Below are 52,978 nucleotides of genomic sequence, written 5' to 3'. Positions count from 1 at the left end.
CGATCGCCGCCGTCAGCGTGGTCTTGCCGTGGTCGACGTGACCGATCGTGCCGACGTTGACGTGCGGCTTAGTACGTGTGAATTTCTCTTTTCCCATTTCCAACTCCAGATAAAGAACAGCCCGTGGTTTTGTTTAGGGTCTGCACCGTGTTGCTGATTCCCCCGCCACGGGCAACGGGGGGCACACAGTCGCAGACCGTTCAATCCAGTCCCGACAGACCATGTCTTCCCGCGGGACACCGCGGATCCGGCTCTGCCGGTCCGCCAGTGTCGCCCCCTGAAAGGGGGTCGGCGAAGACACGAAGTGCGAAGCCTGGGGGTTCAGCTTTACTTCGCGCGAGCCGCCATGATGGCTTCCGACACGTTGCGAGGAGCTTCGGCGTAGTGCTTGAACTCCATCGTGTAGGTGGCGCGGCCCTGGGTGGCCGAACGCAGCGTGGTCGAGTAGCCGAACATTTCCGACAGCGGGACTTCGGCCTTGATCGCCTTGCCGCCACCGACCATGTCGTCCATGCCCTGCACCATGCCGCGACGCGAGGACAGATCGCCCATCACGTTGCCGGCGTAGTCTTCCGGCGTCTCGACTTCCACGGCCATCATCGGCTCCAGGATCACCGGGCCGGCCTTGCGGCAGCCTTCCTTGAAACCGAAGATCGCGGCCATCTTGAACGCGAGTTCGTTCGAGTCCACGTCGTGGTACGAGCCGAAGTGCAGCGTGACCTTGACGTCGACGACCGGATAGCCGGCCAGCACGCCCTGGGTCACGGCTTCGTTGATGCCCTTTTCCACCGCGGGGATGAACTCGCGCGGCACCACGCCGCCCTTGATCGCGTCGACGAACTCGATACCCTTGCCCGGCTCGTTCGGCTCGATCTTGAGCACGACGTGGCCGTACTGGCCCTTGCCGCCCGACTGGCGCACGAACTTGCCTTCGGCTTCTTCGACCGTCTTGCGGATGGTTTCGCGGTAGGCCACCTGGGGCTTGCCGACGTTGGCTTCCACGCCGAATTCGCGCTTCATCCGGTCCACGATGATTTCGAGGTGGAGCTCGCCCATGCCCGAGATGATGGTCTGGCCGGACTCTTCGTCGGTCTTCACCCGGAACGAAGGATCTTCCTGGGCCAGGCGCTGCAGCGCGATGCCCATCTTTTCCTGGTCGACCTTGGTCTTCGGCTCGACGGCCTGGGAGATCACCGACTCGGGGAACACCATGCGCTCGAGGGTCACGATGGAGGTCGGATCGCACAGGGTCTCGCCGGTGGTCACTTCCTTCAGGCCCACGCAGGCGGCGATGTCGCCGGCGCGGATTTCGCTGACTTCTTCGCGGTTGTTGGCGTGCATCTGCACGATCCGGCCGATGCGCTCCTTCTTGCCGCGCACCGGGTTGTAGACGCTGTCGCCCTTGCTCAGCACGCCGGAATAGACGCGCACGAAGGTCAGCTGGCCCACGAACGGATCGGTCATCAGCTTGAACGCCAGTGCCGAGAACTTCTCTTCGTCGTCTGCCTTGCGGACGACCGGCGCTTCGTCTTCGTCGGTGCCCGAGACCGGCGGAATGTCGGTCGGAGCCGGCATGTAGTCGATGACCGCGTCGAGCATGGCCTGCACGCCCTTGTTCTTGAACGCGGAGCCGCACAGCATCGGCTGGATCTCGCAAGCGATGGTGCGCTGGCGGATCGCGGCCTTGATTTCCGCCTCGCTCAGGGCTTCGCCTTCGAGATACTTGTTCATCAGCTCTTCGCTGGCTTCGGCCGCGGCCTCGACCAGCTTTTCGCGGTACTCGTTGCAGACATCGACCAGGTCGGCCGGAATGTCGCGGTATTCGAAGGTCACGCCCTTGTCTTCGTCCCAGAAGATGGCCTTCATCTTCACCAGGTCGACGATGCCCTGGAACTTGTCCTCGGCGCCGATCGGGATCTGGATGACGACGGGGTTGGCCTTCAGGCGGTCGACCATCATCTGGCGAACGCGCAGGAAGTTGGCGCCGGTACGGTCCATCTTGTTGACGAAGGCCAGACGCGGAACGCGGTACTTGTTGGCCTGGCGCCAGACGGTTTCCGACTGGGGCTGCACGCCGCCGACGGCGTCGTAGACCATGACCGCACCGTCGAGCACGCGCATCGAGCGCTCGACTTCGATGGTGAAGTCGACGTGGCCCGGGGTGTCGATGATGTTGATGCGGTGTTCGTCGAACGTACCGGCCATGCCCTTCCAGAAGCAGGTGGTGGCGGCGGAGGTGATCGTGATGCCACGCTCTTGCTCTTGCTCCATCCAGTCCATGGTGGCCGCGCCATCGTGCACTTCACCGATCTTGTGGTTCACACCGGTATAGAACAGGATGCGCTCGGTGGTGGTGGTCTTGCCGGCGTCGATGTGCGCGGAGATACCGATATTGCGGTAGCGCTCGATGGGGGTCTTGCGGGACATGAAATTTACTCCGTTAACGGACGGAAGCCCGCCCACCGTTTTCGGTGGATCGGGCTTCCGGCCTGTCTATTGTGAGAGACGGCTGTGACAGTTCTTAGAAGCGGAAGTGGCTGAAGGCCTTGTTGGCTTCTGCCATGCGGTGCACTTCGTCGCGCTTCTTCATGGCGCCGCCACGGCCTTCGGTCGCTTCGAGCAACTCGTTGGCCAGGCGCTGGGCCATGGACTTCTCGCCGCGCTTGCGGGCGGCTTCCTTGATCCAGCGCATGGACAGGGCCAGGCGACGGACAGGGCGCACTTCGACGGGCACTTGGTAATTGGCACCGCCGACGCGGCGGGACTTCACTTCCACCATCGGCTTGACGTTGTTGATCGCAACGACGAAGGCTTCCAGCGGGTCCTTGTCAGGATTCTTCTTCTCGATCAGGTCGAGCGCGCCGTAGATGATGCGCTCGGCGACGGCCTTCTTGCCGCCTTCCATGATCACGTTCATGAACTTCGAGAGTTCGACATTGCCGTACTTAGGGTCGGGCAGGATTTCACGTTTGGGAACTTCGCGACGACGTGGCATTTTTCACCTCTTGTTTGCTTCAGTTGGCATCCTGGCGGACACCGCGAGAGCCAGCAGGACTCTCACTTACTCGACCCGGACATCGGGTCACTACGCTGCCTCTCCGCGCCACGCGGAAAACAGCACCTTGAATTCTGACGAAAGCGCAGGGCTTACTTGGCCTTGGGCTTCTTGGCACCGTACTTGGAGCGCGACTGCTTGCGATCCTTGACGCCTTGCAGGTCGAGCGAACCACGGACGATGTGGTAGCGCACGCCCGGCAGATCCTTCACACGGCCGCCGCGGACCAGCACGACGCTGTGTTCCTGGAGGTTGTGGCCTTCGCCGCCGATGTAGGAAATGACTTCGAAGCCGTTGGTCAGGCGAACCTTGGCGACCTTCCGCAGTGCGGAATTGGGCTTCTTGGGGGTGGTGGTGTACACGCGGGTGCACACGCCGCGGCGCTGCGGCGAGTTTTGCATCGCGGGGCTTTTCGACTTGGTCTTTTCGACCTCGCGGCCCTGACGCACGAGCTGATTGATGGTTGGCATTAAAAACGTCCCTAAACGTTTGACTTGAACGAAAACGTGAAACCCTTCGGAAATTCCGAAAAGCCTTCTAATGTAGCAGGCCCGACCTAGCGCGGCAAGGCCCAGGCCCTGCGGCGCGTAGGCCCTTCGCCACGCGCCGGCGGCCGATCACTTGATCCAGAGGCGGATCGAGTCCCAGCTGCGGCCGAGGAATCCGGCCAGCGGCACCGCCTCGAGCGCCACCAGCGGCACGTCGAGCAGCGGCTGGTCGGCCAGCGACACCTTCAGCGTGCCGACGGCCTGGCCCTTGTCGAAGGGCGCGACCAGCGGGTCGGGCCGCGAGACGTCGGTCTTGACCTTGCCGGCGCTGCCGGCGGGCACCGCGACCACGATCGCCTCGGGGCGGCCGAGCTTGATCGCGTTGCTCGTGCCCTTCCAGACGCTCGGCGTGACGACGGCCTGGTTGGCGTCGAACAGCTTGACGCCCTCGTAGGCGGTGTAGCCCCAGTTCAGCAGCTTCTGCGATTCGTTTGCGCGGGCGCTCTCGCCCGAGGCACCCAGCACGATGGAGAGCAGCCGGCGCTGGCCAACGCCCGGGAAATCGCGCCTGGCCGTCGCCACCAGGCAGTAGCCGGCGGCGTTGGTGTGGCCGGTCTTCAGGCCGTCGACCGTGGGGTCGCGGAACAGCAGGGTGTTGCGGTTGTGGCTGTTGCTGGCGGGCGTGCCGGGGTAGCGGTACTCCTTGAGCGCGTAGTAGCCGATGTACTCGGGGAAATCCTTCATCAGCCGGGTGGCCAGGATACCCAGGTCGCGCGCGGTGGTGGTGTGGCCGGGCTCGGTCAGGCCCTCCGGATTCTTGTAAGTGGTGTTCTTCATGCCCAGGACCTTGGCCTGGTCGTTCATCAGCTGCACGAAGCGCTCGGCGGTGCCGCCCACGCCCTCGGCCAGCGCCATGGTGGCGTCGTTGCCCGACTGCACGATCAGGCCCTTGAGCAGGTCTTCGACCGGCACCTGCATCTTCGGGTCGATGAACATGCGCGATCCCGGCATCTTCCAGGCGCGCTGGCTGACCGGCAGCGTCTGCTGCAGTGTGATCTTCTTGGATTTCAGCGCGTCGAAGATGATGTAGGCCGACATCAGCTTGGTGAGCGAGGCCGGCTCGACCGGCATCTCGGCATCCTTCTGGGCGAGCGTCTGGCCGGCGGTGACGTCGAGCAGCAGGTAGGCGCGCGCGGCGATCTCCGGGGCCTGGGGCGCCTGGGCGAAGGCCGGCGACGCGGCGAGGAACGGTGCGGCGAGCGCGGCGAAGACGAGCGCGCGGAGCGACGGCAGGAAGCGGGTCATGGGAGGCAGGGGGTCTCGGGCAGGGCGTCGGAGGAAGAACGCAGGTGTGGCACTCAGGGCGCTAGCAGGTGGCGCACCACCAGCCCCTTGAGCAGCGGCAATTGTCCGTGAAAAAAATGGCCGCCACCGGGAACGACGGTCACAGGAAGTGTCTGCGGCCGCGCCCAGTCCATCACGTCGGCGAGCGGCACCGTGTCGTCGTGCTCGCCGTGGATGACCAGGGTGCGCTCGTGCGCGGCCGGCGGCACCGGCGCCACCGCGAAGCGCGAGGTGGCGGTGCCGACGAAGACAATCTTCTCGACCGGCCGGCTGTCCCAGAGCGCGGCGATCGCCTGGCTGGCGACGAAGGAGCCGAAGGAGAAGCCCGCCAGCGCCAGCGGACCGTCGGCCGCGGCCTGGTCGATCACCGCGCGCAGGTCGTCGGCCTCGGCGCGGCCCTCGTCGTAGACGCCGGCACTGGCGCCCACGCCGCGGAAGTTGAAGCGCACCGCCGTCCAGCCGCACTGCACGAAGGCGCGCGCCATCGTCTGCACCACCTTGTTGTCCATCGTGCCGCCGAAGAGCGGATGAGGATGGCAGATGACGACCGTGCCGCGCCCGGGCGTGCCGGCTTCGGGCGCATCGCGTGCCGCCTCGATCGCGCCGGCGGCGCCGGTGAGTTGCAGGGCCTGGGTCTGGGCGTTCATCGGCATACTATTAATTTGATAGCTGAAGGCCGGCGTGGGACGCCGGCTGCAGGCACTTTCGGCTTGAATCGGGAGAAGAGCGCGTCAGCGGCCGACGTCCGGCGGCAGCAGCAGCCGCTCGACGACCCGGCCGTTCTGGAGGTGCGAATCGACGATCTCGTCGATGTCGGACGCATCCACGAAGGTGTACCAGGTGCCCTCGGGGTAGACCACCGCCACCGGCCCGCCGGCGCAGCGGTCGAGGCAGCCGGCCTTGTTGACCCGCACCTTGCCGACGCCCGCCAGGCCGGCCGCCTTGACCCGCGACTTGCAGCGGTCGAAGCCGGCCTGCGCGTCGTGCACCGCGCAGCTGTCCTCGCCGCCCTTGCGCTCGTTGAGACAGAAGAAGATGTGGCGTTCGTAGTACGGGGGCTGCGCCGCGGGCGCGTTCGTCGTCGTCGTCGTGGAGCTCATCGCGCCATTCTAGGCAGCCGGGCGCCACCGCTGGCGCCGCGAGACCCGCAGCAGCAGCCAGCCGAGCGCCGCATACGGCCAGACCCAGCCGAGCCACTGCACCACGCCGTGGAAGCGGATGAAGCGGCCCTGCTCCCAGGTCTGCAGCGTCTGGGCGAAGTAGGCGCTGGTGGGCGCGTCGTTCAGCACGTTCAGGTGCACCACCAGCAGCAGCAGCGCCACCGCCGCGCAGCCGCGCCGCGGCACCGCCAGCGCGCCGATGCCCAGCACCACCGCCGTCGCCAGCCCCACCTGCACCGGAAAGCTCAGCCACACCCCGACGTGCGACGGCCCGTAGGTCAGCGCGGACGACAGCGCCGTCGCCGCCACGCCCGCCGCCAGCACCAGGGCCGAGGCCACCGCCCGCGCCCGCCAGCCCTGCACGATGCAGTTGGCCAGCAGCGCCGGCACCAGCGCGCCCAGGGTCACGCAGAGCAGTTCGGCGCCGGGGATCAGCGGCTGCAGTTCCACCTCGCGCATCGGCATCCATTCGAGGAAAGGCGTGTCCTCCAGCAGCAGGGCCAGCGCCTCCTCCAGCCGCTCCAGCACCTGGCCCAGGCCGAAGGGCACCGCCACCGGGAACAGCAGCGCGACCGGCCAGAGCGCCAGCAGCACCAGCGCGCCGCGGGATTCGGGCTCCAGCCAGCGGGCCCGCACCCGGTCCCAGCGGGCGATGGCGCCGAGCCATTCCAGTCCCCAGGCCACCGCCGCGCCGGCCGTGGCGCCGGCGGCGTTCAGCGCCAGGTCGACGTTGGACGGCACCCGCACCGGCATGTAGCTCTGCAGCGATTCGAGCAGCAGCGACAGCAGTGCGCAGGCCGCCACCGCCGTCAGCACGCCGCGCGGGCCGCGGCCGGTGCGCAGCGCGGCCAGCGCGGCCAGGAAGCCCAGCGGCGCGTAGCCCAGCACGTTGGAGGTGACGTCGAAGCCGGTCCACCAGCGCGGCAGCGGCGCGGTGAGAAAGGCCCAGGGCGCGATGCCCTGGTCGCGCCAGCCGTCGAACGGGTAGAGGCTGGCGTAGACCACCAGCACCGCATAGGCCAGCGCCAGCGGCCAGGCGGAGGTCTGGAGCCCGCGCCCCGGCCGGCCCGCCGGACCGGACCGCGCAGTCCCTTCGATGGTGTGCCCGGCAGCGCCCGCCGGGGCAGGCCCGTCCGGGGCCGCGGGAGGGGTCGGGGACGGCATGCGCGCCCCTAGAACGGCTTGACGACCACCAGCACCACGGCCGCCAGCAGCAGCGCCACCGGCACCTCGTTGAACCAGCGGTACCAGACGTGGCTGCGCCGGTTGCGTCCGACCGCGAACTTGCGCAGCAGCGATCCGCAGGCATGGTGGTAGCCGAGCGCCAGCAGCACGACGAAGAGCTTAGCGTGCATCCAGCCGTTGCCTTCCGAGGCTGGCCCGCGGCCGATGCCGTAGCCCAGGAACAGCCACAGGCCGAAGACCAGCGCCGGCACCGCCAGGAAGGTGGTGAAGCGCATCAGCTTGCGGGCCATCAGCAGCAGCCGGTCGCGCTCGGCATCGGAGCCGGCCGGCACCTGGGCCAGGTTCACTAAGATGCGGGGCAGGTAGAACAGGCCGGCGAACCAGCTGGCGACGAAGACGATGTGCAGCGATTTGACCCAGAGCATGGCCCGAGTGTAGGACCGCCCCGGCCGGACCCGCGCTGGCAAGGGGCAGAACGCGGGACAAAAAAAACCCGGCACATGGCCGGGTTGGGTAAACCTCGGGCCCGCAGGCGCGAAGTACCCGCTCAGGGAGGAAAAGCGGGGGACGACCTTGTCGCCCGGAAAGAAATGTAAGGATTAGTGCCACTTGTCGCAAGGCTCACTCCGACGAACGGTAAGCATGCGTCCCGTCCGCGCCGGAACGGCCCCTCGCCCCCGGCCCGCGTTTCGGGGCAAGATCGCACCCATGCACCACTCCAGCCCCACGCCCTACCCCCTCGCCCGCCCCCGCCGCCTGCGCCGCAACGCTTTCAGCCGCAACCTGGTGCGGGAGAACCGGCTCACCGCGCACGACCTGATCTACCCGGTCTTCGTGCTCGACGGGCAGGGACAGCGCCAGGCCGTCGGCTCGATGCCCGGCGTGGAGCGCCTCAGCCTCGACCTGCTGCTGCCGCTGGCCGAGGAGTGCGTGGCCCTCGGCATTCCGGCGATCGCGCTGTTCCCGGTGATCGACGCGGCCCTGAAGACGCCCGACGGCCGCGAGGCCGCCAACCCCGACGGCCTGGTGCCGCGGGTGGTGCGCGCCCTCAAATCGCGCTTCCCCGACCTGGGCGTGCTGACCGACGTGGCGCTCGACCCCTACACCAGCCACGGCCAGGACGGCCTGATCGACGAAGCGGGCTACGTGCTCAACGACGTCACCATCGAGATGCTGGTGAACCAGGCTCTGACCCAGGCCGAGGCGGGCGTCGACATCGTCGCGCCCAGCGACATGATGGACGGTCGCATCGGCGCGATCCGCACCGCGCTGGAGGAGACCGGCCACATCCACACCCAGATCATGGCGTACAGCGCCAAGTACGCCAGCGCCTTCTACGGGCCGTTCCGCGACGCGGTGGGCTCGTCGGGCAACCTCGGCAAGAGCGACAAGAAGACCTACCAGATGGACCCGGGCAACAGCGACGAGGCGCTGCGCGAAGTAGCGCTCGACCTGGCCGAGGGCGCCGACATGGTGATGGTCAAGCCCGGCATGCCCTACCTCGATATCGTGCGGCGGGTGAAGGACGAGTTCCGGGTGCCGACCTTTGCCTACCAGGTCAGCGGCGAGTACGCGATGCTCAAGGCCGCCGCCGCCAACGGCTGGCTCGACCACGACGCGGCGATGCTCGAAAGCCTGCTCGCCTTCAAGCGGGCCGGCGCCGACGGCATCCTGACCTACCACGCGGTGCACGCCGCCAAGCTGCTACAGAATAAATAGCAGGCAGCCGGCGTCCCGGGCCGGCCGTGGCTATGATTCGTTCATCACCATCCAGGCCGGGCCCGCCGGTCTTTCCATGCGCATCTTCGAGCTCCACGGCAGCCGCGTCGCCGAAACCGACCGCCTGCCCGCCGCGCCCCCGCCGCAGGGCTTCTACTGGATCGCCTGCAGCCGGTCCGAATTCAAGGAGGCGCAGGCACGGATCCAGGCGGCGCTGCTGGCCGCCGCCGGGGTGCAGCTGGTCGAGCTGCACGTGTCCGACCTGCTGAACGCCCAGCTGCCCTCGCACTACGACTACACCTCGCAGTACGACCTGCTGGTGTTCCGCCGGCTGGCCACCCAGCACGGGGCGGCGGCGCAGGCGGACGGCCCGGGCGCCACGCCGGCGTCCGCGGCCGCCGCTCCCGGCACCGATGCGGGCGCCGCCGCCGCGCCGCCGGCCGCCCTGCGCCGGGTCGATACCCGGCCGATCGGCTTCGCCGTCTTCGACCAGGTCCTGCTGACGGTGCATCCCGAGGACTGCGCGGTGCGCGACGCCTACGCCCTGCGCCTCCTGGCCGGCCACGGCAGCGAGACGCGGGCCACCGGCGCGCGCCAGCCGGCAAGCCCCGCCGACCTGATGCTGCGCATCGTGAACCTGGTGGTCGACGGCTACCTGGAACTGCGCCGCGACCTGACCCGGGGCCTCGACCTCTGGCAGAACCAGCTGTTGCAGCCGCACAGCCGCTTCATCGACTGGAGCGCCCTGCTCGACGCCCGGCTGGCACTGCACCAGCTCGACGAGATCTGCGAGGACCAGCGCGCCGCGGTGCAGGACTGGATCGACGCGCTGGAGGCCTGGCCCGAGCCCGCCACCGCCGCCGCCCACCGCGAGCGCGACCTGCTGCAGGTGCGCAGCCGCGACGTGCTGGAGCACATCGAGCGGGTGGTGCACCACGTGCGGCGGATGGAGCAGACCGCCGAGACCACGGTGCAGATGCATTTCAGCCTGCAGGGCAACCGCACCAACGACATCATGCGGGTGCTGACCACGCTCACCGCCATCTTCCTGCCGCTGAACCTGATCGCCGGCATCTTCGGAATGAATTTCGAGGTGATCCCGCTGACCCACAAGCAGGACGGTTTCTGGTGGGCGATGGGCACGATGGGCGTGATCGCCGTCGGGCTGATCGGCTGGTTCTGGCGCAAGAAGTACCTGGCGCGGCCGAGCCGGTGACCATCGGTCCGTGGCGCAGGTGCCGCGGAACGCAAAAAAGCCGACACCCGGAGGTGTCGGCTTTTTCGCGTGCAGTCCGTGCGCAGGCGGCGGGTCCACCGGCCTGCCGCGGTCTTACATGTAGCCGGCTTCGCCGTGGGCGACCTGGCCCAGGCGGACGGCTTCGCGGGCCTGTGCGTTGACCGTGGCGCGGTCGGCGGTCGACTCGATGCGCACGGCGTACGGCGAGCGCTGGTCGCCTTCGCCGGCGGTCGCGACAGGACGGGCGGCGCTGGTCGCGACGCGGTTGATGGTGTAGCCGGCCGGTGCGACCAGGGCCACGGGCGCTTGGGCTGCGTAGGGCGACTGGGTGTCGCCTTCGCCCATCGGGGCGGCATGGGCGCCGAGGGAAGCGGTAGCGGCGAAAGCGGCGATAGCGAGGAGTCGGGATGCGTTCATGATGATTTCCTTCTTGTGAGTTTCAAAACAACCCGGGGCACTGGGAGCGCCCTCTGTCCGCTGGGGACTTCGGGTTTGCATCTATTGCACTGGGTATGAACATGAGCTTAGGCCGAAGTTTCACCGTTAAATGCCCACGGATAGAATCACACTGTTTCGCAACTCGAATCAATGACAGTTTTATGTATTTGATTCCAGGTTAAATCCCACGCGTAACCCCTTCTCGTAAGCCGAATCCTACAGCGCCCCGGGCTTCTACGCCTGCTTGCAGGGTTTCACAGATTGAAACAATGGACTCTCTCGACCTGATCCGGGCGTTCCGCGAGGTGGCGTTGCGCGGCAGCTTCTCGAAAGCCGCGGTGCCGCTGGCGCTGTCCAAGGCCAGCGTCAGCAAGTACGTGGCCGAGCTGGAATCGCGGCTGAAGGTGCGGCTGCTCAACCGCTCGACCCGCACCGTCAGCCTGACCGACGCCGGCGCCCTGCTGCTGGAGCGCAGCGCGCCGCTGATCGAGATGATGACCATCACCCAGAACGAGCTGAGCGAGCGGGCCGAACAGCCCGGCGGTCGGCTGCGGCTGTCGGCGCCGCACGGGCTGGGCGCCACCTCGCTGCCGCACGTGCTGAGCAGCTTCATGCAGCGCTATCCGGCGGTGACGCTCAGCCTGCACCTGAGCAACCGGATGGTCGACCTGGTCGAGCTGGGGATCGACGTGGCCCTGCGGGTCGGCACGATCGACGACAGCAACCTGATCGTGCGCCGGCTGCGGCGGGTGGAGTTCTGTGTCTGCGCCACGCCGGCCTACTGGGACCGGCACGGCCGGCCGACGCATCCCGACGACCTGGCCCGCCACGACGCGCTCACCTACTCGCTGCAGAGCGCGCAGCCCTACTGGCGCTTCCAGGTGAACGGCCAGCCGCACACCGTCGCGCTGCGCAGCCGGCTGGAGGCGACCGACGCGGCGCCGCTGATCTCGGTCGCGCTGCAGGGCCTGGGCGTGGTCTGCCTGCCGCGGCTCATCCTGCAGCCGCAGCTGGAGGCGGGCACGCTGGAGCAGGTGCTGGAACAGCATTCGCAGCAGGACGTCTGGCTCTATGCCGCCTATTCGCAGCGACGGCACAACAGTGCGGCGATGCGGGCCCTGTTGGCCCACCTGGAAGAGACCTGGGGAACGGCGCCCGGGTAAAAAATAACGCGGAATTGCATCCGGGCTTTGCGCAGGTGCGTAGACAGGGCAGCGGGACCTGCCCCGCGCCCCCGAAAGCCCCGCCGTGATACCAGCCCGCCTTCTCTCGACCCTCTCGCGCCTGTCGGCACTGCGCCGGCTGCTGGGCGCCTACCGGCAGCTGGAGGCCCTCTACCGGCACCAGGCGATCCTGGCGTTCGACGCCGACGGCCGGGTGGTGGAAACCAACGCGACGCTGCAGCAGCGCCTGGGCCTGGGCCCGGCGCAGTTGAACGGCCGGCACTACCGGACCCTGCTCGACCCGCAGGACACCGCGGGTGCCGATCCCGACACGCTGTGGTGGGCGCTGCTGCGCGGTGAGGCCAGCGTCGGCTGCCTGCACTTCACCGCCGCCGACGGCAGCCGCGCCTGGTTCCAGGCCCAGTACAGCCCGGTGGCCGATGCCGGTGGCCGGGTGCGCCGGGTGGTGGCCTATGCGGCCGACATCACCGACCGGGTGCACGCGGCCCGCGCCCGGCAGCAGGAGTTCCGGGCGCTGCAGCGGCTGGTGCCGGCCCCTGCCGCGGTGCCGGCGCTGTCGGTGGCGGCCGGCACCCCGCCGGGCTTCGTGGCCGCGGGCACACCCGGAACCACCGTGGTGCAGGCGGCCCACGTGCTGTCGGCGCCTCTCTCAACCCGGCGGGTGCTGGACGCGGCAGGATTGATGGACGGCATCGTGCTGCAGACCGAGCAACTGGCCCGCCACGCGGCGATGCAGGTGGTGCGGCAGAACGACGTGGGCGGCGGCCTCTCACGCCTGGCCGGCGAGGCCCACAGCCTGGCGCTGCGCAGCGCCGAGGCGGGCCGCGAAATCAAGCAGCTGATCGGCGTACCCGCCGGCCATGCCGGTGGCGGCGAGTCCCACCAGCACGAGGCCGACCGGCTGGTGCTGCGGATCCAGGCCTCGGCGCGCCGGGCGTCGACGGTGATCGACGCCATCGCCCAGCCGGAGCCGCGCCACCGGCTGGAGCGCACGCCGCGGCCCTGAGGCCTCGCCGGCCGTCGAACCGGGGGCACGCGGCCGACCTGGCGCGGCAGGACCGCCTGCATCCGGCCCTGGCCGGCATGGGACGTGTCGGCCCGGCCGTCAGCCGACGTGCTGGGCGAAGAACGCCAGCGAGCGCTCCAGCGCCTGCCGGGCCGCCGGCGCGTCGTAGGAGCCGCGCTGGTCGCAGTTGAAGCCGTGGTCGGCGGGGTACACGTGCACCTCGACGTCCGGATGCGCCGCCTTGAAGGCCTCGACGCTCGGCAGCGAGATGTAGTGGTCCTTCTCGCCGAAATGCGCCAGCACCGGGGTGCGCGGCGTGCGGGCGATCTCCTCCGGGCCGGTCGCGCCGCCGCCGTAGTACATCACCGCGGCCGACAGGCCCTGCACCAGCTCGGCCGCGCGCCACACCAGCAGCCCGCCCCAGCAGTAGCCGACGATGCCGACCTTGCCCGCCTTGGCCGCGTAGAGCACCGCGGCCTGGATGTCCTGCAGCACGCCGGGCGTGGGCAGGGCTTCGACCGCGGCCTTCAGTTCCATGCCGGCCTTCATGTCGGCCTCGGTGTAGCCCAGCTCGACGCCCTGGCGCACCCGGTGGAAGGTGGCCGGCGCCACGGCCAGGTAGCCCTGGGCGGCGTAGCCGTCGGCCACCGCGCGGATGTGCGAATTGACGCCGAAGATCTCCTGCAGCACCACGATGGCGCCCTTGGGCGTGCCGGCGGGCTCGGCCACGTAGGCGGGTATCTGGACGCCGTCGGCGGCGGTGAGTTGAACGGTGGAAGAACCCATGGGTGTCATGCTCCTTGGAGGGATGTGGATTGCAGCTTGCGCTGCAGGAAATCGAGCCGGTCCTGGCCCCAGAAAATCTCGCCGCCGACCACGTAGCTCGGCGCGCCGAAGATGCCGGCGGCGATCGCCTCCTCGGTGTTGGCCTCGTAGCGCTCGTGCACCGCCTGGCTGTGCGACTGCTCGTGGCGCGCGGCCGGCAGGCCGCACTCGTCCAGCAGGGCGGCCAGCACCTTGGGATCGGCGATGTTGCGCTGCCGGGCCCACACCGCGGCGAAGACCGCGCCGGCCAGCCGCAGCGCGGCGGCGGTGCCGTCGTGGTGGTCGACCGCGATCAGCAGCTTGGCCGCGTCGTCGCCCGACACCGGGAAGAAGGTGGGCTGCGGCACCAGCGGCAAACCCAGGTGCCGGGCGAAGCGCTGCAGCTCGACCAGCCGGTAGGCCTGGCGCTGCGGCGCCCGCTTGCCGAGCGGCACGCCGCCCGAGACCGGGAACACGTGGCCCAGGTCGACCGGCAGCAGCCGCACCGTGGCGCCGGCCTGCGCGGCCAGGGCGACGAAGCGGTCGTGGCCCAGGTAGGTCCACGGGCTCTGGGGCGAGAAAAAGTAATCGACGGTGGTGGTGGCGGTCAAGCGGTCTGCTCCTCGGAGGACGTGGGGCGGGCATGCGCCGGCCCTGGGACGGCGCACGGGCGCTGCGGGCCGATTCTGCCGAGCCGCCGCGCCCGCCGCCCGGCCGCGGGCTGTTCCTGCGCACGCCGTGCGGTCTTGCGGCCGGCCAGCCGTGCCCGGCCGGTGCTCAGGGGGTGGCCTGCACCTGCGGCAGCCAGGCGGCGATCTCGTCGGCCGCGGCGTCGGTGGCGGCGGCCAGGGCCTGCACGCCGCCGGGCGCGTCGGCCGTGGGCGCCGGGCGGCTCACCAGCACCACCCGCTGGGCCAGCAGCCGCTCGCCCTCGGCCCGGTTGTCGACCAGTGTCACCCGCAGCCGGACCACGCCGGCGCTCTGGGTGGGCGCGCTGAAGATCTGGCTGAACTCCTCCAGCTGCACCCGCAGGATGTGGGGCAGCTTGCCGTCGGTGCGCTGCAGCGCGGCGCTGTCGTCGGCGTTGAGCACCGCTCGGTCGCGGCCCAGGCGCTCGCGCAGCCGCTGGCGCACCAGCTGCGACGGCGCCAGCGACCAGCGGGCCATCGCATAGGGCCGCAGCTGCTGCGCGTCGGCATAGGTGAAGCGGAACATCACCGCCGCGGTATCGACCACGCCGGCCGAATCGACGTCGGCCAGCGCCAGCGGCGGCTGCGGCGCGATGCGGGTCTGGGCGCGGGGCTGGACCTCGCCGGGGCCGAAGTCGTAGACCAGCGGCCGGGTGGGCCGGTCGGGCAGGGCCGAGCATCCGGCCAGCAGTGCCACGGCCACCAATGCAGCACAGAAAGTGCCTCCAGCCGGCGTACGGCGCCGACCACCAGCTATTGTTTTCGTAGCAAATTCCGTGTGGCGGCTCATCGTGCTTCTCCGGGTGCGACGAAGCCCTGCTCGCCCGGCCCCGGGCGGGCGGGCCCGTTGCCGAAGAGCAGCGACTGCGGGTTGTCGTTGATGTTGGTGACGGTGCGGCCCAGCTGGCGCACGGTGCGCGAGGCGTCGTCGGTGACCCGGTTGAGCCGCGGCAGCGTGGTCGAGCCGAACTGGTCGACCGCATGACTGAGGGCGCCGGTGCCCTGGGCCAGCCGGTCGAGCGGGCCGTCGGCCGCGTTCAGGCGCTGGGCGGTCGTGGTGATCGCGCCGGCGGCCGTGCCGATCTCGCCGGCCGCGCCCTTGAGCGAGACGAGGGCGGCGCTGGCGTCGCTCACCGCCTTCGGCACGCCGGCCAGGGCCGGGTCGACCCGCTGGGTCATGGTGGTGTCGATGCGGGCGGTCAGCTGCGAGACGCTGGCGGTGGCGGCGGCCATGCCGTCGAGGGCGGCCGAGAAGCGCTTCTGGTTGTCGTCGCCCAGCAGGGTGTTGAGGCGCCGGCCGGCCTCCTCCACCTGGGCCAGGATCGCGGGCGCGCTCTCGGTCAGCTTGCCGAGCTGCGACGGCTTGATCGGCATCCGCGGAATGCCGTTGTCGCCGGGCGGCGGCGGGGGCGGCGGGTCGTCGGCGTCCTCGTCCAACTGGATGAAGGCCAGGCCGGTGATGCCCTGGTAGGCCAGCGTGGCGAAGGTGCCGGGCGTGGTGGGCGCGTCTTCCTGCACCGCGATGCGCACCAGCACGTTGCCGGGGTTCTGCCGGTCGAAGCCGATCTGCGTCACCTTGCCGACCGGCACGCCCTTGAAGCGCACCGGTGCCTGCAGCTGCAGGCCGGTGACCGTGTCCTTGGTGGAGAGTTCGTAGCTGCGGTAGCTGCCGGTGTCGCGGGTCAGCCAGATGGCCAGCACCACCAGCAGGGCGGTGAGCCCCAGCACGAAGATGCCGGCCGCGAAGGCGTGCGATTTGTTTTCCATGTCAGTGTGTCCTGTTGTCGGCCGGCGCGGAAGGCGGTGCCGGCGGCAGCTCCACCACCGCGCGGCGGCCGCGCTCGCCCTGGAAATAGGTGCGGGTGAACGGATGGTCGAAGGTCGCCACCTCGGCCGGCGGCCCGCTGGTGATGACCCGCTTGTCGGCCAGCACCGCCACCCGCGTGCTGAGGGCGAAGAGCGTGTCGAGGTCGTGGGTCACCATCACCACCGTCAGGCCCAGCTCCTGGTGCAGCGAGCGCAGCAGCTCGCAGAAGTCGTCCGAGGCGCTCGGGTCGAGGCCGGCGGTGGGTTCGTCGAGCAGCAGCAGCGGCGGGTCCATCGCCAGTGCCCGCGCCAGTGCCACCCGCTTGACCATGCCGCCCGAGAGATCGGCCGGCATCTTCGCCCCGTCCTGCGCCTTGAGGCCGACCATCTGCAGCTTGACCATCGCCACGTCGCGCGCCAGCGCGGTGGGCAGCGTCTTCAGTTCGCGCAGCGCGAAGGCGATGTTGTCGAGCACGCTGAAGGCCGAGAACAGCGCGCCGTGCTGGAACAGCATGCCCACCCGGCTCGACGCGCCGCGCCGGCCCATCTGCGAGGCCGGCTCGCCCAGCACCTCGACCTCGCCGCGGGTGGGTACCTCGAGCCCCAGCATCTGGCGCAGCAGCACCGTCTTGCCGGTGCCCGATCCGCCGACCAGGCTCAGGATCTCGCCGCGCGCGATGCGCAGGGCCAGGTCCTGGTGCACCACCACCTGCCGGGGCGGCGTGCCGAAGGCGGTCCAGAGTCCGCGGATGTCGACGACCGGCGCCTCGGCGGCGGAGGCGTCCGGCGCGGCGGTGGAGGGGGTGAGCGTGTCTTGCGCCATCACAGACCCACGTTGCGGAACACGATGGCGAACAGCGCATCGACCAGGATCACCACGGTGATCGACGTCACCACAGACGCGGTGGTGCCCTGCCCCAGGCTCTCGGTGTTGGGCTTGACCCGCAGGCCGAAGTGGCAGCCCACCAGCGCGATCATGATGCCGAAGACGACCGACTTGAACACCGCCACCACCAGGTTGCCCGGCGCCACCGCCGCCGGCAGCGCGTTGAGGAAATAGGCGGGCGTGATGCCCAGCGAGATGTCGGCCGCCAGCATGCCGCCGGCGAGCGAGGCGAGCGTGGTCCACACCGCGATCAGCGGCATCGCGACGGCCAGCGCGATCGCCCGCGGCAGCACCAGCCGGAAGCCGTGCTGGATGCCCATGACCCGCATCGCGTCGAGCTCTTCGGTGACCCGCATCACCCCGATCTGCGCGGTAATGGCCGAACCCGAGCGGCCCGCCACCAGGATCGCCGCCAGCAGCGGCCCCAGCTCGCGCACCAGCGAAATGCCCAGGATGTTGACGATGAAGGATTCGGCACCGAACTGCCGCAGCTGCAGGCTCATCAGGTAGGCCAGCACCACCCCGATGAGGAAGCCCACCAGCGCGGTGATCGGCATGGCCGCGGCGCCCATCTGGAACAGGTGGCCCGACACGTCGCGCCACGGCCCCTGCCGCGGCGACCGCACCAGCTTGACCGCGTCGATCAGCAGTTGCCCCACCAGCCGCGTCAGGTAGCGCAGGTGGCCGACGCCGCCCAGCACCTTGCGGCCCATCGCGTCGATGCCGGCCATCGCCACCGAGCCCCGCGGCCGGGCCGGCACCTCGACGGTGAAGCGCTCCACCCGCTCGAGGATCGTGCGCTGCGCATCGGTCACCGAGACGGTGGCGGGCCAGCGGTGCTGCCAGTGCGTCCAGAGCAACTGGGCGCCCACATGGTCGAGCATCTCGACCTGGCGCAGGTCCCAGGCGCCGCCGTCCCCCGGCGACCGCTGCAGATCCGCCGAGACGCCGCGCCAGGTGGCCCGGTCGCCCAGCTGGGCGGCCGTCCAGCGGCCCTGCAGCACGAAGGCCGCATGGGGTGCCGCACCACCGCCGTCGCCTTCCGGGCGGCCGATGCGCGGCCGGTCGTCCTGGGAAGGCGATGGCGAAGGGTCGGCGGCTGTGGCGGAGGAAGAGGACAACGGCGGTGGAAATAGGGATGCGCGGCCCTGGAGCCGGGTCGGCGGGGCGGGACGCACGATGCTAGTGGGCCGACCGCTGGCCGGTTGTCAGCCAAGGGCGCTATTTCGCCCGGGTCGCCGATCGCGCACCGCCTGCGCGCGCATTGCTGGGTTTACACCCTGTGGCCCGCTGCCGCGAAGGTCTAGCATCGACCGTACCGCCACCCACCCTCCGGAGACACGCCGATGGCCCGTTTCTCGCTCCTGCAACCGGGCACGCGGCTGATGCGCCGCCTGGGCCTGCCTGCCAAGATCGCGCTGCTGGTGGGCGCCGGCCTGTGCGCCCTGCTGACGACCGCGCTGGTGCCCGCGGCGCGCGGATGGGCCGCCGGCATCGGCGCGGCGGCGATCGTCTACCTGGGCCTGGCGCTGCACCGCGGCATGGCCCACGACCTGGCGCTGCTGACCGCCGCGATGGCGCGTGCCGCCCAGGGCGACCTGCTGGCCGGGCCCCGCATCGCCGGCCGCGACGAGATCGGCCGCCTGGGCGGCCTGCTCGAAGGCATGGTGCGGCTGCTGTCGTCGATGGTGGCCGACATCCGCAGCAACGCGGCGCTGGTGGCGCATGCCGGCCACAGCCTGGCCGCCGACAACCGGGCGCTGGCCGAGCGCACCGAACAGCAGGCGGCCAACCTGGAGCAGACCGCGGCGAGCGTCGAGGAGCTGGCCTCCACCGTCATGCAGAACGCGCAGACCGCCCAGGCCGGCGACCGCCAGGCCACCCAGGTGCGCGGCGTGGCCGACGCCGGGGCGCAGTCGATGGCCCAGGCGGTGCAGTCGGTCGAGGCGATCCAGGAAAGCGCGCGGCGCATGGCCGAGATCACCGCGGTGATCGACGGCATCGCCTTCCAGACCAACATCCTGGCGCTGAATGCGGCGGTGGAGGCGGCGCGGGCCGGGGAGCAGGGCCGCGGCTTCGCGGTGGTGGCGTCGGAGGTGCGCTCCCTGGCCGGCCGCTCCGGCGCGGCGGCGCGCGAGATCCGCGACCTGATCGCCGATTCGGTGCGGCAGGTGGAGGCCAGCGCCCGGCTGATCCGCACCGCCGGCACCGGCATCGGCGACATGGCCGCCGGCGTGCACCGGCTGGCGGGCAACGTGAGCGAGATCTCGGCCTCCAGCGACGAGCAGAGCACCGGCCTGGCCGAGATCAGCGCCGCCGTCCAGCAGCTCGACCAGATCACCCAGCGCAATGCGCAGATGGTCGGCCAGGCAGTCCACCAGGCCGAGACCCTGGAGCACCGCGCCTCGACCCTCTCCCGCGCGGTCACTTCGTTCCGGCTGCAGCAGGGCACGGCCGACGAGGCGATGGCCCTGGTGGGCCGCGCGGTGGCCGTGGCCCGCACCACCCCGGCCGCCCGGCTGCCCGGGCTGCTGACCGACCCGGCGCAGCGTTTCCACGACCGGGACATGTACGTCTTCGCCCTCGATGCGGGCGGCACCTACCGGGCCTTCGGCGGCAACCCGGCCAAGGTCGGCTCCCGGGTGCAGGACATTCCCGGGATCGACGGTGCCGGCCTGATCGCCGCGATCGTCGCCCAGGCCGAACGGGGCCCGGGCTGGGTCGAGTACGACATCGCGAACCCGGCGACCGGCCGGGTGCAGACCAAGATGTCCTTCGTCCAGCAGTGCGGCGGGCTGTACCTGGGCTGCGGCGTCTACAAGTCGCTGGTGGCACCGGCATGAGGCGCGGGCGCCATCGGAGTGCACCAAGCTCGGGTAAGCCCTATGCGCCCGGCTGGTGCAAGGCACTACATTGAGGCCACTCGCAAACGGGCCCCCGGGACCTGTTGGGGCGGGGGCCGAGGAGACAAACGCCAGACCGAACAGAACCAGAACAATCGCCCGAAGCATCCTCCATGAGATGCGTGGCACTTCTCACAGCGCCGTGACCGTGTGGTCCGGCGCTTTTTTTTGTCCTGGCGATGGCGGGATCGCCTGCCGCGCCGGGAGAGCGAGCAGCGGGATGCGAGGTGTTTCGGGCCTGCGGCCGGCGTCCGGCGCCGACCACCAGCTATCTATTCGATAGCAAAGGCCTGTTTTCCGGCGTCGACCGCCAGGGCCCGTGCCTCAGGGCGCGGCCAGTTCCACGTCCTCCACCCGGCGCGGTTTGCCGATCGGGGCGCCGGCCTTGCCGATGCGGGTGGCGGCCATGTCTTCCTCGCTCGGGTACTGGCCGGCCAGCACGTAGTCGAAGACCCGGCGCGCGATCGGGGCGGCGGCGCCGGCGCCCCAGCCCGCGTTCTCGACGATCACCGCCAGCGCCACCTTCGGGTTGTCGGCCGGCGCGAAGGCCATGAACAGGGCGTGGTCGCGCTGGTGCTCTTCCAGCGCGCGGGCGTTGTACTTGGTGTTCTGCGCGATCGTCACCGCCTGGGCGGTGCCGGTCTTGCCGGCCGCCTGGTACGGCGCGCCGGCGAACACCGCGCGCGCCGTGCCGCTGGTGACCACGCTGACCAGCCCGTTGCGGATCACCGCGATGTTCGACGGCTTCATCTGCAGGTCGATGGCCGGCGGCTGCTCCACCGGCGTGAGCGTGCTGCTGACGGCGTCGCGGGTGGCGCGCACCAGGTGCGGCCGGTGCTTGATGCCGCCGTCGGCCACGATCGCGGTGGCCTGCGCCAGCTGCAGCATGGTGAACGCGTTGTAGCCCTGGCCGATGCCGAGCGAGATCGTCTCGCCGGCGTACCACTTGCGCTGCTCGGGCCGCTTGTAGGTGGTACGCTTCCATTCGGTGCTGGGCAGCACGCCGCGCACCTCGCCGTTGATGTCGATGCCGGTGGTCTGGCCGAAGCCGAGCGGCTTCATGAAGTCGTGGATCATGTCCACGCCCATCTCGTTGGCCAGCGAATAGAAGTACACGTTCGACGACAGCTGGATCGCCCGCTGCATGTCGACGCCGCCCAGGTTGCCCTCGGGGCTGCCGAAGCGGTGGCCGGCGAACATGTAGAAGCCCGGGTCGTTGACCACCACGCCCGGCCCGCGCTTGCCGGTCTGCAGCGCGCCCAGCGCCATGAACGGCTTGTAGGTGGAGCCCGGCGGGTAGGTGCCGCGCAGCGCGCGGTTGAGCAGCGGCTTGTCGAGCGACTCGTTGAGCGCGGCCCAGCTCTCCTGGTCGATGCCGTCGACGAACAGGTTCGGGTCGAAGGTCGGCTTGCTGACGAAGGCCAGCACCTCGCCGGTCTTCGGGTCCAGCGCCACCAGCGCGCCGCGGCGCTCGCCGAACAGGTCCTCCACCATCTTCTGCAGCTTGATGTCGATCGTCAGCACCACCGAATGGCCCGGGCTGGCCGGCCGGCTGGAGAGCCGCCGCACCGCGCGGCCGCCGGCCGAGGTCTCCATCTGCTCGACGCCGGTGGTGCCGTGCAGTTCGCGTTCGTAGCTCTGCTCGACGCCCAGCTTGCCGATCACCTCGGTGCCGCGGTAGTTGGGCGCGTCGTCCGAGTCGTCGAGCCGCTCCTTCTCGCGCGGGCTGATCCGGCCGATGTAGCCGACCACGTGGCCGCCCAGGTCGCCGAACGGGTAGTTGCGGAACAGCCGCGCCTTGATCTCCACGCCCGGGAACCGGTAGCGCTGCACCGCGAAGCGCGCCACCTCCTCGTCGCTGAGCCGGGTACGCACCGGCAGCGACTCGAAGTTGCGCGACTCCTCCACCAGCTTCTTGAAACGGCGCCGGTCGCGCGGCGTGATCTCGACGATCTCGGCCAGCGCGTCGATGGTGTCGTCGAGCGCGCCCACTTTCGAGGGCGTGATCTCCAGCGTGTAGGCCGAATAGTTGGTCGCCAGCACCAGCCCGTTGCGGTCGAGGATCAGCCCGCGGTTCGGCACGATCGGCACCACCGCCGTGCGGTTGCTCTCGGCCTGCGCCGCCAGGTCCTCGTGGCGGGTGACCTGCAGATACACCAGCCGCGACAGCACCAGCCCGAACGCCCCCAGCACCACCAGCGCGATCACGATCACCCGCCGGCGGAAGCGGTTGAGGTCGGCCTCTGTATTACGAAGTTCGGTCATCAGAGTGGCCGATTCTCGTCAGGGTCGGGGGCGCGGCGCTGGGGCGCGAGCAAGACCACACTGGCCAATGGCCAGAGCAGCGCCTCGAACACCGGCGCCAGCACGAAGCCGAAGCCCGGGAACACGCCGCCCGCGGCGGTGCGCACCAGCACCTCGATCGCCTGCGCCGCGAAGAATACCGGCAGCAGCTGCACCGTCTGCGCCGCCACGCTCAGCCACAGCAGCCGCCGCTGCAGGTAGCCGCCCAGGAACACCAGCACGGTGTAGCCCAGCGCATGCTGCCCGAGCAGCGCCGCCTGGTGCACGTCGATGCACAGGCCCAGCACGAAGGCCACGCCCATGCCGACCCGCGCCGGCTGGTGCACCGACCAGAACACCAGCAGCAGCAGCAGCGGATCGGGCGCCCAGACCGCGCGGCCGATCGGCAGCAGGTCCAGCAGCAGCGCGGCCGCCAGGCTGCCCCACAGGAAGGCCGGATTGACCGGCAGCAGCAGCTGCTGCTGGCCCTTGCCCATGATCATGCGAAAGCTCCGGCCGACGGGGCGGCATGCGGGTGCGGCCGCGGTGCGGCAGCAGCGAAGGAAGGGAGGGCGTGCACGGCGAGGCTCATGGCTGCCCGGCGGCGGCCGGTGCGGCCGGTGCGGTGCGCGGCGCGGTGGCCGGCACGCGGGCGGGCGTGGCCGGTGTCGCTGGTGTCGCCGGATTGGCCGCTGTACCGGCCGCGGCGGGCGCTGCCGCATTGCCCGCCGGCCGGCGCGCGGCAGGGGCCTGCGCCGGGGCAGCCGCCGCCGGCTTGGGGGCGGTGGTGGCGGGCGCAGTGCCCGCCGACCGGGCCGCGCCGGTACCGGAGGCCGCAGCAGCGGCAGCGGGCGCGGCGGTGCCGGCCGGCGCCGCACCGGCGGCCGGCTTGGCGCCCGCCGCGGGCTTGCCGCGCGGCACGCCCGCCACCGAGCCGCTGCCCGGCGGATTGGCCGGCGCCGCCGCCGGCCGGGGCGGCAGCTGCGCGCTCAACGGCTGCAGCACCATCACATGGCGGGCGCCCTGCATCCGCGCCATCGGGATGCAGTGGATCCGGGCGAAGGCCGAGTCGGCACGCCGCTCGACCTTGTCGACCTTGGCGACCGGCAAACCGGCCGGGTAGACACCGTCGACCCCGCTGGTGGTGAGGACGTCGCCCTCCTGCACGTCGGCGGCGCTCGGCATGAAGCGCAGCTCCAGGCCGCCGCCCAGGTCGGAGGCCGGATTGCCGTAGGCCACGCCGCGCACCCCGGTGCGGGTGTTGAGCACCGGGATCGCATAGTCGCGTTCGACCAGCAGCGTCACCTCGGCCAGGAAAGGATGCACCCGCGTCACCTGGCCCAGAACGCCGGCCTCGTCGATCACCGGCGAACCGACGGCCACGTCCTGCAGCATGCCGCGGTCGATGATCACCCGGCGGGTGTACGGGTCGGGCGCGTCGTACAGCACCTCGGCCGCCTGCTCGGGCGACGTGAGCCGCGGCCGCAGCGCCAGCAGGTCGCGCAGCCGGCCGTTCTCGAGCAGCAGCTCCTCGACCTGGTTGGCGCGCTGCGACTGCTGCAGCATCTGCTGGCGCGCCGCGTCTTCCATCTGCTGGGCCGACTGCACCGTCTGCAGGTAGCCGAGCCCGCCGCGCACCCAGGCCACCGGCTGCAGCGCGATGCGCTCCAGCGGATACAGGACGGTGGAGATCGCCGTCCGCAGCGGCGGCGTGATGCCCAGCCGCGCATCGGCCACCATCAGGAACAGCGACAGCGCGGCGAAGAACACCAGCGTCGACAAAGCCGAGGGACCCTGCTTGAAGAAAGGCGGCGCAGTGCGGTCCAGGGTTCCCAGGGGCATGGTCGGAAAAAACGCGGCAGGACGGCGGACGAAGGGGTATCGGGCGGATGCGGCCAGGGGACGGAGCCGGCGCGCAGCGCGCCATCATAGAGAGCAAGCGCGCCGCTACCGCCGCAAAACCCGAAGATCACCCCGAAATGCTATGAAAACCGTAGCTGGATGCCGGCCAATGACGCCGGCTGCGGCCACTTTTCGCCAAGAAGACGCGCCAAGCGGCGCGACCGCCCCACCCACGTCGTCCGCGAAGCATCCGCCCGGCAAAGCCACCACGGCACCTCGCGGTGTCCGCCCCAGCCGCGCCAGGGTCTCCCTGGCGCCGGCGGAGCCCTCCCCCCCGGGGGGATGGCGAATTACACGGAGCGCAGCGCAGTGAAAAGCCGAGGGGGCCTACTCAGACGTGAAGATGCTGCCCAGCCGGTCCATCCGCTCCAGCGCCATGCCGCAGCCGCGCACCACGCAGGTCAGCGGCTCCTCGGCCACCAGCACCGGCAGGCCGGTTTCCTCGGCCAGCAGGCGGTCCAGGTCGCGCAGCAGGGCGCCGCCGCCGGTCAGCATCATCCCGCGGTCGGCGATGTCGGCGCCCAGTTCGGGCGGCGTCTGCTCCAGCGCGTTCTTCACGGCCGAGACGATGTTGTTGAGCGGGTCGGTCAGGGCTTCGAGCACCTCGTTGCTGCTGATGGTGAAGCTGCGCGGCACGCCTTCGCTGAGGTTGCGGCCCTTGACCTCCATCTCGCGGACTTCGGAGCCGGGAAAGGCGGAGCCGATCTTCTTCTTGATCGCCTCGGCCGTCGGCTCGCCGATCAGCATGCCGTAGTTGCGGCGGATGTAGTTGATGATGGCCTCGTCGAACTTGTCGCCGCCGACGCGGACCGAGCCCTTGTAGACCATGCCGCCGAGCGAGATCACGCCCACCTCGGTCGTGCCGCCGCCGATGTCGACCACCATCGAGCCGGAGGCTTCCGACACCGGCAGGCCGGCGCCGATGCCGGCGGCCATGGGTTCCTCGATCAGGTAGACGGCGGTGGCGCCGGCGGCCTCGGCCGCGTCCTTGATCGCGCGGCGCTCGACCTGGGTCGAGCCGCAGGGCACGCAGATGATGATGCGCGGGCTGGGGGTGAACAGCGTGCGCGGGTGGACCATCTTGATGAACTGCTTGATCATCTGCTCGGTGATCACGAAGTCGGCGATCACGCCGTCCTTCATCGGGCGGATCGCCTCGATGTTGCCGGGCACCTTGCCGAGCATCGCCTTGGCCTCGCGGCCCACGGCCTGGATCACCTTCTTGCCGTGCGGTCCGCCCTCGTGGCGGATGGCGACGACCGAGGGCTCGTCGAGCACGATGCCCTTGTCGCGGGCGAATATCAGCGTATTCGCGGTGCCGAGATCAATGGCGAGGTCGGTGGAAAAATACCGACGGAAGGAACCAAACATCAAAGTCCTCTCTGGCACGGCGTGCGCGTCGGCCAGCCGTCGCCAATTTCTGGTGTCGAATCAGGGTGAAAAACGGGGGGATACGCGCAGTAGACGGCGATTTCGCCGGCGGAACAGGCCTGGCAGGCTGTTTCGGCGAAGGCGGGATAATACCCGATCCCCCATGCGCCACCGCGGCTGCGGCGGCGCCGGCCCCCACCCTTTACCTCCGGTTTTCAGGCGTCCGCGACGCCCCCATTTCCCTATGGCACTCACACCCCAGGACATCGGTCGCATTGCCAACCTGGCACGGCTCGAACTGCGCCCCGAAGAAGGCGACCGCCTGCTGGCGCAACTCAACGGCTTCTTCGACGTGGTCGAGCAGATGCGCGCGGTCGACACCGCCGGCATCGAGCCGATGGCCCACCCCGTCGCCGCGGTCCAGGACGTGACCCTGCGGCTGCGCGACGACGCGGTCGGCCGCTACCCGTCGCGCGACGACAGCCAGAAGAGCGCGCCGGCCGTCGAGAGCGGCCTGTACCTCGTCCCCCGCGTGATCGAATGAGCCCGGCATGAGCAGCACCCCCACCACCCCATCCACTGCCCTGCACGACCTGACCGTCGCGCAGCTGGCCGCCCGCCTCGCGGCCAAGGACGTCTCGGCCGTCGAGGCCGCGCAGCACTTCCTCGACCGGGCCGCCGCCCATGCCGACCTGGGCGCCTTCGTGGCACTCGACCCCGACGCCACGCTGGCCCAGGCCCGCGCGGCCGACGCCCGCATCGCCGCCGGCACCGCCGGGCGACTCGAAGGCGTGCCGCTGGCGCACAAGGATATCTTCGTCACCCGCGATTTCCCGACCACCGCCGGCTCGCGCATGCTGGCCGGCTACCGCTCTCCTTTCGATAGCACGGTGGTGGCCAACCTCGCCGGCCAGGGCGTCGTCACGCTCGGAAAACTCAGCTGCGACGAGTTCGCGATGGGCTCGGCCAACGGGAACGTCGCCGTGCCCGCGGCCGGCGGCGATGCCGTGGTGCCGGTGCGCAACCCGTGGGACACCGCGCGCGTGCCCGGCGGCTCCTCGGGCGGCAGCGCTGCCGCCGTGGCCGCGCGCCTGGCGCCGGCCGCCACCGGCACCGACACCGGCGGATCGATCCGCCAGCCCGCCGCCTTCTGCGGCATCACCGGCATCAAGCCGACCTACGGCCGGGCCTCGCGCTACGGCATGGTGGCCTTCGCCTCCAGCCTCGACCAGGCCGGCCCGATGGCCCGCACGGCCGAAGACTGCGCGCTGCTGCTGTCGGCGATCTGCGGCCCCGACCCCGACCGCGATTCCACCTCGCTCGACCTGCCGGCCGAGGACTTCACCCGCACGTTGAACGACGGCCTGCAGGGCCTGCGCATCGGCATCCCGAAGGAGTTCTTCGGCGAGGGCCTGTCGGCCGACGTACGGGCCGCGGTCGATGCCGCGCTGGCGCAATACGTACAGCTGGGCGCGACGCTGGTGCCGATCAGCCTGCCGCGCACCGAGCTGTCGATTCCCGTCTACTACATCATCGCGCCGGCCGAGGCGTCGTCGAACCTGAGCCGCTTCGACGGCGTGAAGTTCGGCCACCGGGCCGCCCAGTACACCGACCTGCTCGACATGTACAAGAAGACCCGCGCCGAAGGCTTCGGCGACGAGGTCAAGCGCCGGATCATGATCGGCACCTACGTGCTGTCCCACGGCTACTACGACGCCTACTACCTGCAGGCCCAGAAGATCCGCCGCATGATCGCCGACGATTTCCAGAACGCCTTCAAGAGTTGCGACCTGATCGCCGGCCCTGTCGCCCCCACCGTCGCCTGGAAAATCGGCGAGCACGGCAGCGACCCGCTCGCCGACTACCTGGCCGACATCTTCACCCTGCCCGCCTCGCTGGCCGGCCTGCCCGGCATGAGCGTGCCGGCGGGCTTCGGCGCCGCGGGCATGCCGGTGGGCCTGCAGCTGATCGGCAACTACTTCTCCGAATCGCGGCTGCTGAACGCGGCCCACCGGTTCCAGCAGGCCACCGATTTCCATCTCCGCAAGCCGGAGGGCATCTGAACATGAGCGAACCCGTGAACTCCTTTGCCGCGCAGCAGGAAGGCCGCCCCACCGGGCCGCTGGTCCAGGGCTACGAAGTCGTCATCGGCTTCGAGACGCATGCCCAGCTCTCGACCGTCTCCAAGATCTTCAGCCGCGCGCCGACGGCTTTCGGCGCCGAGGCCAACACCCAGGCCGCGCCGGTCGACCTGGCGCTGCCGGGCACGCTGCCGGTGATGAACAAGGGCGCGGTCGAGCGCGCGATCGAGCTCGGCCTGGCGCTCGGCTCCCACATCGCGCCGCGCAGCGTCTTCGCCCGCAAGAACTACTTCTATCCCGACCTGCCCAAGGGCTACCAGATCAGCCAGTTCGAGATCCCGGTGGTGCAGGGCGGCAGCGTCGAGTTCTTCCTGGAAACCGGCAAGGGCGCCGATGCGGCGCGCGAGAAGAAGACGGTGCGCCTGGTGCGCGCCCATCTGGAAGAAGACGCCGGCAAGTCGCTGCACGAGAACTTCATCGGCCAGAGCGGCATCGACCTGAACCGCGCCGGCACGCCGCTGCTCGAGATCGTGACCGAGCCCGACATCCGCTCGTCGGCCGAGGCGGTGGCCTATGCCCGCGAACTGCACAAGATCGTGACCTGGATCGGCATCTGCGACGGCAACATGCAGGAAGGCAGCTTCCGCTGCGATGCCAACGTGTCGGTGCGCAGGCCCGGCCAGCCGCTGGGCACCCGCCGCGAGATCAAGAACCTGAACAGCTTCAAGTTCATGCAGCAGGCGATCGACTACGAGATCCGCTGGCAGATCGAGGAGATCGAGGACGGCCGTGCGATCCAGCAGGCCACCGTGCTGTTCAATCCCGACACCGGTGAAACCCGCGCGATGCGGACCAAGGAAGACGCGGCCGACTACCGCTATTTCCCCGACCCCGACCTGCCGCCGCTGGTGATCGGCGCCGACTGGGTCGAGGGGGTGCGCGGCCAGATGGCCGAACTCCCCCGGGTGATGGCGGCCCGCTTCGTCGCCACCCACGGCCTGCCCGAGTACGACGCCACGCAGCTCACCCAGGACAAGGGCACCGCCGCGTACTTCGAGGCCGCGGTGGCCGCCGGCGCCGCGCCCAAGCTGGCCAGCAACTGGATCATGGGCGAACTCTCGCGCCGGCTCAACGCCGGCGGCATCGCGCTGGCCGATGCACCGGTGTCGGCCGTGCAGCTGGGCACGCTCATCGGCCGCATCGGCGACGGCACGCTGTCGAACAACACGGCGCGCCAGGTGTTCGACGCGCTGTGGACCGGCGACGGCAGCGACGTGGATGCGGTGATCGAAGCCAAGGGCCTGCGCCAGGACAACGACAGCGGCGCGCTGGAGGCGATCCTCGACGAGGTGCTCGCCGCCAACCCGAAGAACGTGGAGGAGTTCCGCGCTGGCAAGGAGAAGGCGTTCAACGCACTGGTGGGCCAGGCGATGAAGGCCAGCAAGGGCAAGGCCAATCCGGCGCAGGTCAACGAACTGCTGCGCAAGAAGCTCCAGGGCTGACGCAGGGCGGACCGCGCCGCCGCGCTCAGCGCGGCAGCAGGATCGGCGCGGGCTGCGCCGGCTCGGGCGGCGGCGAGGCCCAGAGCGGCCGCAGCTGGGCGCTCTCGGTGTCGAAGCGCAGGTGCACCCGTTGCTTCTCCTGCTCCAGTTCGGCCAGGGCCTTCTTCTGGATGCCGATCGCTTTCAGCACGTCGGCCTTTTCCTGGAATAGGCCGTTGGGCATCTTGGCGCTGTCGGCGGCGAAGCGCGCCATCGCGGCCTCGACGTCCTTCTGCTGGCGCTCGAGCTGGCCGATGCGCAGGCGGGTCAGGGCCATGCTCTCGTCGACCCGCTGCAGGGCACTGGCGCGTTCTGCGTTGTGCGCCGCCTCGTTGGGGTAGCGGACCAGCATCACCCGCTCGCGGCGCGCCTGCTCGGCGGCCTGGGCCCGGCGCTCGACCTCGGCACGGTCGCGGGCCTCCTGGGCCAGACGCTCCATTTCGGTCGGCGGCGGCACCACCACCCGGCGCAGCGATCCGCTGGGGTTGAGCTCGCGCTGCTCCCGGTCGAGGCATTCGGCGATCGGCCGGTCGGAGGTGAGCCGCCGGCCCTTGGAATCGACGCAGGCGTAGATGCTGGGGCCGCCGGCCGGCTGGGGCGCCTGGGCCTGCACGCCCGTCGCCGCGCACCAGAGCGCCGCCACGGCGCATGCCCATGGTCCGGTCCTTCTCAGCCTGCGCGCTGCTTCCACTGTGTTCCTGTCGTCGTATCAGTCCTGGACGCCGTAGCGCTGGCGGTAGGCCAGCACACGGGCATGGTGGGCGGTACTTTGACCGCCTGTTTCATTCAGATACAGCAATAAGTCGGCCAGCCTCGCGATGGTGCAGACCTGCATGCCCAGACGGCCCCGCACGTACTGCACCGCGCTGTGGTCGACGTCCTGCCCGTTCTCGGTCGCCTTCTCCTGGCGGTCGAGGGCGATCGCCATCGCATGCGGCACCGCGCCGGCGGCCCGGATCAGGGCGATCGACTCGCGCGCGGCGGTGCCGGCGGACATCACGTCGTCGATGATCAGCACCCGGCCGGCCAGCGGCGCGCCCACCAGGGTGCCGCCCTCGCCGTGGTCCTTGGCCTCCTTGCGGTTGTAGGCGAAAGGCAGGTTGCGGCCGCGCCGCGCCAGCTCGACCGATACCGCCGCCGCCAGCGGAATGCCCTTGTAGGCCGGGCCGAAGACCATGTCGAATTCGATGCCGCTGGCGAGCAGGGCCTGTGCATAGAATTCGGCCAGCCGGCCCAGCTTGGCGCCGTCGTCGAAGAGGCCCGCGTTGAAGAAGTACGGGCTCAGCCGGCCCGCCTTGGTCTTGAATTCGCCGAAGCGCAACACGCCGGAATCGACGCAGAACCGCACGAAATCCTGGGCCAGCCGCGGATCCGTCGCCGCGGTTTCCTGAGCTGCCCGGACGCCATCAACCAGCATGGAGAAATCCTTGTTCAAATTGACCAGCCTGAACCTCAACGGCATCCGCTCGGCGGCCACCAAAGGCGTGGAAGCCTGGATCGCGGCCACTGCGCCGGATTGTATTTGCGTGCAGGAGGTCAAGGCCCAGGCGGCCGACGTGGCCGGCCGCTTCGAGCAGATGGCCGGGCTCCAGGGCCATTTCCACTTCGCGCAGAAGAAGGGCTACTCGGGCGTCGGCATCTATACCCGGCACACGCCGTCGGACGTGCGCATCGGCTACGGCGGCGAGGAGTTCGACGCCGAGGGCCGCTACATCGAAGCCCGCTTCGACACGCCCGCCCGCAAGCTCTCGATCATCAGCTGCTACTTCCCCAGCGGATCGTCGGGCGAGGAGCGGCAGGCGGCCAAGTTCCGCTTCCTGGCCGACTTCCATCCGCACCTGATGCGGCTCAAGGCCGAGCGCGAGTTCATCCTCTGCGGCGACATCAACATCGCCCACCAGCAGGCCGACCTGAAAAACTGGAAAAGCAACCAGAAGAACAGCGGCTTCCTGCCCGAAGAGCGCGCCTGGATGACAAAAGTGTTGCACCTGACCGACGAAGGCGGCGGCCTGGTGGACGTTTATCGTCAGCTCCAGCCCGACGCCACCGAGGCCGCCTACACCTGGTGGAGCAACCGGGGACAGGCGTATGCGAAGAACGTGGGATGGCGGCTGGACTACCACCTCGCCACGCCCGCGATGGCCGCGCTGGCCCGCACCGAGCAGATCTACAAGGACGTCAAGTTCTCGGACCACGCGCCGGTGACGGTGGATTACGACTTCATGTTGTGATGGGCCCCGCGGATCGCACGGGGCTACCTGCGTCGCTCTCGGGACCGAAGAGTCAGCGTCATCGACCGATGCTTCACGCCCATCCGTACTCCGGATGAACGCTTTCGGTTGGTTATGGAAGCACCATTGCGTTTCAAGACAACGGTCAAATCCGATTCGCTATGACAAACCGATACCACACCAGCGGAGCCGAAGGTGAATTCGAGCCCGGCTCACACGACAAAGTGCTGCGCAATCTGGTCGGCATCACGTCCGCAGACGATATGGACGAGCTTGAATTGCGCTTGCTCGGCGAGTTGTACGACGAACTCCTCGTGCAGGACCTGCCCGATCGCCGGTTGACGGTGGCCGACCTCAAACGCTGGCACCGTTTGTGGCTGGGCAACGTGTATGCATGGGCAGGCCAAGAACGGTCGGTTAATCTGGGAAAAAACGGCTTCCAGTTCGCCGCTGCAGGGCTCCTGCCTCGATTGCTGGGAAATTTCGAACGGGAATGTCTGGCGCGGTGGACGCCCTGTGACAACCTAGCACCCGACGAACTGGTGGCTGCTATCGCGGTGACGCATGTGGAGTTGATCGTCATCCACCCGTTTCGCGAAGGCAATGGACGTTTGTCGCGCTTGCTGGCCGATGTGATGGCCGTGCAGGCGGGTCATGACCCGCTGGACTACACCCGTTGGGAGCAACACAAAGCGGCCTACATCGGCGCTATTCACGCCGGATTTTCCAACGACTACGGCCCGATGAAGCTATTTGTAGCCCAGGCTATGGAGCCTAACGATGCCCCCCTCAGCGGGCCAGCTTGATGTGCGAGAAGCGCGCCCTGGGCTGCTCCAACCGATGCTCGAGCTGAGAAATGCTTTGGCCCGTTTCCACTGCCGTAGAGCTGGCGACGGACCGCACGACGGCCTTGCGGGTGGGGGTCTTGCGTCGCCGGAGCGCGGGAGTTCTAGGCATGCTGTCGCTCTTGAAGTGAGTGCTGGATTTTATCCACGTCATGTTTTGCTCGCTGCAACGATGCCGACCCAAAGGCGGCCTACGGTCAACTGGAGGCCGCAAGTAGCGCACGCATTGGACCCGCAACGGCCGCAGGAGCGGCCGGGAAACGCCCCGCGGGCGCGAGTTTCCCTACTGCACCCGCAAAATCGCCGCCACCGGCCCGCCGCCCGCCGGCCCCTGGTGCTCCGCGCCGCCCGACACGTAGAGCGCGGTGTGGCCGACGACCGAGGCCAGCACGCCGCCCACCGCGGCCCGCGCATGCCGGGTGGCGTTGATGTCGGAATCGTTCAGCATCGTGTGGCGGGCACCGCGCACCCGGCCGTCGGGGCTGGCCTCGGCCTTGGCCAGCAGGTTGACCAGGCGACGGTCGATCGCGGCGGCGTCGGTGTCGGCATCCAGGCCGAAGGCGTCGCGCAGCAGGCGGCGGACGCTGGCGGCGTCCACCGCGTCGCGCATCACCGTGTGGGCGATGCGCAGCGCGGAGCTGCTGCCGGCGGCCTCGCCCAGCACCACGACCACGTTGCCCTCCAGCTCGATGCCGGCCGAGACCGAGGCGCGGGCCGAGTGCAGCGACCAGTCGGACAGCACCACGCCGTAGTGCAGCGCGGCGCGGTCCACCTCGCCCAGCGCCGCGGCCACGCCCAGGGCCGACGCGCCGCGCGAATAGCCCATCGATTCGTAGGTGTCGCGGGTGACCGGCACAGCGCCCCGCTCCAGCGCGTCCTGCACCTTGGCCGAGGTGAGCAACGGGCACTTGACCTGCACGAAGTGCACGTCGGCCGCATCGGCGATGCCCGCGTCGGCCATCGCGGCGCGGACCGCGCCGGCGGTGGCGTCGATCTGCGCCGTGCGGCCGATCTCCTCGGGCACGAAGTCCCGGGTGTGGGCGATGCCGACGACCAGCCGCTTCTCGCCGTGCGACGGCACGGCCGCGGCGGGCTGTCGGGTGAAGACGGTGAAGTGCGGCGACAGCACGCCCTCGGTGCCGCCCGACATGACCAGGGCCACCCGCTGCTCGGCCTCGGCCGCGGAGCAACCCAGGTAGGGCGCCAGGAAGTGGCACCAGGCAGCGGCCGCGTACTCGCGGGTGTAGTCGTTCACGCAGCCGTTGCCTTCGGTCTTGCCCATCACCGCGACGATGCGGCGCGGGTCGAGCGTGCCCGCGTCCACCAGCGCCTGCACGCCCCGCAGGTCGCCGGGGCCGCTGCAGCCGATGCGGAACACCTCGACATGCTGGCCCGCCGAGGGTGCGGCGGCGGGGACGGTGGAGATGTCGGTGGAGAGGACGGTGTCGCGGTTCATGGTGTCGTCTTGGAAGCGGCGCGCGCCAGGTGCACCTGGTGCAGCGTGATCTTGCGCACCTCGGCCTGGCTGGCGGCGATGTGGTCCTGCAGCAGGCGCTCGGCCGTAGCGGCCTGGCCGGCCAGCACCGCCTGCAGGATCTCGGCATGCTCGTCGTAGGTGGCGGCGATGCGGGGCGCCTGGGTGAAGTCGAGCCGGCGGATGATGCGGATGCGTTCGGTCACCTCGCGGTGCACCCGCGCCATCTCGGCATTGCCGGCGGCGGCCACCAGCACGCAGTGGAACGCCTCGTCGCGTGCCGCCACCTCGTCGCGGTCGGTGCTGCGGGCCTCGGGCGCGACCAGCCAGAAGGCGGCCAGCGCGTCGAGCGGGGCGCGGTCCGACCGCGGGTCCCGGGCGCAGAGGCGGCGCACCGCCTCGGTCTCCAGCACGCGGCGCAGGTCGTAGAACTGCTCGAACTGCTCGAAATCGAAGGGCAGCACCCGCCAGCCGCTGCGGAACATCACCTCGACGAAGCCCTCCTGCTGCAGCTGGAACAGCGCCTGGCGCACCGGCGTGCGGGACACGCCCAGGCGCTCGCTGATCTCGCTCTCGGTGAACCGGTCGCCCGGCACCAGCCGGAAATCGGCGATGTCGCGCTTCAGGAGCGCATGCACGTCCTCGGCGCGGGAGCGTCGGGGCGCGGGCGAAACAAGGGGGATGGGGGCGGTCTGCACGGAGCCGATGGTAGTGGCCGACGCCGATCAGCGCCCGGCGGGCAGTGCCGCCAGCAGTGCGGCACTCGGCGCGGTCCAGCCGACGATGGCGCCCTGGGCGCACAGCATCTCCAGCGTGGCCTGCTTGAAGGCGGGGAAATAGCTCTCGGTGCAGTCCTCCAGCAGCAGGCCGTCGTAGCCGCGGTCGTTGGCCTCGCGCATGCTGGTCTGCACGCAGACCTCGGTGGTCACGCCCATGAAGAGCAGGTGGTCGATGCCGCGCCGCTGCAGCAGGTCCTGCAGGCCGGTGGCGTGGAACGCGCCCTTGCCGGGCTTGTCGATCACCGTCTCGCTCTCTAGTGGCGCCAGCGCGGGCACGATCTCGCAGCCCGGCTCGCCCGCGACCAGGATGCGGCCCATCGGCCCCGCGTCGCCGATGCGCAGCGCGGGCGTGCCGCGCAGCCGCTTGGCCGGCGGGCAGTCCGACAGGTCGGGCCGGTGCGCTTCGCGGGTATGCACCACCATGCCGCCGATGGCCCGCCAGGCCCGCAGCACCGCGGCGCAGGCCGGCACGATGGCCTGCAGCCGGGACACGTCGTTGCCCAGCGCGGCGCCGAAGCCGCCCGGCTCCAGGAAATCGCGCTGCATGTCGATCACGACCAGCGCGGTGCGGGCCGGCGCGAAGCGGTAGGCGAAGGGATTCGCGTCGAGCGTGAGGGTGTCGTCGGTCATGGCGAAACGGGGGGCGGGGAAGGGTCCGAAGGGGCCGGGGCGGCCGGCGCGTGGCCGCCCGCCATGTGGGCGCCGAGCTGGCGGCGGTCGGCGGCGGCGGCCGGGGTTTCGAAGACGATGCGGCCTTCGCTCATCACCACGATGCGGTCCGACAGGGCGAGCAGTTCGTCCAGGTCCTCGCTGACCAGCAGCACCGCGCCGCCGGCGTCGCGCACGCCGCGCAGCCGGGCGTGGATGTCGCGCACCGCGGCGAAGTCGAGGCCGAAGACCGGGTTGGCGGCGATCAGCACCCGGATGTCGCCGTAGAGCTCGCGGGCCAGCACCGCGCGCTGGACGTTGCCGCCGGAGAGGCTGCGGATCGGCGCGTCCTCGCCGCGGGTCTTGACGCCGTAGGCGGCGATCCATTCGCGGGCGCGGCGGCGCCAGGCCGCCGTGCGCAGCCAGCCGGCGCGGGCATAGGGCGGCTGGTCGAAGTCGCGCAGCGCCATGTTCTGGGCGACGCTCAGGTCGGCGACGCAGGCGTTGCGCAGCGGCTCCTCGGGCAGGCTGCGCACCCGCAGGCGGCGGTTCTCGGCGCGGCGGGCGCGCCAGTCCTCGCCCGCCACCCGCACCCGGCCGGCCAGGCGCGGCCGCTGGCCCACCAGCGCCTCGACCAGCTCGCGCTGGCCGTTGCCCGAGACGCCGGCCACGCCCAGGATTTCGCCGGCGCGCACCGCCAGGTCGATGCCGTGCAGCGCCCGGGTGCCGCGGTCGCCCTGCGCGGCCAGGCCCTCGACCTGCAGGAGCACCGGTGCATCGATTGCTATGGTTTTGATAGCTGATGGCCGGCGATCCGCGCCGGCTGCAGGCAGTTTTTTTTCGGAAACGGCGTCCTCGCCCATCATCGCGGCCGCCAGGGCGTCGCTGCGGGTGTCGGCCACCCGGCCGTGCAGCACCGCGCGGCCGCGGCGCAGCACCGTCACCGCGTCGGCATAGGCCTCGACCTCGCGGAACTTGTGGGTGATCAGCAGCACGCTGCAGGCGCCGCTGCGGGCGATGGCCCGCACATGGCCCAGCACCTCGTCGGCCTCCTGCGGGGTGAGGACCGAGGTGGGCTCGTCCAGGATCAGCAGGCGGGGGCGCAGGTAGAGCTGCTTCAACAGTTCCAGTTTCTGCTTCTCGCCGGCGGCCAGTTCGGCCGGGCGGGCGTCCAGGTCCAGCCGGAACGGCGTGGTGGCCAGGAAGGCCTGCAGCGCGGCGCGCTGCGCCCGCCAGTCGATCACGCCGGGCACCTGGCCGCTGGCCAGCAGCAGGTTCTCGGCCACGCTCATGCCGGGCGCCAGGGTGAAGTGCTGGTAGACCATGCCGATGCCCAGCGCCCGCGCCGCGGCGGGGCTGGCCACCTCGTGCTCGCGGCCGTCGAGCAGCAGGCTGCCCTCCTCCGCGCGCTGGAATCCCGCGACGCACTTGACCAGCGTGCTCTTGCCGGCGCCGTTCTCGCCGAGCAGCGCATGCACGCTGCCGGGCGCCACCTCCAGCGAGACGCCGTCGAGCGCGGTGAACGCGCCGAACCGCTTGGTGAGGCGGTAGGTGGAGAGCGCCAGCGCGCCGGCGTGCACCGGCAGGCCGCCGATCGGCGCGGCGTTCATGCGGCGATGTCCGTATCGCGCCCGGCCGGCTCCGCGGGCTGCAGCAGGTCCAGCAGGGCCTGCGAGGTGGTGTGCGCGCCGAAGACGCCGCCCTGCATCGTGATCATCTTCAGCGCGGCGTCGTGGTTGCCGCGGTCGGTCGCGGCGGTGCAGTCGGACAGCACCAGGCATTCGAAGCCGCGGTCGTTGGCCTCGCGCATCGTGGTGTGCACGCAGACGTCGGTGGTGATGCCGGTCAGCACCAGGTTGGCGATGCCGCGGGTGCGCAGGACCAGCTCCAGGTCGGTGGCGCAGAAGGAGCCCTTGCCGGGCTTGTCGATGACCGTCTCGCTGTTCAGCGGGGCCAGCGCGGGGATGATCTCCCAGCCCGGCTCGCCGCGCACCAGGATGCGGCCGCAGGGGCCGTCGTCGCCGATGCCGGTGCCGTTGGCGCCGATCTGGCGCGAGCGCCAGCGCTTGTTGGCCGGCAGGTCCGAGAGGTCGGGCCGGTGGCCCTCGCGGGTGTGGATCACCATGAAGCCCTGGGCGCGCATGCAGGCCAGCACCCGGGCGATCGGCGCGATCGGCGCCTGCGTCAGCGACAGGTCGTAGCCCATCACGTCGACATAGCCGCCCTCGCCGCAGAAATCGGTCTGCATGTCGATCACGACCAGCGCGGTGTTGTCGGGCCGCAGCGCGCCGTCGTAGGGCCAGGGATACGGCTGGGCCGGGACGTAGCGTGGTGCGTCGGTGCGGGCGGCAGCGGGGGTGGTGGCAGTGGTGGTGGTGCTCATCGGGCGGGCTCCTGCGGGCCGGGAACGAGGGGATGGTCTTCCGGGCCGCGGTAGGCCCGGGTGGGCGGCGCGAAGCCGCAGCCGCTGCCGTCGGTCACCCGCACCTGGTCGCCCCAGGGCAGGCGGTAGCGGCCGGCGGCCATGTCGTGCATGTAGGTGTAGGGGCAGTCCTGGGCGCCGCCCTGCACCGCCACGTAGCCGCGGTGGTAGAGCTGGTAGATGTTGTTCTCGACGCCCCAGCCGGTACGGGCCTCGCGCACCAGGTCGGGCCGCAGCTCGGCGGTGATGATCTCGTCGGCCCGGCCGCCGCCCTCGACCATCACCGTGCCGTCGAAGCTGCAGAACATGCCCTCGCCCATCGAGTCGAAGCTGCCGTCGCTGCCGCACAGGCAGACGCTGGCGGTGTAGGCCAGGTTGCAGAAGGCGTTGGCCTGGTTGGTGATCTTCCAGGCGTGGCGGATCGGCGCGGTGTAGCCGGCGGTGCGCAGGATGATGTCGGCGCCCTTGTACGCGGCCTCGCGCGCCATCTCGGGAAACATGCCGTCGTGGCAGATGATCAGCGAGAGGCGGCTGCCGTTGGGACCTGTGCACACCGGCACGCCCAGGTTGCCCGGCTCCCACGGCTCCACCGGCACCCACGGGTGCAGCTTGCGGTAATAGAGCTGGATCGCGCCGGTGTCGTCGATGATCAGGCCGCTGTTGTAGGGGTTGCCGCCGGGGTTGGCCTCCATGATCGAGAAGCAGCCCCAGATGCGGTGCTCCGTGCACGCTGCCTTGAAGGCGGCCACCTCGGGGCCTTCAAGGCTGCACATGATCTCCGGGTTGGTGTCCATCGACAGGCCGTGCAGCGCGTATTCGGGGAACACCACCAGGTCCATGGTGGACTGGTTGCGGCGGGCCTTGCCCACCAGCTCGCAGATGCGCTGCGTCTGCGCCGCCAGCTGCGCGGGGGTCTGCACCACCGGCAGCTGCAGCTGCACCAGGCCCACGACCACGCCGTGCGCCGATTTGTTGAGTCCGCCGAGTCCGCTCATGGAAGGTGTCCGATCGTGGTCAATGGGAAGAAGAGGAAGTGGAGTACGCCGAGGTCAGCTCGCCCGGCTGCCCCGGCACCGCGCGGCCGGGCCGGCAGGTGACGACCAGGATCAGCAGCGTCAGCGCATACGGCACGGTGTTGAACAGGTGGTAGCCCCAGCCGATGCCCACCGACTGCAGCGCCGGGCCGATCGCCCCGGCACCGCCGAAGATCAGCGCCGCACCCACGCAGCGCAGCGGGCTCCAGCGGGCGAAGATCACCAGCGCCACCGCGATCAGCCCCTGCCCGCTGGAGATGCCCTCGTTCCAGCTGCCGGGATAGAACAGCGTGAGCGACGCACCACCCAGCCCCGCGATACAGCCCCCCAGCGCGGTGGCCGCGATGCGCGCGCCCGCCACCGGGTATCCCAGCGCCCGTGCGGCGTCGGCCGAGTCGCCCGCCAGCCGCACCAGCAACCCGGCGCGGGTGCGGGCCAGCGCCCACCCCATCGCCACCGCCAGCCCGACGCCCAGCGGCAGCAGCGGGTTGATCTGCAGCGCTTGGCGCACCGCCGGCACCTCGCTCCAGGCGCCCAGGGCCAGCGCCGGCAGCTGCGCCGCCTGCGGCTGGATCAGCGGCTTGCCCAGGTAGAACGCCAGCCCGGTGCCGAGCAGCATCAGCGCGATGCCGACTGCTATGTCGCTCACCCGCGGCAGGGCGCACAGCAGGCCGTGCAGCGTGGCCAGCAAGCCGCCCGCGCAGGCACCGGCCAGCACGCCCACCCAGGGCGAGCCGCTGGCCCAGGCGCCGGCGAAGGCGGCCATCGCCGACAGCACCAGCACGCCCTCCAGGCCCAGGTTGATCCGCCCCGATTTCTCGGTCAGGCATTCGCCCAGGCTCACGAACAGGAAGGGCACGCCCACCCGCAGCGCGCCGCCGAGGATGGCGGCGAGCAGCACGGTCCACTGGTCGGCGGTCATGGCATCGCCTCCTTCGGCGTGGAGACGGGCACGCCGCGCCCGGGCCAGGCCCAGGGCCGGCCGCGCAGCGTTTCGCTGGCCAGGATCAGCACGAAGGCGATGCCCTGCAGCACCAGCATCGACGCGTCGGGCATGCCCAGCCGCCGTTGCAGCAGGCTGCCCGCCGCGCCGAAGCCGCCGAACACGATGGCCACCGGGACGATCGCCAGCGGGTTGTGCCGGGCGATGAAAGCCACCAGGATGCCGGCGTAGCCGTAGCCCGCGATCAGCGCCGCATTGGCGCTGCCGTGCACCGCCGTCACCTCGACCGCGCCGGCCAGGCCCGCGCAGGCGCCGCCCAGCGCGCAGGCCAGCAGCACCAGCCGGGTGGCGGGCAGGCCCACCAGCTGCGCCGCGCGCGGATTGCCGCCGACCACCCGCACCGCGAAGCCCGAGACGGTGCCGCGCAGCCACAGGCCCAGCCCCGCGCAGGCCAGCACGCCCAGCACCAAGCCCCAGTGCACGTCGGAGCCGCCGATGCCGCCGATCAGCAGCCCTTCGGCCAGCGGCGGCGTGGACGGCTTGTTGAGGCTGGCCGGGTCGCGCAGCGGCCCCTCCACCAGGTGCCGGAACAGGCCCACCGCCACATAGGCCAGCAGCAGGCTGCCTATGGTCTCGTTGACGCCGCGCGCCTGGCGCAGCCAGCCGGCCAGCGCCGTCCAGCCCGCGCCCACCAGCGCACCGGCGGCGCAGAGCACCGCGGTGCCGGCGACGGTGGCCGGCAGCGGCAGCCACTGCGGCAGCACCGCACAGGCCAGGCCGCCCAGCACCAGCGCGCCCTCGCCGCCGATCACGATCAGCCCGGCGCGCGCCGGGATCGCCACGCAGAGCGCGGCCAGCATCAGCGGGGCCGCACGCTGCAGCGTGTTCTGCCAGGCGAAGGCGCTGCCGAAGGCGCCGGTGAACAGCGTACGCCACACCTCCACCGGCGACGCGCCGCCGAGCCCGGCCAGCGCGCCGAACAGCAGCAGCGCGGCGCCGACCGCCAGCACCGGCAGGGCGATGTCTTTCGAGGTTTCGCGCAGGGACATGGATGCCTGTCGTGCCGCGGTCAGATGCTGCCCACCACGCCTTCGACGAGGTAGTTCATCTTCTCCAGCTCGATGTCGGTCTGGCCGTAGTTCTTGCCGGCGGGCACCACCACCTTGCCCTGGTTGTCCTTGAGGCCGCCGGTGAAGATGTCGAAGCCGCCCGCCATCATCTTCGCCTTGACCGCATCGGCCTGCTTGCGTGCGGCCTCGCTCACCGCCGGGCCGTAGGCCGACATGCGCACATAGCCGTCCTTCAGGCCGCCCCGCAGGAAGTTGGGATGCGGCTTGCCCGACTGGGCCGCGGCGACGAAGGCCTGGTAGGCGGTGATCCAGTTCCATTCGGCGCCGGTCAGGTAGGCCTGCGGCGCCAGCTTGGCCTGGCTCGCGTGGTAGCCGCAGACCGACTTGCCGCGCTTGGCGGCCGTCTCGACGATGACCTTGGGGCCGTCGACGTGCATGGTGAACACGTCCACGCCCTGGTCGGCCAGGCTGTTGGTGGCCTCGGCCTCCTTGACCGGCAGCGACCAGTCGCCGGTGAAGATCACATGGCAGGTGATGCCCGGCTTGACCGAACGCGCGCCCAGGGTGAAGGCGTTGATGTTGCGCAGCACCTGCGGGATCGGCTTGGCCGCGACGAAGCCGATCTTGTTGCTCTTGGTGGCGTGCGCCGCCACCACGCCGTTCAGGAACTGGCACTCCTCGATGTAGCCGAAGAAGCTGCCCACGTTCTTCGGGTGCTTGCCCTCGGTCCAGAGGCCGCCGCAGTGGGCGAAGCGCACATCGGGATTCTTGCCCGCCACTGCCAGCACGTGCGGGTCGAAGTAGCCGAAGGAAGTGGGGAACAGCAGCTGCGCGCCGTCCTGCGCAATCATTCCGCCCATCGTCTTCTGCACCGCGGAAGTCTCGGGCACGTTCTCTTCCTCGACCACCTTCACGCCGGGCATCTTCTTCAATTCCGCCGCGGCCTGCGCATGCGACTGGTTGTAGCCGTAGTCGTCGCGCGGGCCGACGTAGATGACGCCGACGGTCAGCGGCTTCTGGGCGCGGGCCGCCGTGCCCCAGGCGCCCAGCGTGCCGGCGGCGCCCAGGGCGGCGAGGGTCTTGAGGGAATCGCGGCGGGAGGCGGAAGAGAAGGAGTGCGTCATGGAAAGCTCCTGAAATGAAGGGAAAGACGAAGACGAGAGGAATTGCAGGGATTCAAAGCAGGCTGACGTGCGCCGCCACCACCCGCCAGCCCTCGGGCGTGCGCACCCAGGTCTGGCTCTGGCGGCCTTCGGCATCGCCACCGTCGCGGCGGAACTCGAGGTTGCTGGTCGCGAAGTCGCGGCCGTAGGTGGTGACGACCTGGCGCAGCACGGTGCGCGGCGGGCTCTGCAGCGGCAGCGCGGCGCGGAACGCGCGGATCGCCTCGAAGCCGTACTGGTTGCCGGTGTCGCCGTAGCGCAGGGTGTGCGGGCTGTGCCAGAACAGGCCGTCGAGCACCGCCACGTCGTTGGCCATCAGCGCGGCCTCGTAGCGGGCGCAGACGGCCTGCACTTCGGCCAGGATCTCGGGCAGGTTGGTGTCCATCGGGGGCCTCAAGAAACGGTGGGAATGGGTGCCATGTCGGCTGCCGCGGCAACGCGAGCCGCCACGTAGGCGCGCCAGCCGCCGTGCGCGCTGACGTCTTCGGCGCCCTGCAGCGCATGGCCTTCGCAGACGAAGCCGTGCACCCAGCGGCCGTCGGCCAGCTCCACGCTGCCCAGCGCCAGCGGCGCCGGCACCAGTGCCAGGAAGCTGCCGACCTCGGCCAGCGGCACCTGCCAGACCTCGAGCGCGATCGCGGTACCGCCCGCCTCGCCCTCGGCCAGGCGGCGCAGTCCGGGCTTGGGCGGCACCGTGCCGGGCAGCGCGTGCAGCCGGTAGCGCGGCGTGGTGGCGGTGGCCTCCTGCAGCCGCGCGCCGCGCGAGGTCAGCTGTCCGTTGAGCGGCAAACCCGACAGATGCGCGCCCACCACCGCCAGCGCCAGGTGGGTGGCGGGTGTCGGCTGCAGCGCGGCGACGGGTACCGGCGCGGGCAGCGGCCGGCCGGTAGCGCCCTGCGGCAGGCCGGTGGCGTGGTGGAAGCGCTGCCCCAGGTCGGCCAGCTGCCAGTCGCTGCCGGCCCGGCCCACCAGGGTGATGCCGAAGGGCAGGCCGTCAGGCCGCAGGCTCGCCGGCACCGAGAGCGCCGCATAGTCCAGCAGGTTGACGAAGTTGGTGTAGTGGCCCAGCTCGCGGTTGCGCTCCACCGGCGCGGCGCGCATCGCCTCCACCGTGCAGTGCGTCGGCGCGGTCGGCAGGCACAGCAGGTCGATCTGCTCCCACATCGGCAGCGCCTGCGCGGCCAGCGCCTGCAGCCGGTGCTGCGCGTCGAACACGTTGGCCGCGCCGTAGCGCTGGCCGGCGGCGAGGATCGAGCGCACCGGCTCGACCACCGCGTCGGCATGGGCGTCGAAGAAATCGCGCACCGCGGCATAGCGCTCGGCCACCAGGGCGCTGTCGTAGAGCAGCGCGGCGGCGGCGGCGAGCGGCGCGTAGTCGATTGCCACCCGGGTGCCGCCCAGGGCTTCGAGCTGCGCGCAGGCGCCGGCGAATGCGGCCTCTGCCAGCGTGTCGCCGTAGAACTCCGGCACGGCCGGCACGCCGAAGCGGAAGGCGTCGGGCAGCGGCGCGCGGGCCATCGGCAGCGCGCGGGAGTACGGGTCCTGCGGATCGTGGGCGATGGCCGCCTCCAGCACCCGCACCGCCATCGCCACGGTCGGCGCCAGGATCGACACGCAGTCGACGCTCTGCGCCGCCGGCAGCACGCCGCGGGTGCTGACCAGGCCCTTGCTGGGCTTCAAGCCGACGATGTTGTTGAGCCCCGCCGGCACCCGGCCGGAGCCCGCGGTGTCGGTGCCCAGCGCGAAATCCACCTCGCCGGCCGCCACCACGTAGGCCGAGCCGGAGCTGGAGCCGCCGCTGACGTAACGCCCGTCGAGCGCATTGGGCACCGCGCCGTAGGGCGAGCGGGTGCCGTTCAGGCCGCAGGCGAACTGGTCGAGGTTGGTCTTGCCGGCCAGCGCGGCACCGGCCTGCAGCAGCCGCTCGACGACCTCCGCATGGGCGCCGGGCGTGTAGGCGAAAGCGGGGCAGGCGGCGGTGGTCGGCACACCGGCCACGTCGATGTTGTCCTTGGCGGCGAACCGCAGGCCGGCCAGCGGGCCCGCGGCCGCGCCGGCCAAGTCGGTACCGAAACGGGCGATCCAGGCTGCCGCGGGCCGGGCTGCCAATTCGGCAGGCAGCGAATGCGCGGCAGGCACGCTGCCGTCCAGATCGGTGGAGAATGAAGATGAATCGCTGTGCACCACGGTTAAGCATCCAAACTTGTACACAAGACGAGATGCAAGGGCCGTGCCACGAACCGGCACCCGACGACCGCCCCCTGGCTCGGGCCGTCGCCCGCTACAGGTTAAATAGCATCAAGCCGGCATTCCACGCCGGCTGCGGCCACTTTTCTTCTACACGGGGGGTCGATCCGCCCCCGCGTGGCGATCCGCTTCCGAACGGCACCCATGCCCCACGAACGGGCGCCGACACGGTGCACCGCCACGGCCACGGCGACAATCGGCCGATGCTCCAGTACCGCACCCTCCCCGTCACCGCCTTCCAACAGAACTGCTCGCTCCTCTGGGACGACGCCACGATGGAGGGCGTGCTGATCGACCCGGGCGGCAACGTGCCGCTGCTGATCGCCACCGCCGAGGAACTGGGCGTGGCGCTCACCCAGATCTGGCTCACCCATGCGCATATCGACCATGCGGGCGGCGTCGCCGAACTGGTCGCCCGGCGCGGCCTGCCGGTGATCGGCCCGCATCCCGACGACCAGTTCCTGATCGACGGGCTGGCCGAGCAGGCGCGTGCCTTCGGCTTCCCGCCGGCCGGCGCCTTCGTGCCGCAGCGCTGGCTGCAGGGCGGCGATACGGTCGCGCTCGGCGAACATGTGTTCCAGGTGCGGCACTGCCCCGGCCACACGCCGGGCCACGTCGTCTTCCACAATGCCGAGATGAACCGAGCCTTTGTCGGCGACGTGCTCTTCGCCGGATCGGTCGGCCGCACCGATTTCCCCCGCAGCGACCCGCAGGCCCTGATCCGCAGCATCGTCACCCAGCTCTGGCCCCTGGGCGACGCCACCGTCTTCGTGCCCGGCCACGGCCCCGAGAGCACCTTCGGCCGGGAGCGCAAGAGCAATCCGTACGTCGGCGGGACCTGAGCGCAGCGTTCGGTTGGGGGCAGTGGATCAACCCCTGCGCTTGGCCTGCTCGTACAGCGGCTCCACCTTCGGCACGTTGGCCTGCAGCTCGCGGATACGGTCGGGGCCCGAGGGGTGGGTGGAGAGGAAGTTGGGGCCTCCGGCAGCGCCGCTGGCCTTGCCCATCTTCTCCCACAGCGATACCGCCGATTGCGGGTCGAAGCCGGCCCGTGCGGCCAGTTCCAGGCCCACGATGTCGGCATCGGTCTCGTCGGCGCGGCTGAAGCGCAGGGTGAGCAGCTCGCCGCCCAGGCCGGTGACGGTCTGGCCGATCTGGCCCAGGCCGAGCAATTGCGAGATGGCCGAGACGCCCAGCTGCGTGGCCTGCGTCTTGGCGACGCGGGCGCGGGCATGTTCGCGCAGGGCGTGGGCCATCTCGTGGCCCATGATCATCGCGGTCTCGTCGTCGGTGAGCTTTAGCTGGTCGAGGATGCCGGTATAGAAGGCAATCTTGCCGCCGGGCATGCAGAAGGCGTTGATCTGCTTGCTGCCGATCAGGTTGACCTCCCACTTCCAGTTGCGGGAGCGGTCGTTCCACTGTGCGGTGTACGGGATGATCCGCTGCGAGATGGCGCGCAGCCGGACGACCTGCGGATGGCTGTCGGGCGCCAGCGCGTTCTGGGCACGGGCCTGGGCCATGAGCTCCGGGTACTGCTGGGCGGCGGCCTGCTCCAGGGTCTCGGCCGGCACCAGGCCGCGCAGGCGCGAGCCCTGGCCGACATCGACCTGCGCCAGCGCGGCCGAGGTGCCGCCCGCGGCCACCAGGGCGGTGAAGCCGCGGCGCGTCCAGGTACGGGGTGGAAGGCCGCCGGCGCCGGCGGATGCGGCGGGGGCGGGTGTCTTGAGGTCGCAGAGTCGGCACATGCGGCCAATAATAGGCAGAACCCTGGATTCACATGTCGGACAGCATCCCCAACGCGGCCGCCGCACCCTCGCCCTCTCCTTCTTCCGCGGTGCCGACGCCGCCGCCTCGCCGATCCTGGCGCGCGGCCTTCCGCGTCTACCGGGAGCCGGCCAGCCTGCGGATGGCGGCCCTCGGCTTCACCGCCGGGCTGCCGCTGCTGCTGGTGCTGGGCACCCTGAGCTTCTGGCTGCGCGAGGCGGGCATCGACCGCACCACCATCGGCTACCTGAGCTGGGTGGGCCTGGCCTATGCGTTCAAGTGGGTCTGGGCGCCGCTGGTCGACCGGATGCCGATCCCGCTGCTGACCCGTGCGCTCGGCCGCCGGCGCAGCTGGCTGCTGCTGGCGCAGTGCGTGGTGGTGGCCGGCCTGGTGGGCATGGCGCTGCACGATCCGCGGGCCGACCTGGGGCCGGTGGTCTGGTGCGCGCTGGCGGTGGCGTTCGGCTCGGCCACGCAGGACATCGCGCTGGACGCCTTCCGGATCGAATCGGCCGACGCCGACCGGCAAGCGGCCCTGGCCGCCACCTACCAGACCGGCTACCGGCTGGCGATGATCTGGGCCGGCGCCGGCGCGCTGTGGATCGCCGCGCGGGCCGAGACGGCGGGTACGGCCGGCTACCAGCCGGGCGCCTGGTCGTTCGCGTACTGCGCGATGGCGGCGTCGATGGCGATCGGCATCGCGACGGTGCTGTTCTCGCCCGAGCCGGCGCCGCGCGCCCTGCCGCCGGCCCGCGACGCGGCCGAGTGGCTGCGCGGCGCGCTGGTCGATCCGTTCGCCGACTTCATCCGCCGCTACCGCGGCCAGGCCCTGCTGATCCTCGCGCTGATCGCCACCTACCGCATCAGCGACGTGGTGATGGGCATCATGGCCAACCCGTTCTACGTCGACATGGGCTTCACCAAGGACGAGGTGGCCAGCGTCACCAAGGTCTACGGCGTCGCGATGACCCTGGCAGGCGCCTTCCTGGGCGGCGCGCTGACGATGCGGGTGGGGGTGATGCGGGTGCTGATGCTGGGCGCGGTGCTGTCGTCGCTCTCCAACCTGCTCTTCGCCTGGCTGGGCACGCGGGGGCACGACGTGGCGGGGCTGATAGCGGTGGTGTCGGCCGACAACCTGGCCGGCGGCATCGCCTCGGCCGCCTTCATCGCCTACCTGTCGGCGCTGACGAACATCCAGTACTCGGCCACGCAATACGCCCTCTTCAGCTCGATGATGCTGCTGCTGCCCAAATGGCTGGCCGGCTTCTCGGGCGTGTACGTCGATGCGCACGGCTACGGCGCCTTCTTCACGATGACCGCCGTGCTCGGCCTGCCGGTGCTGGTGCTGGTGGCCCTGGCGGCCCGCGCACGACTGCGAGAAGAAAAGGCCTGAGTCCGGCGCGGGGTGCCGACCAGCAGCTATACATTCGATAGCATTCGATCTGCGCCGCGCACCGCCGTTTACCCAACTTTACGGTGGCTTCAACCGAACGCCCGACCATCGGCACGAGCATGCAACCATGAGCACACCCAGCCCCACCCGACTTTTGATGATCGAAGACGACGCCCGCCTGGCGCAGATGGTGGGCGAGTACCTGACCCAGTCGGGCTTCGAGATGGCCCACGCGGTCGACGGCCTGAGCGGCCTGGCGCAGGTCCAGGGCGACGGGCCGGTACCCGACCTGGTGATCCTCGACCTGATGCTGCCCGACATCGACGGGCTCGAGGTCTGCCGCCGCATCCGCGCGCTCTCCAGCGGCGCCTCCCGCGTGCCGGTGCTGATGCTCACCGCCAAGGGCGACCCGATGGACCGGATCATCGGCCTGGAGATGGGCGCCGACGACTACCTGCCAAAGCCCTTCGAGCCGCGCGAACTGCTGGCCCGCATCCGCGCCATCCTGCGCCGCCGCGGCGACGGCGCCGCGCCGTCGGCCCGCACGTTGCGCTTCGGCACGCTGGAGATCGACCGCGACGCCCGCGCGGTGACCGTCGGCAACCAGGCCTGCGAGCTGACCTCCTACCAGTTCGACCTGCTGGTCGCGCTGGCCGAGCGGGCCGGCCGGGTGTTGAGCCGCGACCAGATCATGGAAGCCGTGCGCGGCCGCGAGCTAGAGGCCTTCGACCGCTCGATCGACGTGCACATGGGCCGCATCCGCGCCGCGATCGAGGTCGACGCCAAGAACCCCAAGCGCATCCTGACGGTGCGCGGCGTGGGCTACGTGTTCGCGAAACAACAAGACTAGACGTGGTGACGCCGACCGCATCGCCGCCGCGCCCATCGCGCTCCGGGCCGCTGGCGCGCCTGGGGCAGCGGCTGTACGTGCGCATCTGGCTGGCGGTGCTGCTGGCGGTGGCGGTGCTGACGCTGCTGGTCGGCTGGGCCTGGCAGATGGCGGCCGATCCGCCGCCGCGGGAGCTGATCGTGCGCAACGTCGAGGGCGGCGTGGTCGGCAACGGCATCCTGCGGCGGCGCATTCCGCCGGGCGAGGCGCCCACCGATACCGGCCCGAGCGACAAGCCGTTCCCGCCCAACCTGCACCCGCCGCCACCGCCGCGCACCGGCCCCGAGTTCGTTGTCACGATGGGCGACGGCCAGTTGCTCACGATGCACCTGCAGCGCCCGCCCGGCGGCTTCTGGAACAAGCCGCCCTTCGGCTTCTTCTGGACGCTGGGGCTGGTGGCGGTGGCGGTGGCGCTGGCCACCTACCCGATCATCCGCAAGCTCACCCGCCGGCTGGAGCGGCTGCAGCAGGGCGTCGAGAGCTGGGGCCGCGGCGACCTGGCCGCGCGGGTGCCGGTGCAGGGCTCCGACGAGGTCGCGTTCCTGGCGCGCCGCTTCAACCATGCGGCCGAGCGGATCGAGACGCTGGTCGAATCCCACCGCACCCTGCTGGCCAACGCGTCGCACGAGCTGCGCTCGCCGCTCACCCGCATCCGCATGGGGCTGGAGCTGATGGGCGGCACGCCGTCGCCCGCCTTCAAGGCCGAGATCGCCCGCAACATCGCCGAGCTCGACCAGCTGATCGACGAGATCCTGCTGGCCAGCCGGCTCGACGCGCAGGAGGCCGACGTCGGCACCGAGGAGCCGGTCGACCTGACCGGCCTGGCGGCCGAGGAATGCGCCCGCGTCGGTGCCGAGCTGCAGGTAGACCCCAGCGCCGCCGACGTGGAGGTGCACGGCGTGGCCCGCCTGCTGCGCCGCGCGGTGCGCAACCTGCTGGAAAACGCCCGGCGCTACAGCCAGGGCGATATCGAACTGCTCCTGCAGCGCGAAACCGCCCCGCCGGGCCGCCCCGGCCGCGCGGTGCTGCGCGTCTGCGACCACGGCCCCGGCGTGCCGCCCGAGCAGCGCGACCGCATCTTCGAGCCGTTCTACCGCCTGCCCGGCGCCAGCGAACGCGACGGCGGGGTCGGCCTGGGCCTGGCCCTGGTCCGCTCGATCGCCCTGCGCCACGGCGGCACCGTCCGCTGCGAAGACCGCCCCGACGGCGGGCCGGGCGCCTGCTTCGTGCTGGAGATGCCGCTGGAGGCGGCGCGGGTGGTGCGGGTGGTGCGGGGCGAGCACCGCGTCGAGGCCTGAGGCGGGCAGAGTGTTCCTGCGATCTTAGGAACAGGCTGATGCGACCGTTGGTTCTGCCCGAAAAATCCTGCGCTCGCAGGAATTGAAAACCGCTAGCGGGATGCGTGCGCGGCCGCCGGCCAGCGCTTCCACATCGCCCCGTACAACCCCGCCCCCAGCACCAGCGAGCTCGCCGCCAACGCCAGCGCCCAGTGAAACCCCTCGGCCCGCGAGGCGGCGCGCGACAGCAGCAGCGCCACCAGCGGCGGCCCGGCGATCTGGCCGATGCCGTAGAGGGCGGTCAGCAGGCCGGTGAAGCTGGCGCCGGCGGCGGGCCATTCGCGGCGGGCCTCCTGCAGGGCGAAGAAGGTGATCGCGGTGAAGGGCAGGCCGAGCAGCAGGCTGCCGAGCGCGAAGCCTGCCGGGCCGGGCCACGCCATGCCCAGCACGATGGCCGCGGCCTGCACCAGGTAGCACGCCGCCAGCAGCAGGCGCCGGTCGCGGGCCTGGGCCACCCGGGTCGAGAGCAGGGCGCCCAGCGCCACGCCGCCGCCGAACATCGGCCAGAACAGGTCGGGCCAGGGCGAGCCGGCCGGCAGCACGGTACGGGCGATCACCGGCAGGAAGGTCGCGGTGACGATGTAGCCGAAGCCGGCCAGGCCGTAGGCGATGGCGAGCAGCGCACGCTCGGCGGCGGGCGACGGCGCGGGCGCCGACGGCGTGCCGTGCGCCGGCCCGCCGGCCGATGCGGCCTCGCCGCCCCGCCCCAGCACCGGCCAGACGAAAGCGGTCAGCAGTGCGGCCAGACCCCCGAACACCGCCCAGCCGGTAGCCGCGCTCCAGTGCGCCGCCACCATCGCGCTGGCCGACAGGCCCGTCAGCGCGATGCCCAGACCCGGCCCGCAGAAGATCAGCCCGCCGAGGGCCGGCGTGCCCAGCGCGGTCAGCCGGCCCATGCACCAGTGAGAGGTCGACAGGAACACCATCGCGCTCACCACCCCGGCGATGAACCGCAGCGTGGGCCAGCCGGCTTGCCACGGTACGGCCAGCCCCACCGTAAGCAGCACCGTCAGCACCAGCCCTCCGCGCGCCAGCGCCGCACCCGGCGCCGCCCGCCCTATCCGGCGGCCCAGCCACGGCAGCGCCATGTAGAGCAGTGCCCCGACCAGGTAGCCGATGTAGTTGGCCGTCGCCAGCCAGCTGCCGGCGGCCAGGTCGATCACGCCGTCGTGCAGCATCATCGGCAGCAAGGGCGTGAAGGCGAATCGGCCGATGCCCAGCGCCGCCGCCAGGGTGGCGGTGCCGGCGATGGCGATGTGCAGGGGCCGGTCGGGGCGGATGCGGGGAATGAAGCGAAGCGGCACGGAAAAGGTAGGGATAAAGCCCACGCCACGGCGGCGCCTTTCCATCTTATCAAGAGAACGAAAATATAGAATCGATCCCCAGAGAAGATCGACAGGGGACGCAATTGGATCTGGCAGCGCTGGAAATCTTTCGTACCGTGGCGGCCGAAGGCAGCATCACCCGCGCAGCCGAGCGGCTGGGCCGGGTGCAGTCGAACGTGACGACCCGGGTGCAGCAGCTGGAAGACGCCCTCGGCACCGCCCTGTTCCTGCGCGAAGGCAGGCGCATGGCGCTGACCACCGAAGGCCGCACCCTGCTCGGGTATGCCGACCGCCTGCTGGCCCTGGCCGAGGAAGCCCGCCAGGCGATGCGCCCGGCCCACCCCGCCGGCCGGCTGCGGCTGGGCTCGATGGAGAGCACCGCGGCAAGCCGGCTGCCCGGGCCGCTGGCGCGCTTCCACCGCCAGTGGCCGGAGGTGGCGCTGGAGCTCTCCACCGCGTCCAGCCAGCAGCTGATCGACCGGCTGGAGGCGCATGCGCTCGACGCGATCCTGGTCGCCTGGCCACCGGGCGATCCGCCCGGCCCGGGGCTGGACGCGACGGCGCTCTACGCCGAGGAACTGGTGCTGGCCCTGCCGGCCGGCCATCCGCCGGTCACGGGCCCCGCCGACGTGCAGCCCGGCACGCTGGCCGCCTTCGAGGCGGGCTGCACCTACCGCCGCATCGCCCAGGCCTGGCTGGCCCCCCGGCCCCGGACAGTGCAGCTGCTGGAGCTGGGTTCCTACCACGCGATCCTGGCCTGCGTGGCGGCCGGCGGCTGCGTGGGCGTGGTGCCCCGCTCGGTGCTGGCGCTGACCCGCGTGCCGAGCGAGCTGCGGCTGCATCCGCTCTGCACCGCCGACACGCTGCTGGTGCGGCGCAGCGGCTACCGGTCGGCAGCGCTGGATGCGCTGCAGGCGGCGCTGCAGGCGGCGCTGCAGGACGGCGTGGCGGTCGGTCCTGCGGATGCTGCGGCCACGACGCCCCCCGATGCGCCTTCCCGCGACGCCGAAGGATCGGCCCGCCCTTAGCCGGCGCGCGCCTGCGCCGGCAGGCCGCCATCGTCCCCACCCACCATCCCAGGAGCCTTCCATGACCGCATCCCTGCGCACCACCCTGGGCCTGCGCCTGCCCATCGTCCAGGGCCCGATGACCGGCGCCGACACCCCCGCACTGGCCGCCGCCGTCGCGGCCGCCGGCGGGCTGGGCATGCTGAGTGCCGGCGTGCGCTCCGCGGCCGCTTTGGCCGACGCTGCCGCCGACGTCCGCCGCCGCACCGACCGGCCCTTCGGCATCAACCTCTTCGTGCAGGACGCGCCTTCGCCCGACCCGGCCACCGTGGCCGCCGCCATGGCGCGCCTGGCGCCGCTGCACGCCGAGCTGGGCCTGGCACCGGCCGTGCCCGCCCAGTGGTGCGAGGACTTCCGGCAGCAGCTCGACACCGTGATCGCGCTGCGCCCGGCGGTCGCCAGTTTCACCTTCGGCATCCTGGTCGCGGACGACGTGGCGCGGTTGAAGGCGGCGGGCTGCCGCGTGGTGGGCACCGCCACCACGGTGGACGAGGCCCGTGCCTGGGCGGCCGTGGGCGCCGACGCGGTCTGCGCGTCGGGCATGGAGGCGGGCGGGCACCGGGGAACCTTCCTGGGCGACTTCACCGCCTCGCTGGTCGGCACGATGGCGCTGGTGCCGCAGTGCGCCGATGCGCTGCGCCCGCTGGGCATTCCGGTGATCGCGGCCGGCGGGATCATGGACGGCCGCGGCATCGCAGCGGCCCTGGCCTTGGGCGCGCAGGCGGTGCAGATGGGCACCGCCTTCCTGGCCTGCGACGAATCGGGCATCGGCAGCGCGTACCGCCAGGCGCTGCAGTCGGCGAGCGCCACCGACACCCGCATCACCCGCGTCTTCTCCGGCAAGCCGGCACGTGGGATCGTCAACCGGGTGATGGAGCAGCTGCGGGACGACGAGCTGTCGGTGCCGGCCTATCCGGTGCAGAACGCGCTGACCGGGGCCTTGCGCAAGGCGGCGGCGGCCGCGGGGGATGCGCGGTATCTGTCGCTGTGGGCGGGCCAGGGGGTGGCGGGGGTGCGGCCGATGGGGGCCGGGGCGTTGGTGGAGGTGCTGGAGAGGGAGTGGCGGGATGCGGTGGCGGGATTGCAGTCGTCGGCTTAGGGGCCGCTCATTTGCACCGGGGGGGTTGTTTGCGGTCGTTGTCGGGGTGGTGCGGGGGCCGTGATCGCCGGGTGACCCCCTCCGCGAATGTCCCCCGCCTTCGGCTCCTCCTAATACGATCCCCCTCGCTCCTGCCGCGCTGAAGGGAGCCCGTCCGGATGACCCC

General features: G+C 70.9%; 50 protein-coding genes and 1 pseudogene. 16 read left to right on the top strand and 35 right to left on the bottom strand.

What is annotated here, in order from left to right; all coding sequences use genetic code 11:
- The 9 genes from ASE76_RS19960 to ASE76_RS08380 form a co-directional block, all read right to left on the bottom strand.
- The coding region (locus ASE76_RS19960) for a GTP-binding protein (RefSeq protein WP_082448163.1) at positions 1-97 on the bottom strand (97 nt) is incomplete at its 3' end.
- Positions 98-327: 230 nt separating this feature from the next.
- The gene (fusA, locus tag ASE76_RS08415; protein ID WP_055837648.1) at positions 328-2,427 is read right to left on the bottom strand and encodes an elongation factor G; all 2,100 of its coding nucleotides are present in this window, start codon (positions 2,425-2,427) and stop codon (positions 328-330) included.
- Positions 2,428-2,521: 94 nt separating this feature from the next.
- Positions 2,522-2,995, bottom strand: coding sequence for a 30S ribosomal protein S7 (gene rpsG / locus ASE76_RS08410; RefSeq protein ID WP_055837645.1), 474 nt, complete (start codon positions 2,993-2,995; stop codon positions 2,522-2,524).
- A gap of 152 nt (positions 2,996-3,147) precedes the next feature.
- Complete coding sequence (gene rpsL / locus ASE76_RS08405) at positions 3,148-3,525, bottom strand: 30S ribosomal protein S12 (protein WP_055837642.1); 378 nt, start codon at positions 3,523-3,525, stop codon at positions 3,148-3,150.
- A 147-nt stretch (positions 3,526-3,672) separates the two neighbouring features.
- Positions 3,673-4,848, bottom strand: a complete 1,176-nt coding sequence (locus ASE76_RS08400; protein WP_055837639.1) for a D-alanyl-D-alanine carboxypeptidase family protein — start codon at positions 4,846-4,848, stop codon at positions 3,673-3,675.
- Between the two features lie 53 nt (positions 4,849-4,901).
- Entirely contained in the window at positions 4,902-5,534 is a 633-nt protein-coding gene (locus ASE76_RS08395; protein WP_055837636.1) for an alpha/beta hydrolase, read from the bottom strand.
- An 84-nt stretch (positions 5,535-5,618) separates the two neighbouring features.
- Complete coding sequence (locus ASE76_RS08390; RefSeq protein ID WP_055837632.1) at positions 5,619-5,987, bottom strand: ferredoxin; 369 nt, start codon at positions 5,985-5,987, stop codon at positions 5,619-5,621.
- 9 nt (positions 5,988-5,996) lie between these two features.
- A complete protein-coding gene (locus tag ASE76_RS08385; RefSeq protein ID WP_082448206.1) occupies positions 5,997-7,211 on the bottom strand; it encodes a VanZ family protein in 1,215 nt (404 codons plus the stop codon).
- A gap of 8 nt (positions 7,212-7,219) precedes the next feature.
- Positions 7,220-7,657: a CopD family protein gene (locus ASE76_RS08380; protein WP_055837629.1), complete on the bottom strand. Its 438-nt coding sequence runs from the start codon at positions 7,655-7,657 to the stop codon at positions 7,220-7,222.
- A 283-nt stretch (positions 7,658-7,940) separates the two neighbouring features.
- Here ASE76_RS08380 and hemB point away from each other — a divergent pair, with 283 nt between their 5' ends.
- Both hemB and ASE76_RS08370 read left to right on the top strand, forming a co-directional pair.
- Positions 7,941-8,951, top strand: a complete 1,011-nt coding sequence (gene hemB / locus ASE76_RS08375; RefSeq protein ID WP_055837627.1) for a porphobilinogen synthase — start codon at positions 7,941-7,943, stop codon at positions 8,949-8,951.
- A gap of 76 nt (positions 8,952-9,027) precedes the next feature.
- A complete protein-coding gene (locus ASE76_RS08370) occupies positions 9,028-10,167 on the top strand; it encodes a magnesium transporter CorA family protein (protein WP_055837624.1) in 1,140 nt (379 codons plus the stop codon).
- A 114-nt stretch (positions 10,168-10,281) separates the two neighbouring features.
- Here the strand turns inward: ASE76_RS08370 and ASE76_RS08365 are convergent, their stop codons facing one another.
- Positions 10,282-10,605, bottom strand: a complete 324-nt coding sequence (locus tag ASE76_RS08365) for a hypothetical protein (RefSeq protein ID WP_156362594.1) — start codon at positions 10,603-10,605, stop codon at positions 10,282-10,284.
- Between the two features lie 290 nt (positions 10,606-10,895).
- Between ASE76_RS08365 and ASE76_RS08360 the strand changes: the two genes are divergently transcribed.
- On the top strand, positions 10,896-11,789 hold the full coding sequence (locus ASE76_RS08360) for a LysR family transcriptional regulator (protein ID WP_055837618.1): 894 nt from the start codon (positions 10,896-10,898) through the stop codon (positions 11,787-11,789).
- Positions 11,790-11,874: 85 nt separating this feature from the next.
- Positions 11,875-12,816: a PAS domain-containing protein gene (locus ASE76_RS08355; protein ID WP_055837615.1), complete on the top strand. Its 942-nt coding sequence runs from the start codon at positions 11,875-11,877 to the stop codon at positions 12,814-12,816.
- Between the two features lie 99 nt (positions 12,817-12,915).
- Here the strand turns inward: ASE76_RS08355 and ASE76_RS08350 are convergent, their stop codons facing one another.
- The 6 genes from ASE76_RS08350 to ASE76_RS08325 all read right to left on the bottom strand — a co-directional run bounded on the left by ASE76_RS08350 (position 12,916) and on the right by ASE76_RS08325 (position 18,056).
- A complete protein-coding gene (locus tag ASE76_RS08350) occupies positions 12,916-13,602 on the bottom strand; it encodes a dienelactone hydrolase family protein (protein ID WP_055837612.1) in 687 nt (228 codons plus the stop codon).
- 5 nt (positions 13,603-13,607) lie between these two features.
- Positions 13,608-14,231 (bottom strand): 2-hydroxychromene-2-carboxylate isomerase, encoded by a 624-nt coding sequence (locus ASE76_RS08345; RefSeq protein ID WP_055837609.1) that lies wholly within the window; start codon positions 14,229-14,231, stop codon positions 13,608-13,610.
- Between the two features lie 166 nt (positions 14,232-14,397).
- Positions 14,398-15,099 carry an ABC-type transport auxiliary lipoprotein family protein gene (locus tag ASE76_RS08340; protein ID WP_082448205.1) on the bottom strand — a complete coding sequence of 234 codons (702 nt, stop codon included), beginning with the start codon at positions 15,097-15,099 and terminating at the stop codon, positions 14,398-14,400.
- Complete coding sequence (locus ASE76_RS08335) at positions 15,096-16,076, bottom strand: MlaD family protein (protein ID WP_055837607.1); 981 nt, start codon at positions 16,074-16,076, stop codon at positions 15,096-15,098. Before ASE76_RS08335 ends, ASE76_RS08340 begins: the two co-directional genes overlap by 4 nt.
- Before the next feature lies 1 nt (position 16,077).
- Complete coding sequence (locus ASE76_RS08330) at positions 16,078-16,938, bottom strand: ABC transporter ATP-binding protein (protein ID WP_055837605.1); 861 nt, start codon at positions 16,936-16,938, stop codon at positions 16,078-16,080.
- The gene (locus ASE76_RS08325) at positions 16,938-18,056 is read right to left on the bottom strand and encodes an MlaE family lipid ABC transporter permease subunit (RefSeq protein WP_055837668.1); all 1,119 of its coding nucleotides are present in this window, start codon (positions 18,054-18,056) and stop codon (positions 16,938-16,940) included. Before ASE76_RS08325 ends, ASE76_RS08330 begins: the two co-directional genes overlap by 1 nt.
- Before the next feature lie 291 nt (positions 18,057-18,347).
- On the opposite strand from ASE76_RS08325, the gene ASE76_RS08320 reads away from it, so the two are divergent.
- Positions 18,348-19,844 carry a methyl-accepting chemotaxis protein gene (locus tag ASE76_RS08320; RefSeq protein ID WP_055837603.1) on the top strand — a complete coding sequence of 499 codons (1,497 nt, stop codon included), beginning with the start codon at positions 18,348-18,350 and terminating at the stop codon, positions 19,842-19,844.
- A gap of 384 nt (positions 19,845-20,228) precedes the next feature.
- On the opposite strand, the gene mrdA is transcribed toward ASE76_RS08320, so the two are convergent.
- The 4 genes and pseudogenes from mrdA to ASE76_RS08300 form a co-directional block, all read right to left on the bottom strand.
- Positions 20,229-22,169 carry a penicillin-binding protein 2 gene (mrdA, locus tag ASE76_RS08315; RefSeq protein ID WP_055837601.1) on the bottom strand — a complete coding sequence of 647 codons (1,941 nt, stop codon included), beginning with the start codon at positions 22,167-22,169 and terminating at the stop codon, positions 20,229-20,231.
- On the bottom strand, positions 22,169-22,690 hold the full coding sequence (mreD, locus tag ASE76_RS08310) for a rod shape-determining protein MreD (protein WP_055837596.1): 522 nt from the start codon (positions 22,688-22,690) through the stop codon (positions 22,169-22,171). Before mreD ends, mrdA begins: the two co-directional genes overlap by 1 nt.
- Before the next feature lie 430 nt (positions 22,691-23,120).
- Positions 23,121-24,029, bottom strand: a pseudogene (gene mreC, locus ASE76_RS08305) (rod shape-determining protein MreC); the annotation flags it as partial.
- A gap of 387 nt (positions 24,030-24,416) precedes the next feature.
- A complete protein-coding gene (locus ASE76_RS08300; RefSeq protein WP_055837593.1) occupies positions 24,417-25,460 on the bottom strand; it encodes a rod shape-determining protein in 1,044 nt (347 codons plus the stop codon).
- 244 nt (positions 25,461-25,704) lie between these two features.
- Here ASE76_RS08300 and gatC point away from each other — a divergent pair, with 244 nt between their 5' ends.
- Genes gatC through gatB form a run of 3 tightly spaced genes read left to right on the top strand, consistent with a single transcriptional unit; the run spans position 25,705 to position 29,043 of the window.
- Positions 25,705-26,004, top strand: coding sequence for an Asp-tRNA(Asn)/Glu-tRNA(Gln) amidotransferase subunit GatC (gatC, locus tag ASE76_RS08295; RefSeq protein WP_055837590.1), 300 nt, complete (start codon positions 25,705-25,707; stop codon positions 26,002-26,004).
- Between the two features lie 7 nt (positions 26,005-26,011).
- A complete protein-coding gene (gatA, locus tag ASE76_RS08290; RefSeq protein WP_055837587.1) occupies positions 26,012-27,523 on the top strand; it encodes an Asp-tRNA(Asn)/Glu-tRNA(Gln) amidotransferase subunit GatA in 1,512 nt (503 codons plus the stop codon).
- 2 nt (positions 27,524-27,525) lie between these two features.
- A complete protein-coding gene (gene gatB, locus ASE76_RS08285; protein WP_055837583.1) occupies positions 27,526-29,043 on the top strand; it encodes an Asp-tRNA(Asn)/Glu-tRNA(Gln) amidotransferase subunit GatB in 1,518 nt (505 codons plus the stop codon).
- Between the two features lie 25 nt (positions 29,044-29,068).
- Here gatB and ASE76_RS08280 read toward each other — a convergent pair whose 3' ends face one another.
- Both ASE76_RS08280 and pyrE read right to left on the bottom strand, forming a co-directional pair.
- The gene (locus tag ASE76_RS08280; RefSeq protein WP_055837579.1) at positions 29,069-29,725 is read right to left on the bottom strand and encodes a hypothetical protein; all 657 of its coding nucleotides are present in this window, start codon (positions 29,723-29,725) and stop codon (positions 29,069-29,071) included.
- A 66-nt stretch (positions 29,726-29,791) separates the two neighbouring features.
- Positions 29,792-30,499: an orotate phosphoribosyltransferase gene (gene pyrE / locus ASE76_RS08275; RefSeq protein WP_055837576.1), complete on the bottom strand. Its 708-nt coding sequence runs from the start codon at positions 30,497-30,499 to the stop codon at positions 29,792-29,794.
- Positions 30,500-30,509: 10 nt separating this feature from the next.
- Between pyrE and ASE76_RS08270 the strand changes: the two genes are divergently transcribed.
- The gene (locus ASE76_RS08270; RefSeq protein ID WP_055837665.1) at positions 30,510-31,313 is read left to right on the top strand and encodes an exodeoxyribonuclease III; all 804 of its coding nucleotides are present in this window, start codon (positions 30,510-30,512) and stop codon (positions 31,311-31,313) included.
- Between the two features lie 161 nt (positions 31,314-31,474).
- Positions 31,475-32,119 carry a Fic family protein gene (locus ASE76_RS08265; protein WP_055837573.1) on the top strand — a complete coding sequence of 215 codons (645 nt, stop codon included), beginning with the start codon at positions 31,475-31,477 and terminating at the stop codon, positions 32,117-32,119.
- Positions 32,120-32,441: 322 nt separating this feature from the next.
- Here the strand turns inward: ASE76_RS08265 and ASE76_RS08255 are convergent, their stop codons facing one another.
- The 11 genes from ASE76_RS08255 to atzF are packed head-to-tail and all read right to left on the bottom strand — an operon-like array spanning position 32,442 to position 43,830.
- Positions 32,442-33,614 (bottom strand): ring-opening amidohydrolase, encoded by a 1,173-nt coding sequence (locus ASE76_RS08255; protein ID WP_082448201.1) that lies wholly within the window; start codon positions 33,612-33,614, stop codon positions 32,442-32,444.
- Entirely contained in the window at positions 33,611-34,330 is a 720-nt protein-coding gene (locus ASE76_RS08250) for a GntR family transcriptional regulator (RefSeq protein WP_055837567.1), read from the bottom strand. Before ASE76_RS08250 ends, ASE76_RS08255 begins: the two co-directional genes overlap by 4 nt.
- Before the next feature lie 27 nt (positions 34,331-34,357).
- Positions 34,358-35,041, bottom strand: coding sequence for a cysteine hydrolase family protein (locus ASE76_RS08245; protein ID WP_055837564.1), 684 nt, complete (start codon positions 35,039-35,041; stop codon positions 34,358-34,360).
- Positions 35,038-36,669 carry an ABC transporter ATP-binding protein gene (locus ASE76_RS08240; protein WP_055837561.1) on the bottom strand — a complete coding sequence of 544 codons (1,632 nt, stop codon included), beginning with the start codon at positions 36,667-36,669 and terminating at the stop codon, positions 35,038-35,040. The genes ASE76_RS08245 and ASE76_RS08240 overlap by 4 nt, the downstream gene beginning before the upstream one ends.
- Complete coding sequence (locus tag ASE76_RS08235) at positions 36,666-37,442, bottom strand: cysteine hydrolase family protein (RefSeq protein WP_055837558.1); 777 nt, start codon at positions 37,440-37,442, stop codon at positions 36,666-36,668. Before ASE76_RS08235 ends, ASE76_RS08240 begins: the two co-directional genes overlap by 4 nt.
- Positions 37,439-38,476 (bottom strand): formamidase, encoded by a 1,038-nt coding sequence (locus tag ASE76_RS08230; RefSeq protein WP_055837555.1) that lies wholly within the window; start codon positions 38,474-38,476, stop codon positions 37,439-37,441. Before ASE76_RS08230 ends, ASE76_RS08235 begins: the two co-directional genes overlap by 4 nt.
- A 19-nt stretch (positions 38,477-38,495) precedes the next feature.
- Positions 38,496-39,437, bottom strand: coding sequence for an ABC transporter permease (locus ASE76_RS08225; protein ID WP_055837659.1), 942 nt, complete (start codon positions 39,435-39,437; stop codon positions 38,496-38,498).
- Positions 39,434-40,507, bottom strand: a complete 1,074-nt coding sequence (locus ASE76_RS08220; protein WP_168389234.1) for an ABC transporter permease — start codon at positions 40,505-40,507, stop codon at positions 39,434-39,436. Before ASE76_RS08220 ends, ASE76_RS08225 begins: the two co-directional genes overlap by 4 nt.
- Positions 40,508-40,527: 20 nt before the next feature.
- The gene (locus ASE76_RS08215; protein ID WP_055837552.1) at positions 40,528-41,652 is read right to left on the bottom strand and encodes a BMP family ABC transporter substrate-binding protein; all 1,125 of its coding nucleotides are present in this window, start codon (positions 41,650-41,652) and stop codon (positions 40,528-40,530) included.
- 52 nt (positions 41,653-41,704) lie between these two features.
- Positions 41,705-42,076, bottom strand: coding sequence for an oxalurate catabolism protein HpxZ (hpxZ, locus tag ASE76_RS08210; RefSeq protein ID WP_055837550.1), 372 nt, complete (start codon positions 42,074-42,076; stop codon positions 41,705-41,707).
- Between the two features lie 8 nt (positions 42,077-42,084).
- Positions 42,085-43,830, bottom strand: coding sequence for an allophanate hydrolase (gene atzF, locus ASE76_RS08205; protein ID WP_304437652.1), 1,746 nt, complete (start codon positions 43,828-43,830; stop codon positions 42,085-42,087).
- A gap of 311 nt (positions 43,831-44,141) precedes the next feature.
- On the opposite strand from atzF, the gene ASE76_RS08200 reads away from it, so the two are divergent.
- Positions 44,142-44,780 (top strand): MBL fold metallo-hydrolase, encoded by a 639-nt coding sequence (locus tag ASE76_RS08200; RefSeq protein WP_055837547.1) that lies wholly within the window; start codon positions 44,142-44,144, stop codon positions 44,778-44,780.
- A 27-nt stretch (positions 44,781-44,807) separates the two neighbouring features.
- Here ASE76_RS08200 and ASE76_RS08195 read toward each other — a convergent pair whose 3' ends face one another.
- On the bottom strand, positions 44,808-45,683 hold the full coding sequence (locus ASE76_RS08195) for a M48 family metallopeptidase (RefSeq protein WP_055837544.1): 876 nt from the start codon (positions 45,681-45,683) through the stop codon (positions 44,808-44,810).
- A 32-nt stretch (positions 45,684-45,715) separates the two neighbouring features.
- Between ASE76_RS08195 and ASE76_RS08190 the strand changes: the two genes are divergently transcribed.
- The 3 genes from ASE76_RS08190 (at position 45,716) to ASE76_RS08180 (ending at position 49,282) form a co-directional block, all read left to right on the top strand.
- On the top strand, positions 45,716-47,095 hold the full coding sequence (locus tag ASE76_RS08190; RefSeq protein ID WP_055837541.1) for an MFS transporter: 1,380 nt from the start codon (positions 45,716-45,718) through the stop codon (positions 47,093-47,095).
- Positions 47,096-47,222: 127 nt separating this feature from the next.
- A complete protein-coding gene (locus tag ASE76_RS08185; protein WP_055837539.1) occupies positions 47,223-47,945 on the top strand; it encodes a response regulator transcription factor in 723 nt (240 codons plus the stop codon).
- Positions 47,946-47,950: 5 nt separating this feature from the next.
- Positions 47,951-49,282: a HAMP domain-containing sensor histidine kinase gene (locus ASE76_RS08180; protein ID WP_055837654.1), complete on the top strand. Its 1,332-nt coding sequence runs from the start codon at positions 47,951-47,953 to the stop codon at positions 49,280-49,282.
- A 92-nt stretch (positions 49,283-49,374) separates the two neighbouring features.
- On the opposite strand, the gene ASE76_RS08175 is transcribed toward ASE76_RS08180, so the two are convergent.
- Entirely contained in the window at positions 49,375-50,625 is a 1,251-nt protein-coding gene (locus ASE76_RS08175) for a YbfB/YjiJ family MFS transporter (protein ID WP_236698386.1), read from the bottom strand.
- 104 nt (positions 50,626-50,729) lie between these two features.
- On the opposite strand from ASE76_RS08175, the gene ASE76_RS08170 reads away from it, so the two are divergent.
- The gene (locus ASE76_RS08170; RefSeq protein WP_055837536.1) at positions 50,730-51,674 is read left to right on the top strand and encodes a LysR substrate-binding domain-containing protein; all 945 of its coding nucleotides are present in this window, start codon (positions 50,730-50,732) and stop codon (positions 51,672-51,674) included.
- Positions 51,675-51,735: 61 nt separating this feature from the next.
- The gene (locus tag ASE76_RS08165; RefSeq protein WP_055837533.1) at positions 51,736-52,812 is read left to right on the top strand and encodes a nitronate monooxygenase family protein; all 1,077 of its coding nucleotides are present in this window, start codon (positions 51,736-51,738) and stop codon (positions 52,810-52,812) included.
- Positions 52,813-52,978 lie beyond the last annotated feature (166 nt).

This window comes from Xylophilus sp. Leaf220, assembly GCF_001421705.1.
Taxonomy (GTDB): domain Bacteria; phylum Pseudomonadota; class Gammaproteobacteria; order Burkholderiales; family Burkholderiaceae_C; genus Xylophilus.
This window is presented reverse-complemented; position numbering and strand designations above follow the sequence as displayed.

Bases quoted from the DNA above. Each gene is read 5' to 3' on its own strand.
- ASE76_RS08190 (WP_055837541.1), top strand. From the start codon at position 45,716: ATGTCGGACAGCATCCCCAACGCGGCCGCCGCACCCTCGCCCTCTCCT.
- ASE76_RS08220 (WP_168389234.1), bottom strand. From the start codon at position 40,507: ATGTCCCTGCGCGAAACCTCGAAAGACATCGCCCTGCCGGTGCTGGCG.
- ASE76_RS08360 (WP_055837618.1), top strand. From the start codon at position 10,896: ATGGACTCTCTCGACCTGATCCGGGCGTTCCGCGAGGTGGCGTTGCGC.
- ASE76_RS08235 (WP_055837558.1), bottom strand. From the start codon at position 37,442: ATGAGCACCACCACCACTGCCACCACCCCCGCTGCCGCCCGCACCGAC.
- ASE76_RS08335 (WP_055837607.1), bottom strand. From the start codon at position 16,076: ATGGAAAACAAATCGCACGCCTTCGCGGCCGGCATCTTCGTGCTGGGG.
- gatB (WP_055837583.1), top strand. From the start codon at position 27,526: ATGAGCGAACCCGTGAACTCCTTTGCCGCGCAGCAGGAAGGCCGCCCC.
- ASE76_RS08255 (WP_082448201.1), bottom strand. From the start codon at position 33,614: ATGAACCGCGACACCGTCCTCTCCACCGACATCTCCACCGTCCCCGCC.
- ASE76_RS08385 (WP_082448206.1), bottom strand. From the start codon at position 7,211: ATGCCGTCCCCGACCCCTCCCGCGGCCCCGGACGGGCCTGCCCCGGCG.
- ASE76_RS08245 (WP_055837564.1), bottom strand. From the start codon at position 35,041: ATGACCGACGACACCCTCACGCTCGACGCGAATCCCTTCGCCTACCGC.
- ASE76_RS08370 (WP_055837624.1), top strand. From the start codon at position 9,028: ATGCGCATCTTCGAGCTCCACGGCAGCCGCGTCGCCGAAACCGACCGC.
- ASE76_RS08240 (WP_055837561.1), bottom strand. From the start codon at position 36,669: ATGAACGCCGCGCCGATCGGCGGCCTGCCGGTGCACGCCGGCGCGCTG.
- ASE76_RS08225 (WP_055837659.1), bottom strand. From the start codon at position 39,437: ATGACCGCCGACCAGTGGACCGTGCTGCTCGCCGCCATCCTCGGCGGC.
- ASE76_RS08390 (WP_055837632.1), bottom strand. From the start codon at position 5,987: ATGAGCTCCACGACGACGACGACGAACGCGCCCGCGGCGCAGCCCCCG.
- hpxZ (WP_055837550.1), bottom strand. From the start codon at position 42,076: ATGGACACCAACCTGCCCGAGATCCTGGCCGAAGTGCAGGCCGTCTGC.
- ASE76_RS08195 (WP_055837544.1), bottom strand. From the start codon at position 45,683: ATGTGCCGACTCTGCGACCTCAAGACACCCGCCCCCGCCGCATCCGCC.
- ASE76_RS08215 (WP_055837552.1), bottom strand. From the start codon at position 41,652: ATGACGCACTCCTTCTCTTCCGCCTCCCGCCGCGATTCCCTCAAGACC.
- rpsG (WP_055837645.1), bottom strand. From the start codon at position 2,995: ATGCCACGTCGTCGCGAAGTTCCCAAACGTGAAATCCTGCCCGACCCT.
- ASE76_RS08380 (WP_055837629.1), bottom strand. From the start codon at position 7,657: ATGCTCTGGGTCAAATCGCTGCACATCGTCTTCGTCGCCAGCTGGTTC.
- pyrE (WP_055837576.1), bottom strand. From the start codon at position 30,499: ATGCTGGTTGATGGCGTCCGGGCAGCTCAGGAAACCGCGGCGACGGAT.
- ASE76_RS08200 (WP_055837547.1), top strand. From the start codon at position 44,142: ATGCTCCAGTACCGCACCCTCCCCGTCACCGCCTTCCAACAGAACTGC.
- ASE76_RS08265 (WP_055837573.1), top strand. From the start codon at position 31,475: ATGACAAACCGATACCACACCAGCGGAGCCGAAGGTGAATTCGAGCCC.
- ASE76_RS08185 (WP_055837539.1), top strand. From the start codon at position 47,223: ATGAGCACACCCAGCCCCACCCGACTTTTGATGATCGAAGACGACGCC.
- fusA (WP_055837648.1), bottom strand. From the start codon at position 2,427: ATGTCCCGCAAGACCCCCATCGAGCGCTACCGCAATATCGGTATCTCC.
- ASE76_RS08365 (WP_156362594.1), bottom strand. From the start codon at position 10,605: ATGAACGCATCCCGACTCCTCGCTATCGCCGCTTTCGCCGCTACCGCT.
- ASE76_RS08395 (WP_055837636.1), bottom strand. From the start codon at position 5,534: ATGAACGCCCAGACCCAGGCCCTGCAACTCACCGGCGCCGCCGGCGCG.
- mrdA (WP_055837601.1), bottom strand. From the start codon at position 22,169: ATGACCGAACTTCGTAATACAGAGGCCGACCTCAACCGCTTCCGCCGG.
- ASE76_RS08320 (WP_055837603.1), top strand. From the start codon at position 18,348: ATGGCCCGTTTCTCGCTCCTGCAACCGGGCACGCGGCTGATGCGCCGC.
- ASE76_RS08165 (WP_055837533.1), top strand. From the start codon at position 51,736: ATGACCGCATCCCTGCGCACCACCCTGGGCCTGCGCCTGCCCATCGTC.
- ASE76_RS08230 (WP_055837555.1), bottom strand. From the start codon at position 38,476: ATGAGCGGACTCGGCGGACTCAACAAATCGGCGCACGGCGTGGTCGTG.
- gatA (WP_055837587.1), top strand. From the start codon at position 26,012: ATGAGCAGCACCCCCACCACCCCATCCACTGCCCTGCACGACCTGACC.
- ASE76_RS08340 (WP_082448205.1), bottom strand. From the start codon at position 15,099: ATGAGCCGCCACACGGAATTTGCTACGAAAACAATAGCTGGTGGTCGG.
- ASE76_RS08300 (WP_055837593.1), bottom strand. From the start codon at position 25,460: ATGTTTGGTTCCTTCCGTCGGTATTTTTCCACCGACCTCGCCATTGAT.
- mreD (WP_055837596.1), bottom strand. From the start codon at position 22,690: ATGATCATGGGCAAGGGCCAGCAGCAGCTGCTGCTGCCGGTCAATCCG.
- ASE76_RS08330 (WP_055837605.1), bottom strand. From the start codon at position 16,938: ATGGCGCAAGACACGCTCACCCCCTCCACCGCCGCGCCGGACGCCTCC.
- ASE76_RS08350 (WP_055837612.1), bottom strand. From the start codon at position 13,602: ATGGGTTCTTCCACCGTTCAACTCACCGCCGCCGACGGCGTCCAGATA.
- gatC (WP_055837590.1), top strand. From the start codon at position 25,705: ATGGCACTCACACCCCAGGACATCGGTCGCATTGCCAACCTGGCACGG.
- rpsL (WP_055837642.1), bottom strand. From the start codon at position 3,525: ATGCCAACCATCAATCAGCTCGTGCGTCAGGGCCGCGAGGTCGAAAAG.
- ASE76_RS08400 (WP_055837639.1), bottom strand. From the start codon at position 4,848: ATGACCCGCTTCCTGCCGTCGCTCCGCGCGCTCGTCTTCGCCGCGCTC.
- hemB (WP_055837627.1), top strand. From the start codon at position 7,941: ATGCACCACTCCAGCCCCACGCCCTACCCCCTCGCCCGCCCCCGCCGC.